The sequence below is a fragment of the Brucella pituitosa genome (assembly GCF_003049685.1).
GTDB lineage: Bacteria > Pseudomonadota > Alphaproteobacteria > Rhizobiales > Rhizobiaceae > Brucella > Brucella pituitosa.
Map to the genome: position 1 here is coordinate 115,343 of NZ_PYSY02000002.1, position 57,671 is coordinate 173,013.

Sequence of the window (57,671 nt, forward strand, 5' to 3'; positions counted from 1 at the left end):
GGCTTCACACCCGACACATAGATGTCTTCCGTAATGAATTGTGCCAGTGGTCCGGACTGCCCAACTGGTGTGATGTTTACTGTTGGAATGCGCTTGCGCGGATAGACGCCGCAACGGGCAGTACCGCCGCAATCGACAACCACGACTGCCATTTCGCTTTCAATCGGTGGTGAGCGAAAGCCATCAACGGCTTCTGCGCCAGTGAGTTCAGCGATCTGGCGCGCAAGCGGATGAATGCCGCCGCCCGTGACGGATACAACTTTGCTGCGCTGCTCAGTCGGTTGAATAACAAGCGGGCCGCCCCAGCCGTTGGAGCCGCGGGAAATCTTAACTGCCTTATAGGTCTTTACCATGTCGTCCTCCCCAATTCCCGCTTAAAGCTCAATGCCCTGACGCCGCGCCATGATGGCGGTGATGCGTTCAGTGAGCATGCCTTTAAGGAGGATCACGACGAGACCCACGATTGCGTACCAGATTGCCACGTTGATGTGATAACCCGTTGGAACTGCGCCCTTCTTTTCCAGTTCAAGAAGTGCGACGAGAATGCCACCCCAGACGAAATATTCGCCCGGATTGATGTGCGGGAAGAGACCCAGCGGCGGATGGACATAGGAAACAGCCGCGTCATAGAAAGCGGGCTTGTATTTCTCGTCGAGGAACGAACCAAATGTATAAGCCATCGGGTTGGTCAGGAAGAAGACCGCAAGAACCGGCAGAACCGTATAACGGGTGAGCGCGATACGTCCAGCGCTGCGTGCGAGGCCATGGACGCGCTTTTCGCCGACCAATTCGGTTACGGCATAGAACGCAGTCATCAGCACGACGAGTGTCGGGATAATGCCAGTTACAAACCCTGCAAAAACTTCGCCGCCCTTCTGGAAAACGCCAATGAAGTGCTTGCCGATCGAGGCAAGCCAGCCGAGCTGTTCTTCCTGCTGGACGTTTTGAAGGCGTTCCTTGAACTGATCAACGGTAATTCCGCTGCTGCCGGCATCGGCAGGCGCGGTAGTTGTTGCTTGTGCAAGCTGCAGAAGATCATTTCCCGCGTGCTCTGCGGCATGCTTGCCATGCAGGGCCGCATCGGAAATCATGCTGCCAGCCATATGTATAGATTGCATTGTTACGTCGGCATGTTGTGCCAACATCGTCACTATCGACATTACTCCTCCTCGATTGCTTGTTTCAGGCAAGCAACTCCTATGCTCCCACTGCCTTCAGACCTTCGAGTTCGAGCCCATCGGACTGATCTCTTATGCGGCCGATCTGTTCGATCGCCTGCGTGGCAGCAGCCACCACTTCAGGCGTGCCTTCTATGATCGTGGGATTGTTCTGCAATTCGCTGAGGCGCATTCCCTCGAAGCCTTCGCGGCGGCTGAATTTTGCAAAAACCGTCCGACCGCTCATTTGCAGGAAGCGGCGCACCACCAAATTGCGATCGACGACGAGCAACACAATGACGCCTCTGCCGAAGCGGCCTCGCACATGGCCCGCGCCGACAAAGCCGTCAGAATATTTCGAGGTGATACCTTTCATCACATCGGAATAGTGGCGCATCTGAAACCAAACGCCCAGAGACTGAAAGCCCCAAAGCAAGGCGAGCGCCAGCAAAGCCCATTGCCAGATAGCCATTTTGTTCTCCTCCCACGAAGGGTGAGCCGGATATTACTCAAGCTCACCTTTCGTCAATTAGAGAACATTTGTCTTCTTGAATGTCAATATGTATAATTTTTTCGATAAGTGAGAGCGAATGACACCTGACTTTTCAATCGGTTTCGCATAATGTCATTTACAAACGGGAGGCCGCTCGCAACATGGACTTGCTACTCAGAGAACAAATGGCATCGATGCCAGATTTGCGCCATCGGTTGCGCCAGCTGCGTTGGTTCAGGGCGACGTTCCGTAAACATGCGAGCTTGCTGCATGAGCTTTATGGCGTCGAATATGAGATTGACGAAAAGAAGCTCACAGAAGCCTTCTTGAACTGGGTAGAGCTCGTTGATCAGAACAAGCGTTTTGCCAAAGTGGACCGCAAAGACTTCATCACCTTTGCCGCAGGTCTTGTGTTGCGAGAGCTGATCCGTTTGTCGCCTGCGAAGGTCGTTTCACCACCAAAGCACGCGTCTGACGATGCTGCGCGTCTTTACGAAATCGTCAGCTTCTGGCCAGAAGGTTTTCTTTACACAAACTACTGTATCTGCGCGATTGCTGCTGTGCAGGAGCAGGAATTCGGCACGGTTCCAGATATCGACCAATGCGCCGATGAATTGCGAACGTGGTGGTCTTACAAGGAAAACGTCTCGGAAATGCCGGGCTATGCGATAGCATTTCTTGATAAGTTTCTTGGTAGCGAGCCAAACTGGGTCATGCCCGACCTCGCTTCGGCGCGCGCTGCCGTTAAACGTGCGCTTGGCGAAAATAATCCCGTGACGAAGATTCAAAACACGTAGCAGTCCCACCATTTCCTGCGAATTTTTCCGTCGTCCGTACTTCGCGGCTTGAATGTTGGCATTTACCTTTTTGAACCAGTCTGCCTGTTTTTAGAGCGCGTTTCGATCTGATTGGATCAGATCGGCGCTCTCAATATTTGTTTTAACGCGCATCTTTGTCCGAAAACCGTATCACACTTTTCGGGATGCGCTCTAATGCCTGTGGTGTGGTGGCCGTGCGCGTATAAATGCCTCCCAATTATTGAGTTGAAGCATCCATTGTGAGGCTTTCGACGGAGGGTTTCTCCTGAAGAATAAATGCGTCATTCAAAAATCTTACATTTTCCGATATTGGATCGACAAATGTAAGATTTTTGATTATCAATGAAATTAGGCCTTTGGGAAAGCTGTCGCCAGACCGGAATGAATGTCCAAAAAAGCCGGGAATCCTGGCTTCTGGCAGACTTCGAACAAAATGTGTTGACAAGCGACAACATAGACTGACAAATGTCAATGTGAGGTGGCATAGTTTAATTGAGCTGAATGTCTGATGGATTGCCAGTTCATTTAAGGGGTGGGAGCCCCTGATATTGGGAGAAGATGACGTGTCATCGTATGGCGTGGATAGGCAGACTCTTTTTCTGCTTTTGATCAATGGTGCAGTGCTGGCTGCTGGTGCGGCTTTCGCCGGTGCCAATTTCATGGATAGCTATAATCTGCAGTCCATGGCCGCTCAGGTGCCTGAGCTTGGTCTGCTTGCGCTTGGGGTCATGCTTGCCATGATTTCGGGAAATGGTGGCATTGATCTTTCCGGTATTGCGCTTGCCAACCTTGCAGGAATTGTTGCCTTTCTATTGACCCGCAACCTCATTCCGGTTGCTGATGCGCCGCTTCTGTTCTCATGGACATTTGCTGGATTAGCGCTCGCAGTTGGGCTGGTTGGCGGGTTGGTTAACGGGATCATGATCGCCTATGCGCGATTGACGCCGTTGATCGCAACGCTTGGCACGCAATTGGTTTTTACTGGTATTGCCGTGTTTCTGACCAATGGTTCGGCAATTAGCCTTGGTTATATCGAGCCGCTGGATAATTTCGGCAATATGCCAATTCTGAGCATTCCGATGTGTTTTGCGCTGTTTCTCGCAATTGCTGCTTTCTTGGCTTTTCTTCTGAAGTACACACCCTTCGGTGTGAAGCTAATGCTGATGGGCAGCAACTCGAAAGCCGCGCGTTACGGCGGTATCAATGAAAAGCGTATGCTGCTTATCACCTATACGATTTGCGGTGTGCTTGCATCGGTCGCAGGGATCATCATCGCGGCACGCAATTCTTCCGTGAAGTGGGATTACGGTGGCTCTTATGTGCTGATCGCCATCCTTATCGCAGTGCTTGGCGGTGTTAAGCCGGAAGGCGGATATGGCAAAGTGTTGTGCGTGCTGCTGGCAGCGACAGCGCTTCAGATTCTCTCAAGCCTGTTCAATTTCATGAATATTTCTAACTTCTTCCGCGATCTGGCCTGGGGTGTGTTGCTTCTGGTGCTGCTGGCATCAGCGCGGGTGCACATTGGCTACTGGTTACGGCTGAGGCGATGACCAATTCCCTGACGGCCCAGCGGGGAGGAAACTTGCAGGCCTTCAGGAATGAAACCCAACAATAAGCATCATTATAATTGGAGGAGAAACATGCGTATAATTTCCAAACTGGCTGCTTGCACAGTGCTCGCGGGTGTTGCGATGGGTGGCATTGCCATTGCTCAGGACAAACCAACCATCACGACGGTTGTAAAAGTTACCGGTGAAAACTGGTTCACCCGCATGAATGAAGGTGTCGATGCTTTTGGCAAAGACAATCCAGATGTCAGCGCAAGTCAGGTCGGACCAGCTAAGGCAGATGCAGCGCAGCAGGCCCGTATTCTTGAGGATCTCGTTGCAAAGAATGTGTCCGCGATTGCAGTTGTGCCGATGGACCCATCAGCGCTTGAAGGCGTTCTTCGTCGCGCGGCTCAGCGTGGTATCAAGGTCATCGCTCATGAAGGCGACAGCCTGACCAATGTCGATGTTGATATCGAAGCCTTCGACAACAAGGCTTTTGGCACCCGCATCAACGAAGCACTTGCAAACTGCATGGGCAAATCTGGCAAGTGGACGTCATTCGTTGGGTCGCTTGGCAGTCTCACGCATAACCAGTGGGTTGATGCCGGTGCAGCGAACGCAAAGCAGTATCCGGATATGGAACTGGTTGCAGAGAAGAATGAATCCTTCAACGACGCCAATAAGGCTTACGAAAAGGCTAAGGAAATCCTGCGTAAATACCCGGATATCAAGGGCTTTCAGGGCTCATCCGCTATCGACGTGATTGGTATTGGCCGTGCCGTTGAAGAAGCTGGCCTTCAGGACAAGACCTGCGTTTATGGTCTTGGTCTGCCAAAGGATACCGGTCCATATCTCGAAAGCGGCGCTGTTGATCAGATCTTCTTCTGGGATCCGAAAGACGCCGGCTATGTCATGAACAAGGTCGCAGATCTGGTTCTCAAGGGCGAGGAAATCAAGGACGGTATGGACCTTGGCGTTCCCGGCTATGAAAAGATGACCGTGATCAAGGGACCGGGCAAGGGCGTCATCATGCAGGGTCAGGCCTGGGTGGACGTAGACAAGTCCAACTACAAGAACTTCCCGTTCTAAGCGGCGCTCCGCTTGTCTGATAATATTTCGGGGCTGCTTCGCACCACAGCAGCCCCGAAACTGCGGTATCGCACCCAACCAGTTTACGCGCCTTGAACCAAAACCCGGCGCAAAAAGTGTCTGAGAGTTTCAGGAATTTTCCATGCACGCTACAGATTCAACACCTGCATCAACGCCACCCTTTCTTGAAATTCGAAACGTCAAGAAATCCTTTGGTGGTGTTAAGGCGCTTAAAGAAGTCAGCCTTGTTATCGAAGCAGGCCAAATCTATCACCTGATGGGTGAGAATGGCTGTGGCAAAAGTACATTGATCAAAATCCTTTCCGGCGCGCAGCCTGCCGATGAGGGGCAGATTTTCATTGATGGCAAACCAACAGGCACCCGTGCTGGCGACATTGGTGCTATCGGTTCCCTGCGTGCTGGTATTGAAACAGTCTATCAAGACCTGTCATTACTTCCCAACCTTTCTGTTGCCGAGAACGTCGCCTTTACCGAGCAGCTTGTTGAAGCATCAGGTAAACTGGCGCGCAAACTCGATGTAGCGGCATTGAATGAAACGGCGAGACGCGCTTTGGCGGAAGTGCATCTTCCAACAGATGCAGCCTTTCTGAAACGCAGAACGGATACCTTGCCGCTTGCCACGCGACAGCTCATTGCAATTGCTCGTGCTGTTGCTTCGGAAGCGCGTCTGGTCATCATGGATGAGCCGACGACCTCGTTGACGCGGCAGGAGGTTGTCAACCTCTTGCGGGTCGTCGAGGGACTGCTGAGCAAGGGTGTCGCTGTTCTTTTCGTGACCCACAAGCTTGATGAGTGCAAGTCGCTTGGCGGACGCGCGATCATCATGCGCGATGGTTTGAAAGTTGCAGAGCTTGATGTTGCCACGCATACCAAGGCCGAATTCAGTCATTGGATGACTGGTCGCGAGATTAGCGAAACGCGGTATCGTACTGACCCAAAACTTGGTGACGTGATGCTCGATGTTGACCGGCTGAGTGACGGTCAGAACTTTGAATCCGTTTCGCTTTCTCTGAAGAAAGGCGAAATTCTTGGCGTCACCGGTCTGCTTGACTCAGGTCGTAATGAATTGGCGCTGGCGCTTGCCGGTGTTGTGCCTGCAAAGTCTGGAAAAATCAGGCTGAACGGCAAAGAAATCGCGCCACAATCGGCAGCTGACGCAATCCGCTTTGGCATTGGTTATGTTCCGGAAGATCGTCTTACCGAAGGACTGTTTCTGGAAAAACCTATTCAGGACAATATAACGCTGCCTGTCCTTGATCGTTTGCGCAATGCGCTGGGCATGATCAGTGGTAGGCGAGCGAAGAAAATTGCAGAAGACAGCGTTGCCGATCTGCAGATTGTTGCGCCGGATGTATCGATCCCGGTTCAATCGCTATCGGGTGGAAATCAGCAGCGCGTTCTGATTGGACGCTGGCTGACGATTAATCCGCAGCTTCTAATCCTGCATGGTCCGACAGTCGGCGTCGATGTCGGCTCGAAGGATACAATCTTCCGTATTATCCAGCGTCTCGCTGACGATGGAATGGGGGTTATCATTATCAGTGACGATCTGCCGGAGCTCTTGCAGAACTGCGACCGTATCCTTGTTATGCGGCAGGGCCGTATCGTTGCTGCACACAATGCCGATGGACTGACTGAAGACGCGATCTATGCATCCATGGCCAGCACTGCAAAGGAGATCGCGCAATGACCGACATCGTATCGGTAGAAAAGACTAGTGCGAAAGAGCGCGGCATCACGCTCCGCCTTTGGGATCTGATGGGTGCAAGGCCTGAACTGTTCACGCTTCTGCTGACAGTTATTACCTGCTTTGTGGTTATCGCCGCTAATCCCGACTTCCTGCAGATGAGCAATCTGGTGGACATCCTTCGCGCATCTGTTGTGCATGGTTTGTTTGCTATGGGTGTGCTGGTCGTTCTGGCTTCAGGCGGTATCGACGTCTCGTTTACGGCTATTGCCGCTTTTGTCATGTATGCGCTGACAATGCTGGTGACAAACCTGTTCCCTGAAATGCCAATGGCACTCATTCTGGTGCTGGCCGCGCTCGGCGGAGCTTGCTTCGGTGCACTAAACGGCTTTCTCGTGCAGAAGCTGCAAGCGCCTTCACTGATCGTGACGATTGGTACGCAATATGTGATCCGAAGCTTTCTTCTCACCTTCGTTGGCACAGCGCTTTTCATGAATATTCCGGCTGCAATGGATGCATTCGGTAAGGCGTCGTTATTTACACATCGCGCATCGAACGGCGTTGTTTCGGTTCTACCTGCAACTGTGCTGGTGCTGGTCGTTGCAGCTTTTGTGACATGGTTCATCCTTGAGCGCACATTGATGGGGCGCGCGATTTTTGCGGTTGGCGGCAATCCGTCTATCGCAGAGCGTCTTGGCATCAACCTTTTCCGTGTCCGTATTTTTGTCTTTGCCTATGCAGGCTTGTTGGCTGGTATTGCGGGCGTGGTTCACGTTTCCAGTAATCGACTGGCCAATCCTTTCGACCTTGCGGGAATGGAGCTGGAAATTATTGCAGCGGTGGTGCTCGGCGGAGCACGTATCACCGGTGGTTCTGGCTCGGTTATTGGGACGCTTCTGGGGGTTCTATTGATAACACTCGTCAGTAACGTGCTGATCTTTGTGGGCATTCCAAGCACGCTGCAGCTGGCAATTGTTGGAGCGTTTATCCTTCTCGCTGGTACGATCTTCGCACTGCGCGATAGAACCTGAAGCAAGCCGACGAGCTGAACCATCAAGTATCTGATTTGAATAGCACTGGGAGGTCTGTGTTGTTTTCGCAGACTGCCCCCACTTGAAATCTGGGAGGATCTCATGTCTCACGATGTGTCCGTTATCGGGCTCTATATTCTCGATGTTCTCGGGCGCCCTGTTGATGCAATTCCGGCGGGCGGCAATGTCGAGTTTATCGATGAAATCCGGCTGACAGTGGCAGGAACTGCCGGCGGAACGGTGGTTGATCTGGCGAAACTTGGTCTCAACTGCCTTGCGGTCGGCGCTGTGGGTGACGATGAGAAAGCCGATTTTGTGCTCGCGACTTTGCAGCGCTTTGGTGTTGACGTCGCCGAGATGCAGCGGTTGAAAGGCATACCAACGTCTTCATCGATCCTCAATATTCGCCGCAACGGCGATCGCCCGGCGCTGCATGCACGTGGCGCATCAGATCATTTTGAGATTGCTGACAGCGCACTGGATGCAGTTCTGGCACCACCAATTATTCATCTTGGCGGCACAGGTCTGCTGGCAAAGCTTGACGGTGAGCCGAGCCGCAAACTGCTTGCGGAAGCAAAGGCGCGCGGACGCACGACGACATTTGATCTTTTGGGTGCAAATGATGGCACACTGGATCTCATCTCTCCGCTCTTTCCACATATCGATTATTTCATGCCATCGATTGAAGAAGCGAAGCAGATTTCCGGCGCTGATAACGTTGAAGGTGCTGGGCAGTTTTTCATTGAACGTGGCGTCAAGCACTGCGTCTTCACCCTTGGTGGCGATGGCGTATGCTTCATGGATGAGTCTGGAACGGTTCTGCGTCAGCCAGCATTCCAGATCGAAGTCGTTGACACTACTGGTTGCGGCGATGCGTTCGATGCAGGTTTTATCACAGCATTGCACCACAAAATGGATGTGAAAACAGCGCTGAATTTCGCCCAAGCCTCTGCAGCACTGGTCGCAACAGGGCTCGGCTCAGATGCTGGTATCCGTTCGTTCGAGGATACCCTTAACTTTATGAATACGGCGCCCATCAAGCAGTGATTGAAAATGCGGCGGACCGTTCAAAACGATCCGCCGCTTTTGTTCTATTGCGCGAGCAGAAGTTCTGCCGCTTCAAAATCGGTGACGAGGTGGGTGGCATAACCGCCGGTTAAAACGGCCCGGATCGCTTCCACCTTGCGCGCGCCGCCTGCAACACAGAGCCTGCGTGGAACACGGTGCAACTCATCAAGTTCGATACCGATGACGCGTTGGTCGAGCTCGCGAACGACCTGTTTTCCATCATTGTCGAGGAAACGACAGATCAGTACCGCAACGGCTCCATCTTTGGCATAGGCATCAATCTCTTCGTCACTGGTAACATCGGCGACGCGCATCGTACTTTCAGATGATAACCCGCCGACCCCGAACACGATCATGTTTGACTGGGCAATCAATTCAAATTGCCGCTTAAGTGCAGGCTCCCCCATCAAGGCATCGCGTAATCCGGCGCTGCTCAGAATGGCCGGAGCCAGCATATTCACGCTGGTTGCACCAATATTGCGGGCCATGATCGATGTGCAGAGTTCTGCCGCGAATTCACGCTTGCCCATGGATGAGCCTGTGACCTGAACAACGCTCAAACCTTCGACGGGACGAGGAAGCGAGATAGCATCCGCGATTGCAAGGACGGTTCGCCCCCAGGATACGCAGATCGTATCACCGGGCTTTACCATGCGTTCGATGAGGCGTGCGCCACCGGTCCCCAGCGCTTGTAGCCGCGCTTCTGGTGAAGCGGTTTTCTCGCTGGGGATGACGAGAACTTCATCCAGGCCGTATTTGGCGGCTAGCTTATGAGCGATCTCTGTACGCGTAAGAATTTCTGAGTTCATCAGAATCTTCACCACGCCCCGCTGTCTCGCTTCCTGCAGATAATTGACGATCGTTGCGCGAGAAACGCCCATCTTCTTTGCAATATCGTTTTGGGTTAGCTGGTCTTCATAATAAAGCCAGGCCGCCCATACGATCACGTCATCAAACTCAGCCGGGATGGCATGCGTAGACGGTGTCAGATCGTCCGATGTCATACTGATTTCCTGATGTTAGCCGTTCATCTGACTCGCACAGAAACGAGTTTTAATCAACAAGCCAATCAAGGAAGTTGACTAATGTCAGTATATAGTGTCAATTGTTTTAAGAGTGAGGAAGCATCTTCATAAAATATTGTTTTGCCATGGAAAATCATGTTTTCCGTGAGCGCTTGTCTATGTCTGTGGCCTGGAGGTTGCAGATCGCCAACTGAGGAGCAGGCAGATGAAGTCGAATTGGTCGGATGCGGATTTCAACGCAATTGTCGGAGCCTATGAGAAGGCGGGTATCAATCGCGATGTCGCTATCCGTACATACACCACTCGTTTGCTGGGATCGGAACCAAAGCTTGTTCTCCATGGCGGTGGCAATACCTCAGTCAAGACCGTGCTGAATGACCATGATGGCACGCCGGTTGAAGTCCTTTGCGTGAAGGGCAGCGGCTGGGATATGGGCAAGATCGAGCCTGCAGGCTTGCCTGCGCTTCATCTTGAGCGTCTCAAGGCAATGGTCAACTACGACACGTTGAGTGACGACGATATGGTGATGTTGCAGCGCCGCCTGCTTCTTGATCCGTCATCGCCAAACCCTTCTGTTGAAGCGATCCTTCATGCAATTCTTCCCTTCAAGCATGTCGATCACACTCATGCCAATGCGATTGTGGCGCTGACCAATCAGCCGAATGGTGAGGCAATCATTCGCGAATTGTTTCCCGAAATGATCATTGTTCCCTATGTCATGCCGGGCTTCGATCTGTCTAAAGCTTGCCTGAAAGCATTTTCCGAACGCCCGGATGCGCCGGGTATGATCCTGCTGAAACACGGCATTTTCACATGGTCTGAAGATCCGCGTGTGGCTTATGAGAATATGATTGAAGCAATTGATCGGGCCGAGAAGCGCATTGAGCAAGGCAATCCGTACCCGTTCGGTCGTGCAAGCACTAAAGAACACAAGGAAAAGCTTGCTTCAATCGCCGACATTGCTCCGATTTTGCGAGGAGCAATCGCGCTTCCCGGTAAGGAAGAAGGGCGTCCGCGCCGCTTCATCATGGAGCATCGCTCGAACGAGGATATCCTCGATTTCTGCGGCGCTCCCAATGTTGCCGATCTGGTACGTCGCGGCAATGCAACGCCTGAGCACGTCATCCATATCAAGCGTTATGGCGTATCTCTACCGGCGCCTTATGCACATGATCTTGAGAGCTGGACGCAAGTTGTCAGAGACAGCGTTGCGTCTTATGTTGCTGCTTATAAAGACTATTTCGAACGCAACAATGCGCGTGTTGGTGGTGGCAAAACTATGCTCGACCCGATGCCGCGGGTTTTCTACATCGATGGTATTGGTTTGTTTGCGGCAGGATCGACGCAAAAAGCGGCTCGCATCGGTGCAGATGTAGCTGAAGCGACCATCGAAGTGATCCGTGGCGCCGAAGGAATTGACCAGTTCGAGGCTCTTAGCGAAGAAGACCTCTTCGACATCGAATACTGGTCGCTCGAGCAGGTCAAACTCGCCAAACAGACGGAAAAGCCACTCACTCGACAGGTTGCGGTTATCACCGGCGGGGCAGGTGGTCTCGGTCTGGCTATTGCTGAACGTCTCAGAGAGCAGGGTGCTGAAATCGCTTTGATCGACATTGACGCGGAGCGTGTGAAAACGGAAGCGAGGCGTTTGGGCGGTAAAGCAGTCGCTTGTGATCTGACTGATGCTCAGTCAGCTGAGAAGGCCATTGCAGACATTATTGCAACCTACGGCGGCGTGGATATCCTTGTTTCCAATGCTGGTGCAGCTTTTCAAGGAGCACTCACATCGGTTGATGATGCTTTGTTCAGGAAGGCCTTCGATCTCAACTTCTGGAGCCATCATTACATCGCCCGCGCTGCCGTGAATGTCATGAAGCGTCAGGGAACAGGTGGTTCCATTGTGTTCAATGTGAGCAAGCAGGCGGTCAATCCGGGGCCTGATTTCGGTCCTTATGGGACTTCAAAAGCCGCGCTCATGGCTCTGATGCGTCAGTACTCTCTGGAACACGCCGCTGACGGAATTACGGTCAACGCCGTCAATCCAGATCGCATCCGCACGGGTTTGATGACCGACGAAATGGTTGAAGAGCGGGCACAGGCTCGTGGCGTGACGCCAGAAGTCTATATGCGCGGCAATCTTCTCAAGCGCGAAGTGCTGGCGGAAGACGTTGCGGAAGCATTTCTACATCTCATTTCGGCGCGCACTTCGACCGGCGCGGTTGTTACGGTCGATGGCGGCAATGTCGCCGCGATGATGCGTTAATATCTGACCATTTTTGCCTAAGGACAGTGCTTGTAAGCGCTGTCCTTAGGTCTAAATTTTCTTCTTGCTTATTCTTCGATGTCGACTTTCTCGAAACGATGCGAACCGAGCGGTTCCATCACATAATTTTTGACTTTCTTGGACATCGGCAGCACGACAGTTGAATGTGCAAGCGGAACCCAGGGTGCCTGATCGTTGATGATGGCTTGCGCTTCCTGATAAAGCTTGGTCCGCTCATCCTTGTTCGAGCTCACGCGCGCCTTCTGCAGAATGTCTTCAAGCGGCTGGTAGCACCAATTGGCATTGTTGCTTCCTCCAACGCCCGAGCAGCTGAAGAAATAGCTGAGCAGGTTGTCGGGGTCACCATTATCACTGGTTCCTCCCAGAACAATGGCGCCATCGCGCTGCTTGTCGCGCGCTTTCTTGAGATACTCGCCCCATTCATAGGATACGATCTCTACTCCGATACCGACTTTGGCGAGGTCGGCCTGCATCAACTCGGCGGCACGTCTTGCGTTTGGCATATAGGGGCGGCTGACAGGCATCGCCCAAATCTTCATTTTCAGGTCTTTGACGCCAGCTTCATCCAAAAGCTTTTTTGCAGCATCCGGATCGTAGCTATATCCCTTGATGTCGCCATTGTAGCCCCACATAGTCGATGGCAGTACGCTTTGCGCGACCTGGCCCATGCCCTGATAAACGGCATCGACAATGGCTTTGCGATCAATTGCCATGTTTAATGCACGGCGGACTTCCAGCTTGTCGAACGGTGCGTCCAGGGTGTTCATCGCCAGATAAGCGACGTTCAGTCCGGGCTGTTCCATGATGGTCAAATTCGGATCATTCTTCAATCCAGCAACGTCGGCGGGAGCGGGATAGGCCGCCACATGGCATTCACCGGCCTGCAACTTCTGCATGCGGGTGGCCGCGTCGGTGGCGATCACAAAGATCAGAGTATCTATTTTGGGTACACCATCCCAATAATTGGCATTTGCAGCAAAGCGAATTGCGGCGTTCATCTGATAGTCGACAAAGCGGAAAGGTCCTGTACCGACCGGCTTATGGTCGAGATCTTCGCGCTGACCAGCTTTCTCCAGCTGCTCGGCATATTCAGCCGACATGATCGAACCGAAATTCAGAGCGAGCTTTGCCAGCAGGGAAGCATCGGGCTGGTTGAGCACGAATTTGACCGTATGGTCGTCAACCTTGACTACTTCTTTGATGATGGTAGGCATGTCCATCGCATTGAACATTTCCCAGCCAGCACCAACGAAATAATTGTTCCACGGATGCTGCTTATCGAGCTGGCGATTATAGGTGAAAAGCACGTCGTCTGCGTTGAAATCGCGCGTTGGGGTGAAACTTTCCGTAGTGTGGAATTTCACGCCCTGACGCAGTTTCAACGTATATTCGAGATTGTCGTCGGATATGACCCAGCTCTCAGCCAGGCCTGGGACCACATTCGTTGTGCCGCTTTCGAACTCAGTCAGGCGATCATAGATGGTCTCGGCAGAGGCATCCCATGTGCTGTTGGTTGTGTAGAGTGCGGCATCAAAGCCTTCCGGGGAGCCTTCTGAACAATAGACAAGAGTCTTAGCCATTGCTGGGGCCAGCGCTATTCCCGAAAGCGCTGCGGCTGCCGCCAATGAAAGTAAAGTCTTCCGCATTTTTTTCATTTTTGTTCCCTTCAGTTATTTGGCTGTTGTCACCGATTATTCTGTTCTGCCCGCAGTCGTTCCGAGACCACGGTTTGGTGCCCAAACAGGGTCTGGCTTGCTCCAAAGAACGTCATTGTGGATCAGCTTCACGAGTTCGCGCGCATGAAGGTCGAGGAATTTTTCGCCCTTTTCGGCGGTCGCGCTGCGTGGATCGCCCCAGGTTCCGGTAACGGGTGCGCGTTCGGCAAAGGAGTAGAAGCGTGAAACATCTGAAGGTACATCAACAGGATGTTGCTGATTACCAAAAGCCTGACCGAACATCTCGGACTTTACAGCATCACCAGCAATAGCCAGCATGACAGAAGCTTCGCCTTCGCAGGCATGATGTGGACCGCTGTCAACTTCAAAGATTTTTCCGGCGTCCTCGCTTGCCAACATCCAGGGTGTGGTAACGACGATTGGCATTCCAAATTCGACTGCCAGCTCGCGGGCTGCAACCGCAAGCGGATCGATATTGCCGCCATGGCCATTGACAATGAAAAGACGCGAGAAACCGATTGCCTTCAACGACCGTACGATGCAGCGGATGACGCGGCTGAGTGTTTCATAATCAAGGGTAATCGTTCCGCCAAAAGGCAGATGGTGCTCACTCATGCCAAGCCATTGTCCGGGAAGGACGGCGATTGGAATTTCATCGGCGACGAGACGTGCAGCACGGATCGATGCAGCCGAAGCGCTGGCAGTGTCGGTAATGACTGGCAGGTGTGGCCCGTGTTGTTCCAGCGATCCGATAGGCAAAACGGCAAGCGCGCCGGGTTTGCCAGCGATCTCGCGCAGGGCAGGCGCAGTCATGCGCGCCCATTCAACTTCCTTTGTCATGTCAGTCCTCTCTTAGCTATTCCAAGTGGAGTGCGTTGGGTGTGTCATGGCTTCAGCGTCATGTTTGCCGACCTCGGGCATCGGTCGATAATGTGCGTGGTTGTCCATCGGATTGGCGCAACGTGACCCAATCGAACTGAGCGACAACTGCGCAGGAATGATTTGGGAAGATGCGAACACGACTTCCGATAGCAGGCGGCGTATCGGAACACCGAACGAAACCATGTTCTTCTGAAAGACGCTCAACTTCCCATGTTTGTGGAGCTGCGTTGTTCACATTGACGGCAATCCCGAACCCACTGCCACCGGAGCCGTGCGCACCAAGGTCGGATGAAAGAGATTTTGAGCCCGCATCGACGATGAAGTGGTGGTCGTTATGGGCAACAACGGTCGCGATTATTGAAAGTGACATATCATCCGCAGGCGCAATGCCCAGTCGAAGTGCGGTGCGGTCGAGAAACGCGTAGTTGCCGGGACGGATTTCCGTAATACCAGCGGGGATCGGCGCGCCGAGACAGGTCGGCGTTGCTCCCACAGATATTCGAGGCACTTCGATGCCCGACTTCTTCAGCCGTTCTGAAAGTTCCAGCAATGCCAGTGCTTCTGCATTGGCAATGTTGGCCAACTCCTCGGCGGACTTGCTGCCATAAGAGTGCCCAGCATGAGACAAAAGCCCTGCGAATGTGAGATGCGGGTGCTTCGCAATGCGCTGGGCTAACGGTGCCGCTGAGGGATCTTGCGGTTTAATGCCGACGCGCCCCAGTCCGACATCTACTTTCAAAAAGACACCGAGTTTGATGCCGTGCGCTTCTGCTGCAGCGCCAATTGCTTCAACGCCGGTCTCATGTGCTGCGATGAATAAAAGTTCGGTCTGGCGAGACTTCGCCGCTCGCACAAGCCGGTCAATGGATTCTGGCCTGATGATTGGATAGGCAAGTGTCACAGACTGTATGCCGTTTTCAACGAAGACCAGCGCTTCTTCCGGTTTGGAAGCTGTGATGCCGATTGCGCCGAGTTCGAGCTGCCGCTGCGCGATTGTGAGATTTTTGTGCGTCTTGATGTGGGGACGTAAAGCAACACCGGCCTGATCGGCTCGTTGCTGCATTCCCTTGAGGTTTCGCGTCAAGCGGTCTTCGTCGATCTCGACATAGGGGGTCGGAAGGTCGGCGGGAGCAGGTCGATCAAATGCGTCGATTGCCGCAAATTCAGTCAATGTTGCCTCCAACAATGGGGCTGACTGCAAACATCGCATCAGCCAGCTGGTTCAGCTGCACCCGAAGGTAGCCAATGCAGGTTTGCACAGCTCTGAAAGGCAATCAATTTATTTTCTTATACGAAACATAATTTTCGCAAAGTATTTTGTGAAATGACAGCAGGCAATGCCTACACGCTCATTCGTCCTTGAATCTGATGGTCTGCTGGTCGACGAGAGTGGAAACCAATTCGGTTTCAGGCGTGGAACAAACACACAGGATTTGTGCAGGCTCCTTACTCACGCTGAGATAAGCATGCCCGGTCATAGCGTCAAAATAAGCGGAGTCGCCTTTCCTGAGACGCAGTGGCGCATAAATCTCGGAATGAAGCTCCAGTTCTCCTTCCACAACGTAGAAAAACTCTTCACCTTTGTGACGGATAAGAGGGCCAAACTCTTCAAGAGTGCGGGCATGCGCTACCGCCAGAATAGGGACCATCGCCTTTTTATAGATTTCCGTGCAGAGATAGAGATAGTCATAATTCTGGGTAACGATCGACTTGCCTTCGCCAGATTTCGTGTATGTGCGTCGGCCCATAACACTGGACGTGGCATCAGGACTTGCGATCGTGCCGAAAAGTTCGGCTATGTCGATATTCAACCCCTGTGCAAGTTCGATAAGCCGATCATAGGTGAGCTGCATTTGATTGTTTTCGACCTTTGAGAGGGTCGAGACCGCAAGCCCGGTCATCGCACTTACCTCGGCAAGCGTCCAGTGATTGCGGTTGCGAATGTCTCGCAGAATGTCGCCGAGACTGGATTTCGCATCACTCATTATTGACGTCTCCAATTAGCCTTCGGCCAGATTGTTTGGGTGGTTTATAAGACAGAATAACCATTTCACTAGCACGTGCGCGTAATCAATGTGATGTTGAAATGCAATCTGATCCGTGAGTTTCCATCCTGCCCGTTCTGTTAATTTATTATCGGGCCAGCGGATCGGCAACTCTTGGCCAGTAAGGCTTTTTCAGTTTGGTAAATGGCAGATCTTCGAAACGAGGCTGCAATGCACCTGGCGCGCCGACATAGAGGATTTGGCTTGCGATGGGTTCAAAGCCAGCCCGGAAATGGTTGCTGGATTTGACAACGATTATCTTCTTTTGTGACGGATCGAGACCCAATGCTGTCATGCATTCTGGATGGAATGTTTGGGTACGCACAGTGTTAAGAACGATGTCGATGTTTCCTGTGCTGACCCATACAGCATCACCGATACTCAGCGGCGTTGGTCCAAAACGCTGCGTGATGTCTGACGCAATTCGCCTGATTTTCACGGTAAGATCCAGCGGATCGCCCGACACTTTTCCAATCTTGCCTCCGATCCTCAGTTCCAGCGTTGCTCCTTCGCCAGCCTCGCGGCACATACGCACGGCAATCGGATCCCAGTATAGACAGGAAGCAACATCTTCGATGCCTCGCTCAAGAATACGGCGCAGGACGAAGGTTGAATCGCCCGGCGCTCCCCCACCAGCATTGTCGGAGACATCAGCCAGCACAACAGGGCCATCTTTTACCGCGAGAGCACGATCTAGTGCATCATCAATTTTGAGATAATCGCCACGCATCTGCTCGCGTGCATCATATATCTCCGTGCCGAAGTTTTCAGCGATGCGTGCGGCTTTCAGCGGATCGTTATTGGTGACAACAAGCATCTTAGCACCAACATCTGCAACGTCGCCCCACGGAAAGCCGTGTCCGAACGAGATCGCCAGCACGCCATCTTGTCCTTCCATTTCCTTCATACGATCAACAATCCCACGCAACGGATCTTTGTGCGGATGGAAAATACTGACAAGACGGCAGTCATACGCGCCCATGGTTGGTCGGATTTCACCTGCAAGCGTGCGTTCCAGCAGCGCAAAGAGCTGTGCCGCAACCGTCTCGATATCCGTGTGCGGATATTCCTTATAGGTCATGATCATAGATGCATCAGCGATCATGCGTTCGGTGATATGACAGTGAAGATCGAGCTCGACTGCAATCGGAATTTCAGCTCCGACGCGCTTGCGTATGTGTGAGATCAGATCGCCTTCGACGTCGTCATAGCCGTCAGCAACACAGGCACCATGAAGCGCCAGCATGACGGCATCGACCGGCATGGCTGCTTCCAGATCGTCGAGAATAGTCTTGCGGAAATGTTCGTAAACCGAGCGGGTCGTTCGCCCACCCGGTTCTGCTACTGCGCAGAGGCTTTCAACGACATTCCAGCCTTTTTTTTGCGCGGCGTTGCGCCAGACGAAAAGCTGTGACGAGCAACAGTTCAGAGGTTTCCGGGTCGCGTCACCATAGGCGATGAGGTTCTCTGAGAACGCCTCAAGGCCAGTCTGCATCGGTGAAAATGTGTTGGTCTCTGTGTCCAGCCCGGCGATGAAAAGCTTCATTCTGATCTCTTGAATGGAAGAATTGTATTTTCATATAATAAAAATATGTTTATTTTCAGAAAGTCAAATTGATTGCCTTGGTTGTATAGTCGTACGCTATTCGGCGAATAGGAGTTCCCGCCTGATTTTTCCAAATCCTTATGATGGAATTGAGCCATGACTGACACAATCGTTCTTGGCGCCGGTATGGTCGGTGTTTCCACCGCTCTCGCGTTGCAGGAGAGGGGACATCATGTGGTTCTTGTGGATCGTAAGGCACCGGGACAGGAAACCAGCTATGGCAATGCTGGCATTATCCAGACTGAAGCTGTGGAGCCTTATGCTTTTCCACGTTCGCTGCGCGAAATCCTGTCTGTTGCTTTAAAACGCGGCAATGATGTCGATTGGCGAATGCGTGATATGCCATATCTGGTTGGCCCGCTGTGGCGGTATTTCGCGCATTCGGCACCGCAACCGTATGCTAAAGCGGTTGCGACTTATTCGAAACTCATAATGCGAGCGAGCGCAGATCATGCACGGTTCATAGAGCCTGCAGGCGCAGATGAACTGATTGTTCGGAAAGGTTGGCGTGCGGTTTATCGCACTGCGGAGAAGTTTGAGCTTGCGGCAGCATCCGCAGAAAGGTTGAAGCAAATATACGACGTGCCGAACACGGTGCTTGGGACGAATGAAATCGCATCGCTTGAACCAACGTTGTGCCGCCCGCTGGCTGGTGCTGTTCACTGGACGTCTCCGTGGACGTGCCGCGATCCGGGCGAGCTGGTGAAGCGATATGCTTCGCTCTTTGTCGCGCGTGGCGGAACGCTGGTAATTGGGGATGCAATGTCGTTGCAGCAGCATGGTGTGAGTTGGCGCGTAATGTTGCAGGACGGTCCGATAGTTTCTCAGAACGCAGTCGTCGCTCTGGGGCCATGGTCGCCCGCATTTCTCAAAACCCTAGGCTACCGAATACCGATGGTCTTCAAGCGTGGCTATCATCGACACTTTATATCTCCTGATGGGCCACTAATGTCGACATTGGATGTTGAAAACGCAACATTTATAGCTCCGATGAACAAGGGGCTGCGTATTCTGACTGGCGCGCATATGGCGCCACTGGGGAGTGTACCTTCGTCTCGCCAGATACTTCACGCTGAAGCGGCAGCAGGTGAGCTTTTTGCTCTACAGGAACCCGTCGAAACAACTCGGTGGTCAGGAACGCGCCCTTGTATGCCGGATATGCTGCCGGTCGTGGGACCGGGTCGGCATAAAGGTCTTTGGTTCCATTTTGGACATGGTCATCAGGGATTCACACTGGGACCGACAACGGCGTCTCTTCTGGCCGGGCAGTTTGATGATCACAATATCGAACCGCCTATGAAGGCTTTGCTGCCATCGACACGCAACTGGTACTGACTTTTGGCGGCTGGGGCGTATGTTGAAACGGGTGAAACGGTTTTCGGATACGCGTTAATGCAAATGTCAGAGTGGAAAGCTTTCATAAGAAAAAGAAACAGACCTTTTGGTCCAAATCTCAACGCACAAAATCCATAACTGGCTTATAAAGATCGCAAAGCCCTTCATTTGACTGGAGATTCTTATGATCAAGCTTATCACGCTCACTTCATTGGCTGTTACATTGCTCTCTTCGACGGTTCTGGCTTCTGGCTCTGGTTCCATAGATGCAATTACATTGTCATCGGGTGGGGTGTCGGAAATATCCAGAAAGCCCGCGATTTCCGATGATGGAATTGTTGAGATCGAAGTTCCTCTCAATCAGGTCGATGATGTACTCAAAAGTCTTGTTCTCAAGGGTGGAAAGGGTGCGATAAAAAGTATTTCTCTGGCTGGCCCAAATCCGCTTGAGGAAACTTTCCGACAGCTCCCATTTTCGTCGTCGGACCTGTCCTCAATGTCGGCTTTCCTGTCTTCGATTCCGGGAACGCCGGTAACGGTTTCGAGTGCTGGAAAAACCGTGAAGGGTAAAGTTCTGGGTGTGGAGGCTGTGGCCAAATCCGATGATGCCAAGTCTCACGTGCTGACTGTGCTTGATCAGGATGGACAGATCCAGACCATCAAACTTGGGGAAGACACATCGCTAAGTGTCGATGATGCCGGCATGAAACTAAAGCTCGCGAATGCCACAGCGGCTTTGGGGCGCGGGAGCAACGATAGCGCGCGTGTAATTCGCATAACAGTTGGTGGTCTTTCAGCGACGGATTCCCGTTTGGCTTATGTCGTTGCAGCGCCCATCTGGAAGACGGCTTACCGGATTTTAACGGAGCCAAATGGCAAAGCCCGGCTTCAGGCCTGGGCTGTTGTTGAAAACGCCAGCGGCGAAGATTGGAAAGACGTCAAGCTGACGCTTACTTCGGCTGATCCTGTTACATTGAAACAGCGTCTGCACCAGATCTATTGGAAGGATAGGGCTGAGGTCATTGTAGATACGGCGACCAATAATGTCGTCGAGGCGGATACCGGAAATCTGGCAAACAGAGCAAGAGCTCGTTCGGCCGCGAGTGAAAAGGCTGCGGTATTCGAGAGTGATGAACAAATGGCAGGGGCGATGCGTGTCCCAGCGCCCGCCATTAGTGGTTATGGAGGTAGCTCCGCAACTGAAAACACGAACAGTGCTGTTGCCGCAGCCTCTGAAAATGACACCAGTGCAAGTTTTGAGCTTCCCGGAACATTCAGTCTGACAAATGGCGATAGCTTGTCTGTTCCTATTGTCGATGCGCAGATTGAAGCGGAGATGGTTTCAATTTATCGGGGCGGTAGCAGTAATATTCATCCGGTTGCGGCGATTATGCTGAAAAACTCAACGGGCAACAGCATGCCGGGCGGTATCCTGACTGTTTACGACAGCGGTGCTGGTTACGTTGGCGATGCTCAACTATTGAGCCTCCCAAAGGATGACACGAGAATTGCTGCTTTCGCGACAGACCGGAAAGTGACGATAACGCAAGAGCAGGAACCAACGCGACAGATCACCGATATCAAAGTCGTTGATGGTGTTATTCGCATTGCGCAGAAAGTGCGTGAAACCACGACCTATCGTATATCGGGTGCACTTGATGCTGACAGGACAGTTATTATTGAACATCCTGTTCGGGGCGGTTGGTCATTTTCCTCCCAGGCTGATGATGGCAAAACAGTTTCCCACCACCGGCTGAAAGCCTTGGTTAAAGCTGGGGAAGAACAATCGATCGTCGCTGTCGATGAACAGATTCAGAGCGAAAGCTATGGACTTATCGATGTCGATCCAGCTGCGCTTTTAAGTTGGTCATCCTCCGCATCAGATAAGGGTGTTGCGGAAAAGTTCAGCCAGCTTGCGAAGGCCAGACAACAGCAGATTGACAAACAGCTCGAACTGCAAAGGTCTGAGGAGAAGCTTCAGGATCTCCAGGGTGAGCAGGAACGGATTCGTGAAAATATCGCTGCTGTGCCCGAGAACAGCGACTTGAAGGCCAAATATCTGACGATGCTTGAGGAAAGTGAGGACACTATATCGGAAGTGTCGAAAGCCCGACAAGCAAGTAAAGTAGAAATTGATCGTTTTACCAATGAAGTCCGGGAGCAGATACGGAACTTCTAAAACGCGAAGCGTGTCCCTACTACCTAAATCACCTACCGTTTCATGGACATCAGTTTACTCGGTTGTCCATGAAGGCGAGGAATGGTTCATGCCTGATTGAGATGTGGACTTAGAACAGTACCATTAATGTGGTTCCAGTTAAGGTTGAATCGTTGGAATCGCACTATCTACTTGTTTTAAGCATTGTCCAACCTGAAGCTGGGTCGCACTTTTGGCTCTAATGTATATTATGACTGTAGACTACAAAGGACACAATTGTGGTCAACGCACCAATAGCTGCGAGCAGATAAGCACGTCGCGAAAAGTGACGATTTTTGTTGGTCAAGCCGAGTGCTGTCATGGTTAGAGTCCACAAAACCAAAAATGCCAAAAGCAACAATGTGTAGACTGGTTTAGAAAGATCGTATCCGCCTCCACCGATTGAGGGAACCACCGGTGGTGTTGGATTTAACAACCAGTTGAATCCACCTGTTGCTAAAGCGAAGACAGCAACCCAAAAGAAAAATACGCGATCTCTCAACTTTGACTCCACGGATGACACATAGGTTCGTAATGATTTGCTACTGAATTCTCATCCGGCAACGATAAGGCCATGTTGGCCTTTGATATGCCAATTGATGCGCGAATAGCAATCATCGGTTAAACTGCACTGAAAGAAGCGCGCCATATCCGGACGCGGCATTGTTCTATACTAACGCATCAATCTGGGTGGAGGATTTGCCAATGTCGTCGTTAACTACCAGTTCGCGGTGCTGTTCAGATAATACGGCTCGATCGGTGGTCACACGCGCATTACAAATTCTACTACTGGCCGCCGGCATACTGGCCAGTTTTTCGCAAGTGGCTTGGTCGCAGGAGGCAGATGTTATGTCAGCTAAAGAATCCAATCCACGTGTGCTCGGGTGGATGGAGGGTTTTCCTCCCACGGAGGATAAAATTATTCGTTTTTCCGATCCTGATTACTTCAGTTTTCCGAAATTGCGCTGGACCGTCTGCCACTTTCGTCAGTTAATGCCGACAGTAAATGTGAGCCGTGGCATAGGTTCTCCTGCTCCTCTGATGCAACAAGCTGATCCGGCGATAGATGCCATCACTTTCAGCCCGTTGGGCAGTGATAAAACGATGACCTGGGCGCAGTCATTTGATGCGAACTTCACCGATGGGATCGTTGTTCTGCATAAAGGAATGGTTGTGTATGAGCGCTATTCAGGCTGTCTGGATGTTTCAGGCCAGCATGGAGCCATGTCCGTAACCAAATCGATCACCGGTTTGTTGGGTGAAATGCTGGTGGCAGATGGTACACTTAACGAAGCAGCCCAAGTCAGCAGCCTTGTGCCGGAGCTTGCAAAAAGTGCATTCGGAGATGCGACTGTCCGGCAGGTTCTGGATATGACCACGGGTCTGGATTACAGCGAGGATTACAGTGATCCAAATGCGGATGTCTGGATATATTCTGCTGCAGGCAATCCTTTGCCGAAGCCTGATAATTATACCGGACCGCGCACTTATTTTGACTATTTGAAAACAGTCCGTAGGCAGGGCGAGCACGGAGAAGCGTTTGGCTATCGGACGATTAATTCTGACGCGCTTGGCTGGATTATCGCGCGTGTCACCGGGAAATCTGTAGCAACCCTATTATCAGAACGCATCTGGAGCAAATTGGCCACTGAGCAGGACGCATATTATACGGTCGATTCTATCGGTACGCCTTTTGCGGGCGGTGGTTTCAATGCCGGACTGCGCGATATGGCGCGTCTGGGACAGCTTTTGCTCAATGATGGTGTGATCAACGGTGAGCGGCTTGTGCCTGCGACTGCAGTCGCCAGTATCAAAGGTGGAGGCGACAAGAAGGCATTTGAAAAAGCTGGATACAAGCTACTGTCGGGTTGGAGCTATCGTGGCATGTGGTGGGTTTCCCATAATGCGGATGGGGCTTTCATGGCGCGTGGGGTGCACGGACAGGCACTTTATATAGACCCCAAAGCCGAAATGGTGATTGCACGTTTTGCCTCGCACCCAAAGGCAGGCAACGCGTATAATGATCCAACATCGCTACCAGCTTATCAAGCGGTAGCAGACTATCTGATGCAAAAACCGGAGCCTTGATAGAGGCCCCGGCTGATAAACGTGACTAATAATGCCCCATGGCTTCCTGTTCGATAACTGCGCCCATTCCTTTTGAGAGAAGGGCGGTCAGCATATCGTTGAGTTCGAAGCCGAAAGCCCCATTCGTCAATGCAGCAGGAAGAATGTCAGGACAGGCGAGCGCAACTGCATGAATTATATCGCTTGGTGTGGCTGCGTCTTTTAACGCGGCCTGAAGCTCCGTTGCTTTGGGGTCATTCAGCGGCAGGGGCTGGCCGTCGGGATCCTTTCGCACGAGAAAGGCAAGCCAAGCGGCCAAAGCAAACACAAAGGGACGTATCGATCCACCAGCCGCTATCGTTTCCAATGCTGGGGCCGTTATGCGTTGGGGAAGCTTTTGGGTGCCGTCCATTGCGATCTGCGCCGTAGAGTGAGCAATCGCCGGATTGGAAAATCGCTCAGCCAAGGCCGCTGCGTAGCCGTTGAGATCAATGGTTAGTCCTTTAATCGTTGCTGCGGCCGCAGCAAGATGGCGCTGAACCAGCGCAGCGTGATCACGATTTGCCATAACATCACGTACAAATGTTTTACCTGACAACTGCCCACTATAAGCCAGCATGGAATGGGCACCGTTCAGCATCCGCAGTTTCATGCGTTCATACGGAGTAACGTCATCAACGAATAGAGCACCAGCGCATTCCCACTCTGGTCGGCCAGCGCAGAACCGGTCCTCAATTACCCATTGAGTGAATGGCTCGGTTTCGACCGCTGCCTGATCTTCCCGCCCTGTCAGTTCTGCAGCCAGTTTGGCAGTATCGTCATTTGATGCCGGAGTGATGCGATCGACCATGGACGACGGGAAACTGACATGACTTTCTATCCAGTTGGAAAGCTGCTTTCCGCGAGTTTCACGCGCGAAAGTCAGTACCGCGTTGCGCAGCTTCTGGCCATTGTGCGATAGGTTATCACAACTCAGCACTGTGAATGGCGGCAGGCTCAATTTCATTCTGCGGGCGAGCGCAGCGACAATCAAGCCGATCACCCCAGTCGGAGTTTCCGGATTTGCAAGATCGGCTGCGACTGCGGGATGACCGTGATCGAGTTGCCCGTCACTGGTGATGCCATATCCTTTTTCCGTCACGGTCAGACTGACGATGCGGCAGTCGGGTGATGCCATGGCGTTCAGTGCTTCGCTGCTGACGTCTGGTCCGGCCAATACCCGTTCAAGGGCACCGATCACGCGTGCCTCCGTGGAAGCGCCGCGCGTGATCATCGTATAATGACCATTCTGCGGATTCAGACTATCAGCAACTGCGGTTCCGCGTAGTGACACGCCGACTACCCGCCAGTCGCCACCCTTTTTTGCAAGAACAGTATCGGTATAAGCCAGCAGATGGGCGCGGGCAAAATTGCCAAGCCCTAAATGGACGATGCCAACCCCATGATTTTCAGGCTTATAGCCGGGCCAGGTGGCGGCTGTTCCATCACTCGCCATTGCTGAAAGTCTTGTCATTCAACGACCCTGACATCTGGATGCGATAGCGCAGTCATGATCCCACGCAACTCGGCCAAACCTTTCAATCGTCCAATGGACGGATAACCCGGCTGTGCTCTTCTGTTCAAATCGTCAAGAATATCCTGACCATGATCTGGCCGCATTGGAATTTGCCAGTCTGTACGGCCCGCAGCCTTGCGCCGGTTTTCTTCTGCCAGAATGGCTGCGATCATGGCGACCATATCGGTATGGCCTTCCAGGTGCGCCGCTTCATGGAACGACCCACCAAGATGTGGTTCTTCGAGTGCGACATTGCGCAGATGCAGGAAATGCACCCGTTCGCCCAGACGTTTCATCATGCCCGGTAGATCATTGTCGGCGCGTGTCCCCAGTGATCCCGTGCAAAGTGTAATGCCATTTGCCGGAATATTCACCGCGTCCATCACTGCTTTATAGTCGGCTTCGGTCGACATGATGCGTGGCAAGCCGAGTAGTGGAAACGGCGGATCGTCTGGATGGCAGCACAAACGTACACCGAGTTCTTCTGCCAGCGGGCTTACCTCTGCCAGAAAATCGATCAGGTGTCCCCGAAGACGCTCAGGTGAAATATTGTCGTAATGTGCAAGATGGAGCTTCACATCGTCCATCGACATGCGTTCGGCAGCGCCGGGCAAGCCAAAAACGACATTGCCCGAGAGTTCCAGACGCCGGGTGTCAGACATCTCCGTAAAACGCTTGCGTGCCGCTTCGAGAACGTCTGAGCTGTAATCGTCTGATGCGCCATCGCGCTGCAGAAGAAACAAATCGAAGGCTGCAAAATCGATGGCGTCGTAGCGCATACAAGTGGCACCGTTTGGCAATCGATAAGCCAGATCAGTGCGCGTCCAGTCAAGGATTGGCATGAAGTTATAGCAGATTACCTCAATACCCGCATCGCGCAGGTTTCGCATTGAGGTCTTCCAGTTCGCGATATGTGTTTTCCACTCGCCTGTCTGGCGTTTGATGTCTTCGGAAACCGGCAGGCTCTCGACGACCTCCCATCTCAGACCGGAGGCATCCCCGTTCTTCATTCGAGCGATGTCTGCTTTTCGCTTTTCGATTTCCACGGGCGACCAGACTGCGCCAGTCGCAACATGGTGCAGGGCTGTTACGACACCTTCTACTCCTGCCTGTAGCATGTCATCGATGGATACCAGGTCCTTGGGGCCGAACCAGCGCCAGGTCTGTCTCATATTGTCGTCTCTCTGTTTTCAGTGCCGTGCAGATGCATTGGCAAAAGTAATTTGAACCTTGACCGATTGCGATCGATCTGTTGCCGCGTGAAATGCGGAAAGTGCGTCAGTTACAGGCAGTGTGGCTGTGATAATCGGACGTGGGTCGATTGCGTGCGTTCCGATCAGGCGTACAGCTTCAGCGAATTCGGTGTCGAAACGCTGCGAGCCGACGAACTGGATTTCCTTACCAACCATCACATTCAACGGCATGGTGGTTGGTCCTGCTACCCCCACCTGCACCATCGTTCCGAGCGGCCGCAGACATGAAATCGCATCATTGATTGCGGGTGCCGCGGCCGAGCATTCGAAGACCAGATCAACCTTGCCTTTGCCTTCTCTCCATCGGTCGAGCCCGTTGGGATTGGCTGCAATGTTGACTGTGTGATCGGCCCCCAATTTTGCAGCAATTGCCAGTGTCGCGTCCTGAATATCCGTCACGATGATTTCAGAAGCGCCTCGCATTCGCGCAACCGCCACACAAAGCGCCCCGATAGGGCCTGCTCCGGTTACCAGAACGACTTTGCCTGAAAGGCTCCCGGCGATTGCTTCACCGCGATTGGCCGCATGCAGACAGACCGCCAACGGTTCAGAACAGGCCGTAGCACCTGGGTCAATATCATCAGGCACAGCAAAGCATTGATCCGCAGCAATCACCATTTTGTCGCGAAACATGCCTTGCTGATGCGGAAGGTACATTGCTGAACCTTTAAAACGCATCGCAATGCAGTGGCGCGGCAAGTCTTGCTGGCAAAAACTGCAAGTGCCACAAGGCTGGGACGGGTTCATGGCAACAAGCTGGCCGACAGCGAGGTTTGTTACACCCTCGCCAAGTGCTTCGATACGCCCGGATGCCTCATGTCCGAGAATGATTGGTTCACGAACACGAATTGTACCAATGCCACCTTCCAGCCAGTAATGCAGATCCGACCCGCAAATGCCGCCAGCCTGAACGGCAACCATTACTTCGCCGGGGCCGGGTGTTTCGAGAGGTTTGGTTTCTATCCTCAGGTCATCTTGCGCATGAAGACAAACGACACGTGTTTCCGACAGTTCTGTCATTGCAACCTCAAGGCATCAATGTGTTGGGCAACCACGTCGCCAAAGGCGGGAAATAGCTGACCATCAGAAGAACGATAATATTGGTGATAATGTAGGGAATGATTGCCCTGATTACCGGTGATAGAGGTAGTCGAGCTATATTTGACGCGACGAACAGGCAGACTCCGACTGGAGGCGTCGTCAGACCGATCATCAGGTTCAGAACTGCAAAACAGGCGAAGTGAATGGGGTCGATGCCGACCGCGATAGCCAGAGCCTGCAAAGGCACGAACAGAATGATCAGTGCAGCAATCGTTTCCATGAACATGCCGACAAACAGAAGCAGAATGTTGATCAGCAGGATGACAAGAAACTTGTTGTCCGTAATAGATAGAACTGCATTGGCGAGTGTCTGCGGAATGCGCTCCGCGACCAAAATCCAGCCAAAGACATTGGCAGTGCCAACCAGCACCAAGATGCCGGCCGAACTGATTGCGCTGTCGATGATGATCTTTGGAATACGGCTTACTGGCAATTCCCGATAGATGAACAGACCGACGAGGGCCGCATAAAGACACGCAACTACGGCAGTTTCTGTTGGTGTGGTGATTCCGATCAGCAGCCCACCAACGATTAGTGCAGTCATCGCAATTGCCCAGATCGCACCTGTGAACGACGTGAGCAACTCTTTGACGCCCTTCCAGTCTTCACGAGGGAAGTTCTTTTTCTTGGCGATGAAATAGGTGGTCACCATCATCGCAAAACCCATCAGTAGACCGGGCATTGCACCGGCGAGAAACAGTTTTCCCACTGAAAGCCCGGAGAGCGATCCGACAATGATCATGGGAACGCTTGGTGGGATCATTGGGCCGACAGTCGATGAAGCAGCGGTGACTGCAGCTGAGAAATCAGCGGGGTATCCGACTTTCTTCATGCCGGGGATCATCATGCCGCCAACCGACGCCACATCGGCGACCGCTGTTCCGGAAATGCCGCCGAAGAGCATTGAGGCTGCGATGTTGGCTTGTGCCAGCCCGCCGCGCATCCAGCCGACGAGAGCATTGGCAAAGCGAATGATCCGCTCGGTAATGCCACCGGAGTTCATCAGGTTTCCAGCCAGAATGAAGCCGGGAATGCAGAGCAGCACGAAACTGTCCATCCCAGCATACATTTTCTGAGGAATGACAACCAGCGGGATGTCTGCGAACAGAAGATAAGCCATTGAGGACAGGCCCAATGTCACGGCTACGGGCAAGCCGATGGCAAGGCCCAGCACAAACGTGCCAAGAAGAAGGGTCAGACCCATCAGTTTTCCTCCGAATTGGGGATGGGGCGCCCGTCATGGCGTCCTGTCAGCATCTCGACGATGCGCATCAGCGCCCAAATGGTCAGCGCAACGAAAAGAATGAGCTGCGATGCGTGAATAAAATCCATGCGCCAGCCGAGAGAAGGGGCCGTTTGACGGCTGCCGATGGTGGTATAATCCCATGCGGCGGGCAAAAGAACGATTGCGAAAACCACTGTCAGGATTGCACTGATCAGTCGCAACAGCCAAGGCATACGACCGGGTAGGCTTTCACATAAGAGATCGACATTGACCATATCGCCACTGCGCAAGGCGAGACCTGCGCCGAGTGCTCCGATGTAGAGCAGACAGAATCTGGTTAGCTCTTCTGTCCAGACCGGAGCCGTGCTTAAGAATGTGCGTGCGTAAACCTGCAACAGAACAGAGCCCATAAGCACAAGAAATGTTGCGAGTATCAGAAGGCGGCACACGCCCTCCAACCCTTTGAATGTTTTTGTCATGGTGTCCTCGACAGGCTAGCTGCCGGATTTTATCCGGCAGAGCCTTGATCTCAGTCGTTGAAAACCTGCTCAGCCAGAGGACGGATTTCCTGCGGCACCGATGCGATAACGGCGTCCTTTGCCTTGCTCGCAAATGCGGCCTGGTCAACTTCCACGAATTTCACACCACGTGCTTCCAGATCGGTGACGAGTGCTTTTTCGTCAGCCGTAAACAATTCACGCTCGTAAGCCTGCGTGGTTTTGGCGGCTTCCTTCAAAGCAGCCTGATCTGCTTCCGACAATTTGCCCCAGCTGCGCTCTGATATTGTCAGGTAGATCCATGAGCGAACGTGTTCAGTTTTGTTGACGACCTTCTGAACTTCGTAAAAGCCACCCGACTTGAAGAGGGCGAGCGGATTTTCCTGTCCTTCGATGGTGCCGTTCTGAAGCGAGGTGAACACTTCCGAGAAGGCCATAGGGGTTGGATTTGCACCAAGCGCTTGCCATGCAGCCACAAAAATCGGCACATTTGGCACGCGGACTTTGAAACCCTTCAGATCTTCCGGCTTTGTAATCTCACGATTGGCTGAGAGATTGCGCGGACCGCGTGCGAAATAAGTCAGAGGGCGAATGCCCGCCTTTTCGATGATCTCGGCTTCGATCTGCTGGCCGATATCACCCGATGCAACCTTGTCCATATGTTCAAGCGACTTGTATCCATATGGCAAAGCCAGCAAAGCCGCTTTAGGCGCCCAATTCTGCAGACTTTCGCCGGTGATGGTCATGTCGGCGGTGCCAAGCTGCATGCCGTTGATGACGTCGATTTCCTTGCCGAGCGATTCATTGGGATAGACTTCAACCGCTACGCGCCCTTCGGTGCGTGTCTTGACCTCGTCAGCGAATTTCAATGCGGCCTTGTGCCAGATGTTCTCTTCATTGGCGAGGTGGCCAAGCTTAAGAGTAACCTCCTGTGCAAGCGATGTCCCTCCCATCAATGCGAGCATCGCGCAGGTTGCCGCTATGTGTTTAAAACTCTGAAACTTCATTCTTTCCTCCTCCGGAATGATGTCGATGCCGTTTTTGTCCGGCGTTATAGAAAATATTCGGGCCTTTCCTGCTCTATGACGGGGAGATCGATCAGAATCCCCTGCAGGTGTTGCCGCATGAATTGTTCAGCCCGGGAGGCATTTCCCGACGCAATGGCGTCAACCACCTCACGGTGCTGGGCGATCAGACGGGCAACCGGAAAATGCATGCTCGACAAAAAGCGCACGCGGTCCATCTGCGCCTTCATCTCAACCACGACGCGCCAGGCTTTGCCCTTGTCAGCGCCTTCAGCCAAAGTGCGGTGGAATATTTCGTCGGCATCCATGAAATCTCTTGCCGATCCGCCAATGAGTTCTTCCTGGCGAACGAGCTGCGCCCGTAGTTCGGTCACAAGCGCATCGTCTGGTGATTGGGCCAGAAGCTTAACGATATCGGCCTCAACGGCTTCGCGCACAAAGCGTGCATCCATTACTGCCTGAAGTGAGATTTTTGCGACAAAGGTTCCTCGCTGGGGGCGAACCTCAAGTAACCCTTCATTGGCAAGCGTAATAAAGGCTTCACGGACAGGCTGGCGGCTCACGCCATACTGCTGAGCCACGTCAGCTTCAGAAATTCGCGTGCCAGGGGACAATGCATTGTCAATGATGGCAGCTCGCAACGTAGCGTAAAGCTGATCCACCACACTGATGTGCTTTGGTCGCAACAATGGACTTTGCATATTCTTCGTCTCCTCGATTTCCGATTATACCATACTACCATACCAGTCAATATGGTGACGTGTTTGCACCGCTGTGGCTCAGCTTGCTGATGTTTACTACGGCGAGTAAATAGCCGAATTATCTCGGCTTTTCGTCAATTTTTTAGGCAATGAAAAATTGGATGATGTGTCGGTCTGCAGGCCGCAAAGCAGGTTATTCCGCCGATCTGGCCGTATCAGATCGGCGCTCCAGCAACTTATTTTGAAGTGAGTCTCACCTCGAAACGCGTCCCGCCTTTTTCAGGAAGCGTTCACTGAGTGATTGCATGCACTAGAGCATTTCCTGTTTTTCTTGAATCATTGGAAATGCTCTATCTCTTTGTTTTTTCGCATTATCCGACGCAAAACCGCTTCGCACTTTTGCTGGAAATGCTCTAATCACACGGTTTGATATGAATTGGCGTCGCTTGCTCTTTGCCCAACTCAATGCATTTCTGTGCTGCGCAAAAGGTCCAGCCGCCGCCTGTTTTGCCGGATGCAGCCAGTACGATTTCCTGCCGGGGCGGTATGTGCGGGCGGTAGTGATACCAACCGTCTTCCAGGACGGCATCAGCCGGCGGATCCATACCGGCTCCAGAGCCTTTAATGCGCGCCTCTGATAGAACCAGCCCCTGAGAAGTCACTGTCCACGACTCCTCCCATGGTATTTTTTCAACACTATGCGTCCATGAGAGGAGAAAGCTTGTGGCGGCGACTTTCAAAACGCCGCCAGCTGTTGCAATGCAGATCGCCATTTAGCCGGACGACGCGACAATGGATGGCCGCGATCTCCAGAAATGCCAGATGAGGAATGCTGCACAGGCGGTGAAACCCATTTCATCGCTATAAGGATAGGTCGCTAGCATCAGAGCGATAGCGGAGAAAGCCCATATGCGTTCCCACATATTCAGCGGTGTGCGAAGGTGGCCGATCGCCGCTGCCCCCCAAAGAAGGATACTGAGCAGCGCTTTAACGAACATATAAGCGAAGGCAGGCCAGAAACCGAACTTCTCAGAAAGAGGTCCGCCTTCCTGCAGCATGATGACCGGTTCGTACACAGCCATGAAAGGTACGGCGAAGCCCGCTACTGCAATGCGGATCGCTTGCATGCCGATCTTCATCCCCGATTCCCGTGCAATTGGGGCTGCCGCGAAGGCAGCAAGAGCTACAGGTGGGGTGAGGTCTGCCATGATGCCAAAATAGAAGACAAACATGTGCGACACCAGAAGAGGTACTTCGAGGTGAAGAAGTGCGGGCCCAGCTATCGAAGAGGTGATGATGTAGTTGGGAATGGTCGGAATGCCCATGCCGAGTATGAGACAGGCAAGCATGGTCAATACCAGCGAGAAGAACAACGAGTTCTCTCCGACGCTGACAATCAAACGCGCAAAAGTCGATCCTGCCCCCGTGAGCGCCAGAACGCCGATGATGACGCCAACTAATGCGCAGGCAACACCCACTGGAAGCGCATTTTTGGCACCTTCTGCGAGGCTTTGAAGACAAAGATTGAGCGTTTCCCGACCACCACGCACTAGAAAATTGATCGCGACCAGAAGTGCTACAAGAGCAATGATCAGCGTAATACCGCGTAGGGCGTAGCCGAAAATGTTGAAAGTCGTGCCGAAGGCTGCTGCCGACATAACGCCCAGCGCGACCCAGAACAGCACACGCAACGGCATGGACATGCCGCCGGAAACGGGGACGCCGAGGATGATAAGCGCAGTGAGACTGAGGCCAACGGTGCCTGCAAAAAGTGGCGTGTAGCCCGAGAAAAGAAGCCATACCAGTGCGGCAAGTGGCAACACCAAAAACCAGCGTTTTCTGATTGCTTCCAATGCGCTTGGCATCTCGCTTTTATTGAGGCCCTTCATTTTGAGGCGACGTGCTTCAAGATCCACCATGACAAAGACGGTGATGAAGTAAAGAATTGCCGGGATGATTGCGGCTTTGACGATGTCGACGTAAGGCAGGCCGAGCGTTTCAGCCATGATAAAAGCCACGGCACCCATAACTGGGGGCATAATCTGGCCCCCCATTGATGCAACGGCCTCAACGCCACCGGCAAAGGCGGGGCGAAATCCAGACCGTTTCATCAGGGGAATGGTGAAAGCGCCTGTCGTCACGACATTGGCCACGCCGGAGCCGTTGATCGTCCCCATGAGTGCAGACGAGATCACCGATACTTTTGCCGGTCCGCCGCGCGATGCTCCGACCGTCCCCATAGCTATGTCGTTGAAAAGCTGGATCATGCCTGCGCGCTCGAGAAATGCCCCGAATAGGATAAAGAGGAAGATATAGCTCGATGAAACGTAGATTGGTGTCCCATAGATGCCTTCGGTTCCCAAAAAGAGAACCTCGATCACTTGCTCGAAATCATAACCACGGTGATTGAAAGGATGCGGCAAATATTGCCCGAACAGACCGTAGGCTAAAAAGATCGCGCAGATCAGCGGCAAGGTCCAGCCCATCATCTTTTTCCCCGCCCAGAAGACGAGAGCGACGACGAGGATGCCGATCACAATATCCAGTGTGTTGGGTTCCCCCGCGCGGATCACGAGGTCTTCATAAAAAATCCAATGATAAAGGCTGAGCACAAAAGCCACGATTGCCGCAAACCAGAAGGCTGCTCTTTGGGCGGTCACGGTGCTTGCATTCGCATAAAGACCAAACAGCAATAGGAGCAGAAAGCCGACATGGATGGACCGAACCACCTGACTGGGTAACGGTGAATAGGCGGACGTCCAAAGCTGGAAAACAGAAAAAGCCACGGCAATGGCAAACAGGAGTCTCGCACCTGTGCCCGCGCCCCAGGCTGGAATGTGCTCGGCCGATTCTACGGCGCTGTTCTCGCTCTGCGTCATGAGTAAACCTTCATCAGATTATACCAGTTAAAACAAACAGTTGCGCAATGATCTGCGTTGTTCAGATCAAATGAGCTCTGTTGGAAAAGGTGAGGCCCGGGTTATCCCACCCGGGCGTCGACTATCTGGATGCGGCAATACAAGCTTGCCACGATTACCAGCCGGTCTTACTCGATGCCTTTTTCCTTGTAATAACGCAGCGCGCCGGGGTGTATTGGAACCGGCGAGACGATGGTGCTTTTATCGAGTTTGATGGCTTTTGCCGAAGAATGAGCAGCAGCCAGCTGGTCGAGGTTCTCAAATAATCTCTTGGTCATCTGATAGACCAGTTCTTCGTCCATATCAGGACGAACGATCAGATAGTTGATCACGGAAGCCGTCACGACATCCTTGTCTTGACCGTTGTATGTATCCGCCGGGATTGTGTTGACCTGATAGGGTGCACCGATTTTCTCGATGATATCGGCTGGGACTTCCACAACGTTTATATCCACGGAATTAGCAAGATCGCGCAGCGAAGCGACACCAAGACCCGACGATTGCAATGTTGCGTCCAACTGGCGGTTTTTCATAAGCTCGACCGATTCCGCGAAGGGCAGATATTCAATCTTGCCGAGATCGTCATAGGAAAGGCCAGCGGCTTCCAGAATGGTTCGCGCGTTCAGCTCGGTTCCGGATTTCGGAGCGCCGACGGAAAGTCGTTTCCCCTTCAGGTCGGCCAATGTCTTGATGCCGGATTCCTTGGAGGCAACGATCTGAACATAATTCGGATAGATTGCAGCGAGAGTGCTGAGATTGGCGAGCTTCTTTTTAAAGCCAGCCGCTTCATTCCCCTCATAGGCATCACGCAATGAGTCTCCCAGGGTGAATGCGACTTCTCCACGACCGCTGTTGATGAGGTTGATGTTTTCAATCGATGCTTTTGTTGCCTGAACCGATGGCCGAACCTCAGGAATGCTGGAATAGATTTTTTCCATCGCGACGCCGAGTGGATAATAAACGCCACTGGTGCCGCCGGTCAGAATATTTACAAATTCCTCCGCTTTGGCGTGCGCAGCACCAAGAACAAGGCCGAGCGCTGTAGCTAGAGAAACAGTCGATTTCCGGTTGAAAATTAGCATATTTCCTCCTCCCATAAATAAATGTCGTCTTGGCTATAGAACCATGACTAAGCAGGAGATTATGTGGATCAATCCCCCGCCGCATTTGAAAATGTCCTCCCTCGGAACTTGGGAAACGCTATAGCATTATTGAAAAAAACCAAAATGTTTTTGGCTGTTATTATTCTGTTAGTATAATTTCCCGTGAGCATGGTATTTTTTGAATAAATGCATGAGAAAGAGGCTGTAACGGATAATATATAAACGGAATAAGACGGAAAATTTATAAGTATATTTTTGTTTGTAATTCTACTTTTCAGACCAGATAGAATAGTCAATCTTACCTTTGAGTTCAGGAAAATCATCTGGATCGAAACGTGGTTCGCCTGCTTGTTTCTGATTGAAATAGTCTTTGGTTATTTTGACGACTGTTCCAGACAGAAGTACGATGGCGATCAGGTTGACCGATGCCATCAAGCCCATCGCAGCGTCGGCCATATTGAATACCGTCGCTACAGTCGTATAGGCACCCCAGATTACCATGATCAGAACAGCGGCTCGTAGCGTGCCGATCGTCCCACGGTTATCGAGCTTCAGGAATACCATCGCATTTTCTGAATAAGCGTAGTTGCCAATGATTGAGGTGAACGCGAAGAAGAAAATGGCAATCGCAATGAAATAGCGACCTGCCTCACCAATGTGCACAACCATCGCTTCCTGCGTCAGTGGCGTTCCTGTCAGCTCTGAACCAGGTGTCATGACGCCCGACAACAGGATCATGATGCCCGTAGCCGTGCAAATCAGGATCGTATCAATGAACACGCCCAAAGCCTGCACAAAACCCTGGCTTGAAGGATGATGAGGTGAGGGGGTGGCGACCGCCGCTATATTGGGTGCGGACCCCATGCCCGCTTCGTTTGAGAACAGGCCACGCTTGACGCCGTTCAGCATAGCTCCCGCAATGCCACCAGCGGCCTGTTCGATGCCAAAAGCGCTCTTGACGATGAGCGCAATTACTCCGGGTACCGCAGTGATATTTGCGACGACCACGTAAAGTGCCATGCCCAGATAAGCGACGGCCATGAATGGAACGACATACTCGGCAACCTGCGCAATCTTACGAATGCCACCGAATATAACGATCCCAGTTAGCACTGCGAGAGTGATGCCAACCCAAATCTTCTCAACGCCAAAAGCTCCCTGCATGGCATCGGCGATGGAGTTTGCCTGAACGGCGTTAAAAACGAGGCCGAACGCGATAATTAGGCAAACTGAAAAGATCGCACCTGCCCACGGTGCATTTAATCCACGTGAGATATAGAAGGCAGGTCCACCGCGATACTGGCCATTGTGATCTTTGATTTTATACAGCTGCGCCAAAGCGCTCTCGGAGTAGGCGGTTGCCATGCCAACGGTCGCGACGACCCACATCCAGAATAAAGCACCCGGACCGCCCAGAAATAGGGCCACGGCGACACCAGCCAGATTTCCAGTGCCGACACGCGATGCGAGACTCGTACAAAGTGCCTGAAACGGTGTGATCCCGCTGGTGTCATTTGCTGGTGCGCGCATGACAGATCGGAAGAATTCCGGGAAATGCCTGAATTGTATGAACCCAAGGCGAAATGTAAAATATATCCCCACAGCGATCAGGCCATAAAGGAGAATATAGCTCCAGAAGATCGTGTTTAGAAAATCAATTATTGCATTCAGTATGGTCATGCTGATCTCCTAATAATTGACCTGCGGTGGACCTATCTTTAGTCACGATGACATGAATTCATGCTCGGAGTATTTCAATAATTGCAATAATATTAGCTTATTTAGCGGGCGTGAAATGAATTTCTAGCCGGTCATTAGTCAACCACCGGAATTGAACAAGATAACAGCAGAATAAAGATTATACATCTCAGTATCGAAATCGATATGCATTACCAGCGCAACCAAACGTGTCTGCCGATCATGACGAGAAGCCCGGTGATAGCAATGCCGAATGTATATCAGGTCGCGATGAACGGAATCCCCGTTTCTGGACAGTGAAGTGAACAGACAAGCACACCGCTGGCGCCCAATACGATGTCGGCTGTGAGACCCGCAAGCGCTGGGTTAACGGTAGCCAGCCTGCGCATGGCTGCAAGGAGCGATTTCAGCATTAGCAGAGTTATGAGCACTATCAGCCACGGACAAGCGAGAGCTGTGCGCCCAAAAGTAACATCCCGCCTTCATTCGGGCGAGGCACCCTCCCACTAATATAGTGCTGCCTCTATCAGACAAATGAGAAGAAGAGCCATTAGCCGCCAGTGCAGTTGGCTGCGGTTCGGTCGGGACAGGGCGGAACTGCGGGAACCAAAACCAGAAGTAGAAATAGCGCGTCGACGTTCTGGGTCAAACTATCGGCAAGACGGGCACAGTGGATGCTCCGCTCTGTCAGGCCTTTCCGCCAGCATTGACCATTCCGTCTTACTGTGTTTGCCACAGGGCGCATACCCAAAATCTGAAATAACCAGCAAATAGGTATCGTGCCGATAACCCAGCGTTGGGCACGAAGCGTTTAAGCTAAAGACCCATGATAGGTACCTCACTCCTGAGGAGTTGGATCGACTGGGAAAAGCCCTCGGTTCGGCGGAAAGGAAGGGGGTAAGCATATTTGCAGTTGCCGCGATAAGGTTTCTCTTCATGACAGGATGTAGAAGGAACGAGGCGCTGACTCTGCAATGGTCGTGGATTGATTTCGAACGCCGAATAGCGAAATTACCAGATAGCAAAACTGATCAAAAAGTTGTGCACCTAGGTGACAGTGTATTATCATTGATAAAATCACTCCAAAAGTCGCCGGCTCACCGTTGGTTTTTCCGTCATCAGTAGGAGGAGATCGACCGCTCAGTATCCAAAAGACATGGCATGATCTTCGGCATAATTTTGCAAGTATGGCCGTGTCGTCGGGACAAAGCTTATATCTGGTTGGGAAATTGTTAGGGCACAGTCAATCCCAGACAACTCAACGATATGCGCATTTGGCGCCAGATCCTATACGCGATGCGGCAGATAGTGTTTCGAATATGATTGGCTAAAACTTAAGCCGAACTTGCTCAGAAGATACTCCACAAACGAATTAGTGCGCGTTTTTGCTGATGTTGTCGGCAACAACGCTATGATAGTCGTTATAGTCTGGTATCTCTATGTGCCGAAAGCCGTTGCGCTTGATTTCGCGATAGATCATCGAGCGATGATGACACATGAGTTGCGCAATATCGCCGAGAGGGACTTTGAGCTGCTAAAGTTCGAAAAGACCACGACGTTCAGGCAAAGTGATTTGCGAATAGCAGTTCGACATCCAATTTTCTCCATGGTTAACGCCATGAATTTATTGGCATGTTGCAGTTTAGAATAGAACATATCTGACGGGGCTGACCATCGAAATGCGAACAAAGTCGCCGGAGTTTATCTGACGACTTTGAGTTTAAACCGTTTCAACACTGTTTATAAAGTCAGATACGGTCTTCATGCACAGATCGCGCTCTTCGACATGTGGCATATGGCTAGATTCCTCGAATAGTACCCACTTATTGTTCTGAACATTTTCCACATAGGGCTTCACAACCAATGGCGTTGCTTCATCATAACGGCCTGAGACGACAAGCGTTGGTGCCTGAATGCGGCTGAGGCGGTCTTCAAGTGTCCAGTCTTTCATCGTGCCGATTACATGAAATTCAGTCGGACCGTTCATGTTGCGATAGACGGTATTGTCCTCATCCATGATCGCGAATGTTCGTGCGACTTCCTTAGGCCATGGATTTACGCGGCAGACATGGCGATCATAAAATACGCGAGAGACTGCGATATATTCACGATCGGTCAGCGTGCTCGCTCTTTCATGCTGCAACAAAGTTTCCTGCACATCAGCGGGAAGTTCGCGTCGTAAACGGTTGGCTTCCGCCACCCATGTGTGCATGTTAGCGGGCGAGTTTGCGATAACGAGTGCCTTTAGGCCCGCAGGTTGTCCAACGGCGTGTTCTGCACCCAACATGCCACCCCAAGATTGGCCGAGATAAGCATATGAATTACATGACGCGCTATAATAATGAGAAGGTGAAAGACCTTGTAGCTGCTGCGCGCCTTGAACTCGATCCGAAGAAGCGCGAAGAGATGTATGTTGATTTGCGAAAAATGGCGAAAGACGACGTCAATTGGATCGACCTTTACTACAGCCCATATATCAATGTTACGGGAAAGAATATCGATGGATTTTATCAGAATCCGCTCGGCCGTTTCTTTTTAGAAGACACGGTGAAGAACTAATGTGAAAGTTTGAAACTGAAATGACGGCAGCCTTTTAGGCCGCCGTTTAAATGTGGTGTTTGAATGGATTCAACCGTTGTTGATCCATATTTCGAAAAAACGTTAGCTATCAACTTTAATTATCACGCCATCTGCTGATTGTTTTCAATCTTTAAACCAAATTTTTGATGAGTTGCGACCTTAACGTTACTAAAAAATGGGAGAGTAATCGCACTACCTCTCTCGAGATTTAAATCGTGGTGCTCTTTCGGACAATTAACGGTGATTCGATTACAGACTGCTGGTCCGAATCAAGAAGCTGTCCCATTTCACTCATCGTCAGTATCTCTATCGCTCGTTCGACCATTTTTTGGCCGTCGTGGACGAGAGTGGTAAGATTATAAGCAGCCCAACCTGCTTCCGCAATATTATCGTAACCACCAACGATGATATCATCGGGAATACGAACGCCAACTTCTTGACGTAATGCATCCATGGCGCCAAGCGCTAACAGATCGTTTGCACAATAGATTGCATCTGGCAGTTTTGTTGTTGAGCTTACCATGTCTTTCAGCTGTCTGATTGCTGCGTAACCCGCTTCATAGCGATAGTCGCCTTCCAAAATGAACGGTGACTCAAATCCTGTTTCATCGAGGCGCTGACAAAAACCAAGCTGTCGATCAATGTTAGCCTGACTGTCAATTGGGCCGGTTATATAGGCAAACTTGCGTGCGCCGCGCTCAATGAAGTGCTCTGCCATGACGCGCGATGCGCCGACGCTATCACAGCTGATTGAATAAACCCAATCACCAGAAAAGCGGGTGTTGAAAGAAATGACCGGTACACGCAATTGCGATAGCTGCTCCAGCGCCTCCGGACTCAGAACTGCGAGTGCGCTGACGATGGCGTCGACCCGGTACCCTGCAAGCATGGGTACTATGTCATCGAAGGTGTGTCCACTTTCGACATGTACCAGCAAGATGCGCCAGCCTTCTGCCTGGAGCATCTTGGAGAAGGTTTCAAGAACGGATGTATAGAAGGGGTTGTATAGGCCGCCTATTACCACCGCTACTAGTCGAGAGCGATGGCTTAGCATGATGCTTGGGATGAAGCTTGGGCGATACCCCAGTTCTTCCGCTGCAGCCAAGACTTTTTTGCGTGTTTCGGGTGAAACGCTAGCGCCCGGCTTAAAGGTTCGTGAAACAGCGGATTGAGAAACGCCTGCCAGTCTCGCCACATCAGTGGATGATGCGTAGGGCTTATCACGTTTCATTCCATATCCTTTGCGGCTTCATGTCCTGTTTTTGAACAATCATCAGGTTTCGTTTTGCCATTATGTTCAAATGCTTTCAAGGATTTGAACTGACTTTCGCGTTGTCAGATAGCAATCACCAAAAATTTTCTATTGACGACACGCAATCTCTTTGCATAGCTATGCACTACTAGTGACTAGCTAGTCAATGCGGGTTTTGGGAGGAAAAACGCATGAGCCTAATTCGTACGACGCCATTCAGCAGGCGCGCCTTCATGAAGGGTGCTGGAGGACTTGGTGTTCTCTCAGCTTTTGGTGGATTATCTTCACTGCGCGCGCTCGCCGAGCAGAAGCCGACGCTGGTCAATGCTATTCGTTCGCTGTCAAATCCCTATCATGCAGCATGGAACAAAGGCGGCGAAGCCTTCGCAAAATCGCTTGGTATCGAATATGTGACGCTTGTTACTGAAGGCGATAGCGAGAAGGGCATTGCTGATATTCGCGCAATCTTGGCACGCACCGGCGGCAATGCGGTTATCAATATCGATCCAAACGATGCAGCCGATGCGCGTCCTATCGTGGAAGCATGCGCCGCAGCCAAGGCACATGTGCTGACGCAATGGAACAAGCCTGCCGATCTGCATCCTTGGGACCATGATCCATATTACGTTGCGCATGTGAGCTTCGATGGTCAGCGCTATGGCGCCGAGACTGCCGAAATCCTCATTAAGTCCATTGGTGGCAAGGGCGGAATTCTGGGCCTCGGCGGCACACTGTCGAACACGGTTGCTATTGATCGTCGTCAGGGCCTTGAGAAAGCACTTGCAGCGCATCCTGATGTGCAGCTTCTGGATTTTCAGGTTGCTGATTGGCAGTCAAGCAAAGCGTTCGACGTTGTCAGTGCATGGCTGACCCGTTTTGGCGATGACATCAAAGGCATCTGGTGCGCGAATGATGATATGGGTATCGGCGCGCTGGAAGCATTGCGTGCGGAAGGTCTCGCCGGGCAGATTCCAATCACCGGCGTTGATGGCATCGGAACAGCTGTTGAAGCTGTGAAGAATGGCGAGTTTGCCGCAACCGTTTCGTCTGATCCGTTCTGGCAGGGCGCTATGGGGCTTGCAATTCCTTACAGCGCGCGCGCTGGTGTCTTCGATCCTTCGAAAGAACCGAAAGATCATCGCGAGTTCTACGGTACGGCCTTGGTCGTGACCAAAGACAATGTTGATGATTTTTACGAAAACAACATCAAGAACACACCGAACCTTGATTTCAAGGACCTTTGGGGGCGTACAAGCGGACAGATCCGCGAGAGCTAAGCCCCTCGCAGTCTGATGCGACACGCCGTGCTCGGCGGAACATTGCCTGACAGGAAAAGCATATGAGAGTTGCGAGCCAGGATTTCAGTCCGGCGGACGCTAAAGGCGTAGCCATATCTAAAAACGGCCCTCAAAGCCGATTGCCGGAGTTGATGCGCCGGCTCGCACCGCTTATCGTGTTGGTCGTTCTATGCATTGGGTTGGGGCTGATCAGCCCGAACTTCTTCTCGGTCAATAACTTTGTGCGTATTGCATCCGCCTCGTCCATTCCGGTGGTGCTGACGCTCGGCGCAACGTTTGTGATCCTGCTTGGCAGTATTGACCTTTCCGTTGAAGGCGTCATGGCGATTGCGGGTGTGGTGCTGGCGTCCTTGGTCGCGGCTGACAGCTCATGGTTTGGCAGCGTTGTGGGAGTTATCGCGGCAATTATTGTGGGTGCTGCAATGGGGGCCTTTTCCGGCCTGTTGCATGTCGTCCTGCGCATACCGTCTTTCATGGTGACGCTTGGCATGTGGTTTATCGGGCTTGGCATTGCCACTTTGATGGTTGGCGGCGGGACGATTGCTATTCGTGAAGCCGCTCTGCGTAGCTTTGCGCTGGAGCGTTTTGTGGGGTTTCCCTTTACCGTCTGGATTGCGCTGGCGGCCTTGTTTGTAGCTTGGGTGGTACAAAACCATACGCGCCTTGGTCGCCACATCTATGCCCTTGGTGGCGGCGAGGACATTGCGGTTCTTTCCGGTGTATCGGTCTTGCGCACCAAGTTGTTTGTCTTCGCGATGGCTGGTGCGTTTTATGGCCTCGGTGCTGTGCTTGCCGCCGCGCAGCTCGGTCAGGGCAATGCGGATATTGGTACCGGTCGCCTCTTCACCACGATTACTGCGGTTGTTGTCGGCGGAACCTCACTTCTGGGCGGGCAAGGCGGTGTGCTGCAATCGCTTATCGGTGTTCTCATAGTTTCCGTTCTGGCCAATGGCATGGTTTTGCTCGGCATCCCGCCTTATCTGCAACAGGCATTTCTTGGTCTGATGATCATCGGAGCCGTTGCTTATGCCACGCGCCGCACCCGCTTCAAGATTGTGAAATAAGCCATGTTGACGATCAGTGGACTGACAAAATCATTTGGCAGTGTTCATGCTCTCAAGGGAGTGGATCTGGAAATTCGACCCGGCGAAGTGGTTGGACTTGTGGGCGAAAACGGCGCGGGTAAATCGACCCTCATGCGTATTCTCGCTGGCACCCAGCGCCCAAGTACTGGCACAATCACGCGCAACGGAAAGCCTTTTGCCGTCAACTCGCCACAACAGGCGAACGACCAAGGCGTCGCCATGGTGTTTCAGGAGCAGTCGCTGCTACTAAACCTCTCCATCGCGCAGAATATATTTCTTAATCAGGAACAGCGTTTCATCCGCTTTGGTCTGGTGAACTGGCGCAAGATGAATGAGGCGGCGGCCAAGCATTTAAAGCAGGTCGGTATTCATGCCGATCCGTCGAAGCTTGCGGGTGATCTCTCATTTGCCGAACGGCAAATGGTGGAGCTTGCCAAGGCGTTGTCACTGGCCGATCGTGTCGAACGTGATCTGATTATTCTGCTTGATGAGCCGACATCGGTTCTGGAGCAGTCTGAAATCGACATTCTTTTTGAGCGTGTTCGTGCACTCAAGTCACGTGCAAGCTTTGTGTTCGTCTCGCACCGCCTCGATGAAGTGCTGGAAATCAGTGACCGCATCTATGTGATGAAAGACGGGCAGGGCGTTGCCACTATGGATGCGACGGGTGTCGATGGTGCTGACCTTCACCGCATCATGGTGGGTCGTGAGATGCACACCGAATATTATCTGGAGTCAGAACAGGCTGAACCGAGTGAAAAGATTGCTCTGGAAGCGCGCAACCTGTCCTGCACGGGCAAATACCACAATATTGATCTGACGCTTCGCGAAGGTGAAATACTTGGCATTGCCGGTGTCATTGGCTCTGGGCGCGAAGAACTTATCCGTAGTTTCTTTGGCTTTGAGACACCAACGTCGGGTGAAATGTTGCTTAGTGGCACGGCAGTTAAACTCGCCAATCCGACTGAGGCTGTGGCGCGCGGCATAGGCTATATTCCTAGCGAACGCAGGCTTGAAGGCCTCGTGATGATGATGCCGATTGCTTCCAACATCACGTTATCACGTCTTGATTCTGTGGAAGGTCCTATCGGTATTCAGCATAGCCGCGAGACAGTTTTGGCTGAAGATTGGATCAAAAAACTCTCCATCCGTGCGCCGGGGCCTCATGCTCTGTGTCAGGCATTGAGCGGCGGTAATCAGCAGAAGGTCGTTTTGGCCAAGTGGCTGACGGCAGGCTCACGCATTCTTATCCTCGATCACCCGACACGCGGCGTGGATGTGGGTGCAAAGGAAGAAATCTTCCGCCTGATGCGTCAGCTAAGCCGCGAGGGTTATGCGATCATTCTTATTGCCGACACGCTCGAAGAGACCATCGGTTTGTCGCACAACATTCTTGTCATGCGCGATGGAGAAGTCACCGCGCGTATTCCTGCTCCGACAGGCGCAAAGCCGTCGCAGGTGCAACTGGTCGAGCACATGGTGTGATTATGAACGAGAAAACTGCTCTCCCCAACGGTTCAGGTGCATCTACTTTGTTTAGCACAGCACAGCTACGCCCATATGCACCGCTTGCCTTTCTGGTCGTTATGGTGGTGCTTATCTCGGCCTATTCGCCGGGCTTTGCCAGCGTCAATACCGGGCTGGTTCTGCTTGCCGATACCATGGCGCTGTTCATGCTTGCTGCTGGTCTGTCTTTTGTCATTGTGATTGGTGGTATTGATCTGAGTTTGCCTGCGGTCGCATCGCTTGCAAGCGTGGTGACGGCGATGCTTTTGCCAGAACTTGGGTTGCTGGCCTTTCCAACTGCGCTTCTCTGCGGCGTTGCCGCCGGTCTTTTCAGCGGCCTTGTCCATGTGCGCTTAAAAATTCCGTCCTTTATTGCAACACTTGCAACTGGCGGCGTGGTCTCCGGTATCGCGCTTTATATCTCCAAAGCACGTAGCATCGGCATCAGCGCGGCCGACCGTCCAATGCTTAATTGGATTGCCGGTACGACGTTTGGAATTCCAAACATCATTCTTGCCGGGCTACTGATGTGCCTTATTGGCATATATATCCAGCGCTATACGCGCTTTGGTCGCTATTGCTATGCCATTGGTGCCGGTGAACCCGCCGCAATTGCCGCCGGTATCCATGTGGATCGCCAGAAGGTTGTAGCCTTCGTATTGTCGGCGCTTTTTGCGGCTGTCGCGGGCATCATGCTTGCAGCGCGCATGACAAGCGGTTCGCCAACGGGCGCTAGCCAGCTGCTTCTTCCAGCTATCGCCGCTGTTCTCGTTGGTGGCACACCGATCACCGGCGGGCTTGGCGGCGTCGGACGCACGCTGGTCGGAGCGCTCATCGTGTCGGTCGTGCGTATAGGCATGACATTTGTCGGCATCGACATCTTTGCACAGCAGATCGTCTTCGGCGCTGTTCTCATTCTCACCGTCGCCGTCACCATGGATCGCGACAATATCCTCATCGCAAAATAGGCAGCCGCACGGCTGTATGTATCGCAGGAGTTATTATGGATCTGCAATTGAAGGGAAAGACCGCCGTAATCACTGGCGCGTCGGTCGGGATTGGTTTGGCCATTGCCGAAGGATTGGCCGCAGAAGGTACGAACCTTGTGCTGGTAGCGCGTGGCAAAGAACGTGTAGAAGCTGAAGCGCAGCGCATTGCTGAAAAGTCCGGTGTCAATGCTATCGGTGTGGCGGCAGATGTGTCCACCGTGGAAGGCACTGACGCTGTTATCGCCGCCGCAGCTTCCGCAGGCGGTGCCGATATTCTCATCAACAATGCGGGTACCGGCTCCAATGAGACGATCATGGATGCGCCGGACGATAAGTGGCAGTTCTATTGGGATCTGCATGTGATGGCGGCAGTGCGCCTTGCGCGTGGACTGGTGCCACAGATGAAGGCCAAAGGCGGCGGTGTAGTGCTGCATAACGCTTCTATCTGTGCTGTACAGCCACTTTGGTATGAGCCGATTTACAATGTCACCAAATCAGCCTTGATGATGTTCTCCAAAACACTCTCGACCGAGGTGATTGGGGACAATATCCGCGTCAATTGCGTTAACCCGGGTCTGATTCTCACGCCTGATTGGGTGAAGACTGCCAAGCAGCTCACAGCCGATAAGGGCGGCAACTGGGAAGGCTATCTTCAGGACGTTGCCAACGAACATGCAGCCGCCAAGCGCTTTGGTACGCCGGAAGAGCTCGCGCATTTCTTCGTGTTCCTGTGCTCATCCCGTGCAAGCTATAGCGTTGGTTCAACCTATTTCGTCGATGGGGGTATGCTCAAGTCACTTTGAGGACGTCGCTTGATAATTCTCTTCCTGGAGAAATGCTGGCCGGAATTGCTCCTACAATTCCGGCATTTTTTCATCCCTTAGATCGGCTGCATCTTGCGCATATCACTGAGCAAACGCTTCATGCGATGAATGCGGTCATGCTGGTCCGTAGGACGACGCATAGCGACGCTGGTGGAGAGAATATCGATGACAACCAAAGCGGCGATACGCGAAATCGTCGGAGTGTACATATTGGTGTTTTCAAGTGTCTCAACGATAAGCGAAACATCGCAATAATTGGTCAACGGCGAGTCTGAACCTGTCATCCCAATGACAGACGCACCGTTTTCCCGGGCGATGCGGGCGATTTCGATGATTGAACGTGTGGTGCCAGTATTGGAGATGACGAACGCGACTGCGCCCGGCTTCATCATCGATGCCACCATCAATTGTTGATGCGAATCCAGCTCGGCACCGCATGGCACGCCGAATAGTGGAAATTTCTGCTGTGCATCGCGTGCTACAATACCGGAGGCGCCGAAACCGAAAAACACAATTGAATTGCACTTTGTCAGGATATCGATTGCTTTGTGAAGAGCTTCCTTGTCCAATCGCGACCGCGCCCAGTCGAGGCTGGTCATCGTATAATCGAAGATCTTTTCTGCAACGACTTCGGGCTCATCCGTCTCAACCAACACTGAATGCGTAGCGGGCGTCCCGAGCGCCAGACTTTGAGCGAGCCTGATCTTCAGATCCTGGAAGCCAGAACAACCGATAGCCGTCGCGAAACGCAATACTGTTGGTTGGCTGACGTCGGCAAGCGTTGCAGTTTCGCTGACGGTTGCATTCATGATGCGGTGAGGGTCGTCGAGGACAACGTCAGCGACTTTACGATCCGACTTCCGCAGCTCCGGTCGCATTGTGCGAATAACTTCAATAATATTGCGACCATTCAGGCCACGCGTGTCACTACGCGCATCAGTATCCATTCAAGAAAATCCCTTTCGCGGCACAGAAGCCGGATCGCCTTTTCAATATGTTAGCGCATCGGCTCCAAAACCGGAATCGATTTTTGGCAAGCACCACGCATGGTTTCAATAGGTTAGAGCACTGTTTACAAGAGCGACCTTATTGCGTGCACGGTGTATATGAAGATCACCAGCAGATCGAGCCGCAGCGTCGATGTTTTCCGGCGCTTCGGTGTTGAAATCGAACAAGCCGTAGTGATGAGCGACCAGATCAGTAGCGCCTATATGCTGGGCGAGCGTGATCGCTTCCGCGAGTGTAAAATTGCCGGGAACACCGTTGTTCGAGAGTTCGGGTCTGCGACCGTTTACCGGTAATAACGCCACGTGGGGATTATAAGCGGCAACTTCGGCTTCCAACCCCTCAAAAGGTACGCAGTCACCAGAATGCCAGATACGGAGTGCCCCGCAATCAAACACATAACCGAGGAACTTGTGATCGCCATTCTGGTCTGTTTCCAGCGCTTCATGGGCAGCGCGGGTTGCTGCGATCTTGATTGGCTCCAGCGAATATCTCTCTTGAGCGTCGATCAATGCAAGGCGCTTTTCATCCACACTCGAGCGGATCAGAGCCTGTTTTTTCGTCGCCCGGGGAACAAGCAAGGTTGCGTTGGGATTCTGCGTCAGAAGCGCTGGTAGAGTGCCGGGATCCATATGGTCGGTATGAGCGTGTGTGCATGCGACGAGATCGACAAAGTGAATGCCGTCCGGCGCAACCGGAGGGGGCATCATGCGCATATGCGGTCTGCTTGTGTCTCTATATTTCTCGGCCAGGCTATCGGAAAGATAGGGGTCGATGACAATGCGTTTCTCGAAAGCCTCAAGCACAAAGCCTGCCTGGCCGAGCCAAAAAATACGAATGCCGGGTGTGGCTGGTCTGCGCAGATAATCCTCCAATGGAAGCGTTTCGGCAATTTCCTGCAAACATCCCGGCATTTCTAAGTCCTTTTAGTTTTTTAGTGCGGCGACCAGATTATCCGCTGCAATCTTGGTAGCCCTGTCTACGCTTTCCGCGGTGAAGCCACCGATGTGGCTGGTTGCAATGACTGCTGGATGCGCAGCAAGCTCCAGGGAGATCGGCGGTTCCTGTTCGAACACATCGGTTGCATAGTTTGACAACTGGCCACAGTTCAAGGCGTCGATAATGGCGCGGTCGTCGACCAATTTCGCGCGCGCCGTATTCACGAGAATGAGGCCGGGCTTTGCATTGGCCAATCGCTCGCGCGAGATTAAGGTCGAGCCATCACGAGGTGCAGGGCAATGTAGTGTGATGATATCGGTTTGAGCGATGATATCATCCACTTCGGCAAAGCTGAAAGCGTCTGCGGGAAGCCCAAGATCGGGCTTGAGCGGATCATAGCCCATGACTCTTGCCCCGACTGCTACCAGCATGCGTGCCACCTCGCGGCCAATCGCTCCACAGCCGATCACGCCAACGGTACGTCCGCGAATTTCGATGCCACGCTGACGTGGCCATCCACCCGCTTTGATACCGGTATCGGCCTGGGGGATAGAGCGCAGCGCGCTGAAGATCAGGCCAACCGCCAACTCGGCAACGCCCAACGAGTTTGCACCTTCTGCAATCAGCACTTTGATGCCGCGCTCGGTGAGCAACTCAACTGGAAGATTATCGGTGCCAACGCCGTTTCGGCTGATGGCTTTGAGCGATCGTGCTGCTTCGATGACACGAGGCGAGACCGGTTCAACACCAGCGAGCCAGCCCGAAACATCGCTCACGAGACGCACAAGCTCTTCCTCGTCAGGTGTTTTGCCGGGGGTGGAGTAGACGATTTCGAAGCCTGAATTGCGCAGGCTTTCGATATGCGGATGCGGCTCGGCGGTTAGCGAGCGTGGCGTAACGAGAATACGCTGTACCATCTCTACCGTCCTGCCGCTTCGATGGCGATTTCCGAAATCCGATCGAAAGCAGGCCCGCTTGTTGGAATGTCGATATGGAAGACTTCCGCGATTACCTGTGTCCAGCCATGTATGAAATAAGTCCAGCCGTCGACTACATTGAGTGATTTGGCCTGTTCCTGCGCGCGCGCTTGATCAAGGAAAACAAGATTGCCGCGATAGTTGAGGTCCCAAACCACCGACTTCTCAGGGAAGACCGCCGCGTTGGATAAAGGCGAGCCGGGAGCGTCTTTGCCGAGGCCGGTCGCATTGATGATGAACGAACCAGGCTTGAGGCTGTTGAGCACAGCGTCGTTGTCTTCGGGGCGTGGAGCGAGAATATACTCAACTGCAACGTCGCTCGCCACTTCGGCGTGAATGCGCTTGATTTCATCAAGACGATGCTGGCTGCGATTGGAAACAATAATACGTGCCGGCACATTCTCGCCGCGCGACTTACGCATCAGATGCCATGTGATAGCGATGGTGGAGCCACCCGCGCCCATTGAGAAAAGATCAGAGCTGGTGCGCTCGAAATAGTCGGCACCCAGAAAGCCATCTATGGCGAGGCCCGAGGAAATCGGATCTTTCGCATGGCAGATGAGTTTGCCATCTTTTTTAGAAATGCAACTCGTCTCATCCATCAACAGAGCATGGGGGTCGATCACGTCGAACATATCGCGGCAGGCGTGGAAGAGGTCGATCTTGTGTGTGGTAACAAGCGCCCCCATCGAAAGTGGATCGTTGCGGATAAACTCAACCGCTTCGCGGTAAGCCTCCGGATCGTCGTGTAGTTTAAAGTCGATACCCTTAATGACGGCATCTTTGAGGCCGAGATACTCGGCCCAGGCAGGGAACACCTTCATGATCGAGCTTTTGCCGGTGGTTACGCCGATAAAGTACAGCGTCGGCTGTGTAGCTGGCTGATACTTGCTCATGCTCGCTTCTCCAGGGCTTGGCGCGCCACGTTCACAGCGCTGGCGGCATTTTTCCTGATTGCGTCAAAGCGACCATCGCGGATGTCTTCGGTCTTGGCGATCCAAGTACCTCCCACGGCCACAACTTGCTTGATTGCGAGCCAGTCGCCGATAGTGTCTTCGGTGACGCCGCCGGTCGGAATGAATCGCACGCCGAGATGTGCGAATGGTGCGGCTATACCGGACAGCGCCTTCGGGCCGCCTGCAACGCCTGCCGGGAAGAATTTTGCCAGACGGACGCCCTGTGCTGTGGCAAGCGTCAGATCCGTCGGCGTCATGATGCCGGGGCAGAATGGCAGATTAGTTTTGGATGCTGCGTCAACAATGCGCGGATCATAGCCGGGCGCCAGACCAAAGCGTGCACCGCTTTCGATAGCTTTGTCGAGATTGGTAGTGTCAAGAATTGTGCCAGCACCAATGCAAAGTTCTGGTCGCGCATCACGGATTGCTGCCAGCACGTCCGCGGCAGCTTCGGTGCGGAATGTGATTTCTGCAACTGGTAAGCCGCCTTCAAGCAGTGCGTCGGCCAGAGGAACGGCATCTTCCGCGCGCTCGATCGCGATAACAGGAACGACACCAAGGCTGGCGATAAGGTCTATAGGATTGCTCATGGCAACACCCTTCAAATTGAATTTTCGACTGATGGTTCTTCGCGAACTCAGGCGTACTCACGCATCACGGCGTTGACGGTCGCTGGATCACGCGGTTTGTAGTTCGGATTTTCGATGAGCTCCCAGCCGCCGCCGGGCTTTGCGATCACTCGATGTCGCATTCCATTCGACTTCTCAATGATTCCGTAGTCTTGGCCGCTGTCGGATGGATAGGCGAAGACCATCACGAGATCGGTGTCACCGACATTGATCGAACGATGGATCCAGAACGGCGGAACATAACAAATGGTCTGCGCGGTGATTTCGATGATTCGGGTTTCGCCGGCTGGTGATTCGAGCTGCATCAAACCTTGGCCACTCTGGCCGTAGTAAATTTCCGGGCGGTCCGCCTTGGCATGAATGTGACCTCGGGTGAGGAAGAATTCATTCCCGACACGTCCCGGATTCATGCGGGTGATACCATAGATCAGATCGCCGCTATGAGCGCCCGGTTTAAAGTCTTCGACGTCATAGACAACCGTGTTTCCGTGCGTTTCGCGCAAGGCTTCGAAAGCCTTTTCGTCGCCGTAAAGTCCCACGAGATCGTTCAGGCGCTTTTCGTAGCGGCCAGTATTGCCGCTCATGCCGCCAGAATTTGGATTGACGACGCTCACTACAGGTTCGCGTAACATGTATTCCTCCATTTCGTAGTGAAATTACATAAAATAGGATATCAGCACAATCAAGTGGGTCATATGAGATAAATTTTTGGTATAATCGTTACAAATTTGTCGTTTAAATTATTGACGCTGCAAATTTGTGTAATTATGCTACCCAAATCTAATAAGATCGGTAGGAGCCGATCGTTCCAGGAGGAGATTTCCAAATGCAGGGCTTGAAATCTGTAATGTTGAAAATGTCGCTTGCTACGGCGTCGTCACTGATGGCGCTCGCGGTTGCGCATGCGGCCGATTGCAAGATTGGCATTTCGATGAAGACGCTCGATGCGCCTTACTTTGCAGCGCAGGAAGTTTCGGCGAAGAAGCGGGCGGAAGAGCTGGGTTGCGAAGTCTTGACTGCCGATGGGCAGAACGACCTCAACAAACAGGTTTCGGATGTTGAGGATATGGTTGCGCAGGGTATTAACGCGCTCATTATCAATCCGCGCGACAGCAAGGGGCTTGTTCCGGCTGTGAACGCTGCGACTGCAGCTGGCGTAAAAGTTTTCGTGGTTGATTCCACGCTTGATCCCTCGGCAAATTTCGTCACGCTGGTTCAGTCATCCAATGCAAACAATGGTCAGCTCGTCGGGCAGTGGCTCGCTAATCAGACCAAGGGAAAAGACCTCAAGATCGCTCTGATCTCGGGCGATAAGGGCAATGAAGTTGGTCAGGAACGTCGGCTTGGCGTGTTGGCCGGGCTCGTTGAAGGCCAGTTACGCAATGAAGGCCGTGTCCGTTTTGAAGTTGTCGGCCAGGGTTGGGGCATGTGGAACAATGAAGGCGGTCTGAAGGCCATGGAAGATCTCCTGACAGCCAATCCCGATATCAATGTCGTTCTCGGTGAAAATGACTCGATGGTTCTCGGTGCTCGTAAGGCGTTGGAACAGTCCAATCAACTCGATGGTGTACTTCTTCTCGCAGCAGCTGATGGCCAGAAAGAAGCTATGGCGATGATCAAGGAGGGCAAATACGGTGCCACCGGTCTGAATGATCCGGCACTCGTAGCGGCGACCGCTGTTGACCTTGCGAAGAAGGCAGTTGACGGCACCTTGCCGGCTGATACGTCGAAGGTCACCTACACGACGCCTGTCGCTATCACCAAAGACAATGTGGACAAATATTACAAGCCGGACGCGGTGTTCTAAGATTATCTGCCTTCATAGTGCAGCCAGTCTGGTAGTGAAAGACTGGCTGCACTATGGGATTGTCCGAGGAGGCGATTCAGTCAGATGCATGGCGTCTGGGGAGTTTCGCAAGCGGTCGCGAGGTGACCATTTCTTACGGGCTGAACTGAAATTCGGGTGGAGCGTCCTGGGTCTTGAAGATCTGGAATGATTGAAATGGAAAATCTTGTAGAGCTGTCCGGCATAGCGAAGTCATTTGGCGGAGTTCATGCGCTTCGTGGTGTCGATTTCGCGCTTCGTGCAGGCGAAGTTCATGCTTTGCTTGGTGAGAATGGGGCCGGCAAATCGACGTTGATGCGCGTTCTCGGCGGGGAGTTTTCGCCCACTCGTGGCGAAGTTAAAGTCGCGGGCGAAGTGCAGCATTTTCGCGGCCCTATGGATGCGATGTCCAAAGGTATCGCCGTCATTCATCAGGAAATGGCGCTGGCAACTGATCTGACCGTTGCCGAAAACATCTTTATGTGGATGCTGCCATCGGTCATTTCATGGCCAGAGCTCAACAGCCGCGCCAAAGAACTTATTACGAGCCTTGGATTTTCCATTTCTCCCAGTGCTCTTGTCGGCGATCTTCCCATCGCGCATCAGCAGGTTGTTGAGATCGCGAAAGCCTTGTCACGCAATGCGCGCGTGATGGTGTTTGATGAGCCTACCGCCGTGCTGTCCGCACGTGATGCAAACCGTCTCCTCGACATCATCCGTACACTGCGCGAGCGCGGCGTTGGTATCATTTACATCTCGCATCGCCTGGATGAAGTTTTCAGCATCGCCGATCGTATTACGATCATGAAGGATGGCACCTCCATCACCACGACTGAATGTGCGTCTGTAACGGTTGATGATGTCATTCGTCTCATGGTCGGCCGCCCGCTGAAGGCGCTTTTCGGTGAGGATGTTGAGCGGAAAGTTGGCAATGAGGTTCTGCGTATCGAAGAACTCTCGGACGGCTCCCGTATCAAGGGCGTGTCACTGACAGTCAAGGCTGGTGAGATTATCGGCCTCGGTGGCCTTGTCGGGGCGGGGCGTACAGAACTTATGCGACTGGTTTTCGGTGCGGAGCGCGCGAAATCAGGACGGATTTTCGTCCACGGCAAAGAAATAACCATTCGTAACCCGCGTGACGGTGTGAAGGCTGGCATCGGTCTTGTACCCGAAAGTCGCAAGGATCAGGGTTTGATCCTCGACTTCCCGATCCGCGTTAATTCTACCATGGCGAAACTCGCCCCTTTGGTGAACTTCTTTGGTTTCGTCAAAGGCGGCGCGGAGCGTTCTACTGTTGAGACGCTGTCAAAACGTTTGCGTCTAAAGGCGGGCAGTATCGAAGATCCGGCATCAAGCTTGTCGGGCGGCAATCAACAGAAGGTAGTTCTGGCCAAGTGGTTTCATGCCGATGGCGACGTACTGATTTTCGATGAGCCCACCCGTGGCGTCGATGTTGGCGCCAAGACGGAAATCTATTCGCTCATCAAATCGCTTGCGGCTGAGGGCCGGGCGGTCGTGGTGATTTCCTCCGAGCATCTTGAGCTTTTTGGTCTGTGCGACCGGATTTTGGTCATGCGCGAAGGCGCGGTGACGGGTTCGTTGCAGCCAGAGGAATACTCTGAAGAAAATTTGTTGAAGCTTGCCATGGTCAACACGGCCAGCGCAGAGCTTTCTACAGCAGTTAATTGATTGGATGAAACTGTGACCGAAGTTGTTGAAACGCCGAAGAAAAACTTCAATGCCGGAGCTCTTCTCAACCGGTATGGCACCGTTGCCATTCTGATTGCAGTTCTGATCGTAGCTGCCTCCTTGTCGAATGTGTTTCTGACTGAACGTAACATCATGAATGTGCTGCGTCAGGTGGCTGGCCCAAGTCTGATGGCGGTTGGCATGCTGTTCGTCATTCTGACACGCGGGATCGATTTGTCGGTCGGTTCTGTGGCTGCACTGGGAAGTGTGTTGTCTGCGATACTTATCCAGCAATATGGGACGGGAATGGCTATCGGCGGTGTACTGCTTGCTGGTGCTGCCTGTGGGCTCGTATCCGGTATTCTGGTGGCGTATCTCAAGCTGCCACCTTTTGTGACGACCCTTGCAGTCATGACCATCGCGCGGGGGCTCGCTTTCATCTTGTCGTCCGGCCAGCCGATCATGATGGGTGAGGCTGGTTCCGCGGTAACAGCCTTTGGTTCCGGTACGCTTGGTAGTATTCCATATCCTGTCATTCTCATGATCGTTGTATTCGTGATTGCCGGTGCGGTTCTCACCTTCACACGCTTCGGTCGCTTGGTTAAGGCCATAGGCTCCAATTCTGAAGCTGTTCGCCTGTCGGGTATCTCGGTCTCTTATTATACGCTGTCGGTTTATGTAATTTCCGGTGTTTTGGCTGCTGCTGCCGGTATCATCTCCACAAGTCGTACCGGTATCGGGTCGGCCAATATCAGCGTCGGTGCCGAACTTGATGCAATCGCGGCGGTTGTTATCGGTGGCGCGAGCCTGATGGGCGGTCGCGGCGGTGCGTTTAACACCTTCATTGGGGTCATCACTCTTGGGATTATCGCAAATATGATGAACCTTGCGCGTGTTCCGGGCTATCATCAGCAGGTCTTCATGGGCTGCATCATCATCGGCGCGATGCTTCTTCAGTATGCGTCGAGCTGGCTGCGCAAGTCGTAAGACAACCATCCGTCCTCCCAAAAATCAATGACGTGTTCCATGCCAAATGAACTCTCACTTGCAATAGACGTCGGAACGGGCAGCGTGCGCGCTGCCCTTATGGATGGCCGTGGCAATATAGTCGCGATTGCCGCCCGTGAACACGAACAGATTGTGCCGCAATTTGGCTGGTCGGAGCAACGTCCTGCAGACTGGTGGCAGGGTGTGATCGCGTCGATCCGTGAGGTACTGGATAGGGTGCCGGATGCGAGAGATAGGATTGTAGCCGTCGCTGCCTGTGGGCAGATGCACGGCACGGTACTTGTTGGGGATAAGGGTGAACTGGTGCGCGAGACCGCCCCATTGTGGAACGACAAGCGCACTGTCGATTATGTAACTGCCTTTGAAACAAAACACCGCCCCGCAGATTATCTGGCGCACAGCGCTAATCCAGCAGCACCCTCGTGGCCGGGCTTCAAATTGCAATGGCTGCGCGATCACGATGCGCGGGCTTTTGCGCGCGCTGCCGCCATTCTGATGCCGAAGGATTACATTAATCTGAAGCTTACTGGCGAAATCGCGATGGATCGCAATGACGGCGGCGCGAGCTTCCTAATGGACCCGCGCACGGGTGACTGGTCGCAACATATGGTTGAGTTGCTTGGTCTAAATCGCCAGCAGCTTGCACCATTACGAAACCCCACTGAGATTCTCGGCAGTGTCACGGCAGAAGCCGCGCGGGATACAGGTCTTCTTGAGGGGACGCCGGTTCTGGTTGGGGGTGCGGATTATCCGGTCGCATTGCTTGGTTCTGGTGTTTGCCGTCCGGGTGTTGGCTCGGAAGTGATGGGTACCTCTGCCATTATCACGGCGATAGCAGACAAGCCCTTGCTCGACCCATCCGTCTGCAATGTCGGTACGGTAGAAGGAAACTGGGGCGCATTCATGTTGCTGGAATCCGGCGGCGATGCCATGCGCTGGGCTCGTCGTGCGTTCCACGACAAACAGGTTTCTTATGAAGAAATCGTGGCAAAGGCGGCAGACGCGCCTGCTGGCTCCGAACGTCTTTTCTTCATGCCTTATCTTACGGGCGAGCGCCTCGGCGAACATCGCAACGCTCGCGCGCAGTATTTTGGTATCGGTGCAGCACATGGCATTGAACATCTTCATCGTTCAGTGCTGGAAGGTGTGGCCTTTGCCGTGAAACGTCACATCAATATTCTAGATAGTATTTCCGGCTCCAAGCTTGAACGCGTGATCGCGTCTGGCGGTGGTGCGAAGACGGAGTTGTGGCTGAAAATCAAGGCAAGTGTCTATGATATCCCAATTCTCGTCCCGAAGGAGGCCGAGTGCGGTCTGGTCGGTTGTGCGATCATGACAGCGGCTGCAACGGGGCGCTACTCAAGCGTAGAAGATGCCGCCGACGCGCTTGTGCAATATTCGACAGAGATCAAGCCGGACTCGAGATGGTCAGAAATTTATGCGCCGATGCAGGCTTTCTTTGAGAAGCTCTATACGCACAGCCAGTCGCTTTATGACGATCTCGATGGGTTGCCGCAATGAGTACATGTGCAGTTCTTTTTGATATGGATGGCACGCTCGTTGATAGCGAGCCATTGCATTATGAGACACTTCTGGAAGCTATCGCGACCTTTTCGGGCACAGTGCCGGATGATTTCGAAAACCGCGTAACTGGCACGACGATAGTAGATTGCCACACCATGCTCCGAAACGAGACTGGCTTTACAGCCGATCTCGATGCATTCATCAAAGCGAAATATGCAGCTTATGTCAGTGGGGCAATCCGGTTGAAATTACGCCCTGGTGCGGCGGAAATTCTAGCCTATCTTGATGAGGCTGGCATTCCTTACGCGATTGTTTCCAATTCGGACCGTATGCTCATGGATGCAAATCTGCGTGCTGTCGGGTTGCAGCGCCCTAATTTCATTAGTGTATCCCGAAATGATGTGCGTGAAGGCAAGCCTGCTGCGGAACCCTATTTGCGCGGTGCCTATCTGCTTGGGATCGAGCCGTCGCAATGCAT

49 protein-coding genes and 5 pseudogenes (2 of these 54 running past the window's edge) are annotated in these 57,671 nt (G+C 52.6%); 24 read left to right on the forward strand and 30 right to left on the reverse strand.

Going from position 1 to position 57,671, the window contains the following annotated elements; translation table 11 throughout:
* The 3 genes in view from srlE to C9380_RS12830 are tightly spaced (at most 37 nt apart) and all read right to left on the reverse strand, a layout consistent with a single transcriptional unit that may run on beyond the window.
* Nucleotides 1-353, reverse strand: partial view of a PTS glucitol/sorbitol transporter subunit IIB gene (srlE, locus tag C9380_RS12820; protein ID WP_105706129.1) — the beginning only. 634 nt of this gene lie to the left of the window's left edge; the window shows 353 of its 987 coding nt (coding positions 1-353); its start codon is at nt 351-353; the stop codon falls past the left edge of the window.
* 21 nt (nt 354-374) lie between these two features.
* Nucleotides 375-1,160, reverse strand: a complete 786-nt coding sequence (srlA, locus tag C9380_RS12825) for a PTS glucitol/sorbitol transporter subunit IIC (protein ID WP_111786763.1) — start codon at nt 1,158-1,160, stop codon at nt 375-377.
* Nucleotides 1,161-1,197: 37 nt separating this feature from the next.
* Entirely contained in the window at nt 1,198-1,629 is a 432-nt protein-coding gene (locus tag C9380_RS12830; RefSeq protein ID WP_111786762.1) for a transcriptional regulator GutM, read from the reverse strand.
* A gap of 182 nt (nt 1,630-1,811) precedes the next feature.
* On the opposite strand from C9380_RS12830, the gene C9380_RS12835 reads away from it, so the two are divergent.
* From C9380_RS12835 to C9380_RS12860, 6 genes are all read left to right on the forward strand, one after another.
* Nucleotides 1,812-2,447: a hypothetical protein gene (locus C9380_RS12835; RefSeq protein ID WP_100556791.1), complete on the forward strand. Its 636-nt coding sequence runs from the start codon at nt 1,812-1,814 to the stop codon at nt 2,445-2,447.
* A 584-nt stretch (nt 2,448-3,031) separates the two neighbouring features.
* Nucleotides 3,032-4,018, forward strand: coding sequence for an ABC transporter permease (locus C9380_RS12840; protein ID WP_128093701.1), 987 nt, complete (start codon nt 3,032-3,034; stop codon nt 4,016-4,018).
* Nucleotides 4,019-4,108: 90 nt separating this feature from the next.
* Entirely contained in the window at nt 4,109-5,107 is a 999-nt protein-coding gene (locus C9380_RS12845) for an autoinducer 2 ABC transporter substrate-binding protein (protein ID WP_100556793.1), read from the forward strand.
* 142 nt (nt 5,108-5,249) lie between these two features.
* Nucleotides 5,250-6,818, forward strand: a complete 1,569-nt coding sequence (locus tag C9380_RS12850) for a sugar ABC transporter ATP-binding protein (RefSeq protein WP_128093702.1) — start codon at nt 5,250-5,252, stop codon at nt 6,816-6,818.
* Nucleotides 6,815-7,846, forward strand: coding sequence for an ABC transporter permease (locus C9380_RS12855; RefSeq protein ID WP_128093703.1), 1,032 nt, complete (start codon nt 6,815-6,817; stop codon nt 7,844-7,846). The genes C9380_RS12850 and C9380_RS12855 overlap by 4 nt, the downstream gene beginning before the upstream one ends.
* 102 nt (nt 7,847-7,948) lie before the next feature.
* Complete coding sequence (locus tag C9380_RS12860; RefSeq protein ID WP_100556795.1) at nt 7,949-8,893, forward strand: carbohydrate kinase family protein; 945 nt, start codon at nt 7,949-7,951, stop codon at nt 8,891-8,893.
* A gap of 44 nt (nt 8,894-8,937) precedes the next feature.
* Here C9380_RS12860 and C9380_RS12865 read toward each other — a convergent pair whose 3' ends face one another.
* Nucleotides 8,938-9,918, reverse strand: a complete 981-nt coding sequence (locus tag C9380_RS12865) for a sugar-binding transcriptional regulator (RefSeq protein ID WP_105706139.1) — start codon at nt 9,916-9,918, stop codon at nt 8,938-8,940.
* Between the two features lie 226 nt (nt 9,919-10,144).
* Between C9380_RS12865 and C9380_RS12870 the strand changes: the two genes are divergently transcribed.
* Complete coding sequence (locus tag C9380_RS12870; protein WP_128093704.1) at nt 10,145-12,202, forward strand: bifunctional aldolase/short-chain dehydrogenase; 2,058 nt, start codon at nt 10,145-10,147, stop codon at nt 12,200-12,202.
* 68 nt (nt 12,203-12,270) lie between these two features.
* On the opposite strand, the gene C9380_RS12875 is transcribed toward C9380_RS12870, so the two are convergent.
* The 5 genes from C9380_RS12875 to C9380_RS12895 form a co-directional block, all read right to left on the reverse strand.
* A complete protein-coding gene (locus C9380_RS12875; protein ID WP_374844469.1) occupies nt 12,271-13,869 on the reverse strand; it encodes an ABC transporter substrate-binding protein in 1,599 nt (532 codons plus the stop codon).
* A gap of 45 nt (nt 13,870-13,914) precedes the next feature.
* Nucleotides 13,915-14,739: a creatininase family protein gene (locus tag C9380_RS12880; protein WP_128093706.1), complete on the reverse strand. Its 825-nt coding sequence runs from the start codon at nt 14,737-14,739 to the stop codon at nt 13,915-13,917.
* A gap of 58 nt (nt 14,740-14,797) precedes the next feature.
* Nucleotides 14,798-15,952 (reverse strand): alanine racemase, encoded by a 1,155-nt coding sequence (locus tag C9380_RS12885; RefSeq protein ID WP_247877651.1) that lies wholly within the window; start codon nt 15,950-15,952, stop codon nt 14,798-14,800.
* A 178-nt stretch (nt 15,953-16,130) separates the two neighbouring features.
* The gene (locus C9380_RS12890) at nt 16,131-16,766 is read right to left on the reverse strand and encodes a helix-turn-helix domain-containing protein (protein WP_024896463.1); all 636 of its coding nucleotides are present in this window, start codon (nt 16,764-16,766) and stop codon (nt 16,131-16,133) included.
* A 148-nt stretch (nt 16,767-16,914) separates the two neighbouring features.
* The gene (locus C9380_RS12895; protein ID WP_128093707.1) at nt 16,915-18,372 is read right to left on the reverse strand and encodes a M81 family metallopeptidase; all 1,458 of its coding nucleotides are present in this window, start codon (nt 18,370-18,372) and stop codon (nt 16,915-16,917) included.
* A 156-nt stretch (nt 18,373-18,528) separates the two neighbouring features.
* Between C9380_RS12895 and C9380_RS12900 the strand changes: the two genes are divergently transcribed.
* Nucleotides 18,529-19,767 carry an NAD(P)/FAD-dependent oxidoreductase gene (locus C9380_RS12900; RefSeq protein ID WP_128093708.1) on the forward strand — a complete coding sequence of 413 codons (1,239 nt, stop codon included), beginning with the start codon at nt 18,529-18,531 and terminating at the stop codon, nt 19,765-19,767.
* Nucleotides 19,768-19,951: 184 nt separating this feature from the next.
* Nucleotides 19,952-21,946, forward strand: coding sequence for a DUF4139 domain-containing protein (locus C9380_RS12905; protein WP_128093709.1), 1,995 nt, complete (start codon nt 19,952-19,954; stop codon nt 21,944-21,946).
* A 217-nt stretch (nt 21,947-22,163) separates the two neighbouring features.
* Here the strand turns inward: C9380_RS12905 and C9380_RS12910 are convergent, their stop codons facing one another.
* Nucleotides 22,164-22,466, reverse strand: coding sequence for a hypothetical protein (locus C9380_RS12910; protein ID WP_084486685.1), 303 nt, complete (start codon nt 22,464-22,466; stop codon nt 22,164-22,166).
* A 347-nt stretch (nt 22,467-22,813) separates the two neighbouring features.
* Between C9380_RS12910 and C9380_RS12915 the strand changes: the two genes are divergently transcribed.
* Nucleotides 22,814-24,052, forward strand: coding sequence for a serine hydrolase domain-containing protein (locus C9380_RS12915; RefSeq protein ID WP_128094426.1), 1,239 nt, complete (start codon nt 22,814-22,816; stop codon nt 24,050-24,052).
* Nucleotides 24,053-24,077: 25 nt separating this feature from the next.
* Here C9380_RS12915 and C9380_RS12920 read toward each other — a convergent pair whose 3' ends face one another.
* The 12 genes and pseudogenes from C9380_RS12920 to C9380_RS28515 form a co-directional block, all read right to left on the reverse strand.
* Nucleotides 24,078-25,544 (reverse strand): mannitol dehydrogenase family protein, encoded by a 1,467-nt coding sequence (locus C9380_RS12920; RefSeq protein ID WP_128093710.1) that lies wholly within the window; start codon nt 25,542-25,544, stop codon nt 24,078-24,080.
* On the reverse strand, nt 25,541-26,758 hold the full coding sequence (gene uxuA / locus C9380_RS12925; RefSeq protein WP_100556805.1) for a mannonate dehydratase: 1,218 nt from the start codon (nt 26,756-26,758) through the stop codon (nt 25,541-25,543). The genes C9380_RS12920 and uxuA overlap by 4 nt, the downstream gene beginning before the upstream one ends.
* An 18-nt stretch (nt 26,759-26,776) precedes the next feature.
* Nucleotides 26,777-27,859 carry an L-idonate 5-dehydrogenase gene (locus C9380_RS12930; protein ID WP_128093711.1) on the reverse strand — a complete coding sequence of 361 codons (1,083 nt, stop codon included), beginning with the start codon at nt 27,857-27,859 and terminating at the stop codon, nt 26,777-26,779.
* Between the two features lie 7 nt (nt 27,860-27,866).
* Nucleotides 27,867-29,144 (reverse strand): TRAP transporter large permease, encoded by a 1,278-nt coding sequence (locus tag C9380_RS12935; RefSeq protein ID WP_100556807.1) that lies wholly within the window; start codon nt 29,142-29,144, stop codon nt 27,867-27,869.
* Entirely contained in the window at nt 29,144-29,644 is a 501-nt protein-coding gene (locus C9380_RS12940; RefSeq protein ID WP_105534586.1) for a TRAP transporter small permease, read from the reverse strand. The genes C9380_RS12935 and C9380_RS12940 overlap by 1 nt, the downstream gene beginning before the upstream one ends.
* A 50-nt stretch (nt 29,645-29,694) precedes the next feature.
* On the reverse strand, nt 29,695-30,669 hold the full coding sequence (locus C9380_RS12945) for a TRAP transporter substrate-binding protein (protein ID WP_105534587.1): 975 nt from the start codon (nt 30,667-30,669) through the stop codon (nt 29,695-29,697).
* A gap of 44 nt (nt 30,670-30,713) precedes the next feature.
* Complete coding sequence (locus C9380_RS12950; RefSeq protein ID WP_105534588.1) at nt 30,714-31,388, reverse strand: GntR family transcriptional regulator; 675 nt, start codon at nt 31,386-31,388, stop codon at nt 30,714-30,716.
* Between the two features lie 413 nt (nt 31,389-31,801).
* Nucleotides 31,802-32,050 carry a DUF1850 domain-containing protein gene (locus C9380_RS12955; RefSeq protein WP_321191679.1) on the reverse strand — a complete coding sequence of 83 codons (249 nt, stop codon included), beginning with the start codon at nt 32,048-32,050 and terminating at the stop codon, nt 31,802-31,804.
* A gap of 111 nt (nt 32,051-32,161) precedes the next feature.
* Complete coding sequence (locus C9380_RS12960) at nt 32,162-34,267, reverse strand: TRAP transporter permease (protein WP_105534589.1); 2,106 nt, start codon at nt 34,265-34,267, stop codon at nt 32,162-32,164.
* A gap of 167 nt (nt 34,268-34,434) precedes the next feature.
* Entirely contained in the window at nt 34,435-35,388 is a 954-nt protein-coding gene (locus tag C9380_RS12965) for a TAXI family TRAP transporter solute-binding subunit (protein WP_105534590.1), read from the reverse strand.
* A 288-nt stretch (nt 35,389-35,676) separates the two neighbouring features.
* The gene (locus tag C9380_RS12970; RefSeq protein WP_100557984.1) at nt 35,677-37,080 is read right to left on the reverse strand and encodes an alanine/glycine:cation symporter family protein; all 1,404 of its coding nucleotides are present in this window, start codon (nt 37,078-37,080) and stop codon (nt 35,677-35,679) included.
* Nucleotides 37,081-37,367: 287 nt separating this feature from the next.
* Nucleotides 37,368-37,571: pseudogene (locus C9380_RS28515) on the reverse strand (NrsF family protein); the annotation flags it as partial.
* 164 nt (nt 37,572-37,735) lie between these two features.
* Between C9380_RS28515 and C9380_RS28860 the strand changes: the two are divergent.
* The 3 genes and pseudogenes from C9380_RS28860 to C9380_RS28525 all read left to right on the forward strand — a co-directional run.
* Nucleotides 37,736-37,831 (forward strand): annotated as a pseudogene (locus C9380_RS28860) (cytochrome b/b6 domain-containing protein); the annotation flags it as partial.
* A gap of 122 nt (nt 37,832-37,953) precedes the next feature.
* Nucleotides 37,954-38,232: pseudogene (locus C9380_RS28520) on the forward strand (tyrosine-type recombinase/integrase); the annotation flags it as partial.
* Nucleotides 38,211-38,438 (forward strand): tyrosine-type recombinase/integrase, encoded by a 228-nt coding sequence (locus C9380_RS28525; RefSeq protein ID WP_353954642.1) that lies wholly within the window; start codon nt 38,211-38,213, stop codon nt 38,436-38,438. The pseudogene C9380_RS28520 and the gene C9380_RS28525, both read left to right, overlap by 22 nt.
* Nucleotides 38,439-38,827: 389 nt before the next feature.
* Here the strand turns inward: C9380_RS28525 and C9380_RS12990 are convergent.
* Nucleotides 38,828-39,424: pseudogene (locus tag C9380_RS12990) on the reverse strand (proline iminopeptidase-family hydrolase); the annotation flags it as partial.
* Between C9380_RS12990 and C9380_RS12995 the strand changes: the two are divergent.
* Nucleotides 39,415-39,666: pseudogene (locus C9380_RS12995) on the forward strand (ABC transporter substrate-binding protein); the annotation flags it as partial. The pseudogenes C9380_RS12990 and C9380_RS12995 sit on opposite strands and share 10 nt — an antisense overlap.
* Before the next feature lie 229 nt (nt 39,667-39,895).
* Here C9380_RS12995 and C9380_RS13000 read toward each other — a convergent pair.
* Nucleotides 39,896-40,918, reverse strand: coding sequence for a LacI family DNA-binding transcriptional regulator (locus C9380_RS13000; protein ID WP_128093713.1), 1,023 nt, complete (start codon nt 40,916-40,918; stop codon nt 39,896-39,898).
* Between the two features lie 212 nt (nt 40,919-41,130).
* On the opposite strand from C9380_RS13000, the gene C9380_RS13005 reads away from it, so the two are divergent.
* The 5 genes from C9380_RS13005 to C9380_RS13025 all read left to right on the forward strand — a co-directional run bounded on the left by C9380_RS13005 (nt 41,131) and on the right by C9380_RS13025 (nt 46,620).
* Entirely contained in the window at nt 41,131-42,216 is a 1,086-nt protein-coding gene (locus tag C9380_RS13005) for a sugar ABC transporter substrate-binding protein (RefSeq protein WP_128093714.1), read from the forward strand.
* A gap of 62 nt (nt 42,217-42,278) precedes the next feature.
* Nucleotides 42,279-43,301, forward strand: coding sequence for an ABC transporter permease (locus C9380_RS13010; RefSeq protein ID WP_247877652.1), 1,023 nt, complete (start codon nt 42,279-42,281; stop codon nt 43,299-43,301).
* Between the two features lie 3 nt (nt 43,302-43,304).
* On the forward strand, nt 43,305-44,807 hold the full coding sequence (locus tag C9380_RS13015; protein ID WP_128093715.1) for a sugar ABC transporter ATP-binding protein: 1,503 nt from the start codon (nt 43,305-43,307) through the stop codon (nt 44,805-44,807).
* Between the two features lie 2 nt (nt 44,808-44,809).
* Complete coding sequence (locus C9380_RS13020) at nt 44,810-45,796, forward strand: ABC transporter permease (RefSeq protein WP_345772263.1); 987 nt, start codon at nt 44,810-44,812, stop codon at nt 45,794-45,796.
* A 35-nt stretch (nt 45,797-45,831) separates the two neighbouring features.
* Entirely contained in the window at nt 45,832-46,620 is a 789-nt protein-coding gene (locus C9380_RS13025) for an SDR family NAD(P)-dependent oxidoreductase (protein ID WP_024896757.1), read from the forward strand.
* A gap of 77 nt (nt 46,621-46,697) precedes the next feature.
* Here C9380_RS13025 and C9380_RS13030 read toward each other — a convergent pair whose 3' ends face one another.
* The 6 genes from C9380_RS13030 to C9380_RS13055 all read right to left on the reverse strand — a co-directional run bounded on the left by C9380_RS13030 (nt 46,698) and on the right by C9380_RS13055 (nt 51,779).
* The gene (locus C9380_RS13030) at nt 46,698-47,588 is read right to left on the reverse strand and encodes an SIS domain-containing protein (protein ID WP_024896758.1); all 891 of its coding nucleotides are present in this window, start codon (nt 47,586-47,588) and stop codon (nt 46,698-46,700) included.
* A gap of 105 nt (nt 47,589-47,693) precedes the next feature.
* Nucleotides 47,694-48,560: an MBL fold metallo-hydrolase gene (locus C9380_RS13035; RefSeq protein WP_100556821.1), complete on the reverse strand. Its 867-nt coding sequence runs from the start codon at nt 48,558-48,560 to the stop codon at nt 47,694-47,696.
* A gap of 12 nt (nt 48,561-48,572) precedes the next feature.
* On the reverse strand, nt 48,573-49,502 hold the full coding sequence (locus C9380_RS13040; RefSeq protein WP_128093717.1) for a phosphoglycerate dehydrogenase: 930 nt from the start codon (nt 49,500-49,502) through the stop codon (nt 48,573-48,575).
* Nucleotides 49,503-49,504: 2 nt separating this feature from the next.
* Entirely contained in the window at nt 49,505-50,458 is a 954-nt protein-coding gene (locus C9380_RS13045; RefSeq protein WP_128093718.1) for a shikimate dehydrogenase family protein, read from the reverse strand.
* Nucleotides 50,455-51,108: a bifunctional 4-hydroxy-2-oxoglutarate aldolase/2-dehydro-3-deoxy-phosphogluconate aldolase gene (gene eda / locus C9380_RS13050; RefSeq protein WP_024896762.1), complete on the reverse strand. Its 654-nt coding sequence runs from the start codon at nt 51,106-51,108 to the stop codon at nt 50,455-50,457. The genes C9380_RS13045 and eda overlap by 4 nt, the downstream gene beginning before the upstream one ends.
* Before the next feature lie 47 nt (nt 51,109-51,155).
* Nucleotides 51,156-51,779, reverse strand: a complete 624-nt coding sequence (locus C9380_RS13055) for a glucose-6-phosphate isomerase (protein ID WP_128093719.1) — start codon at nt 51,777-51,779, stop codon at nt 51,156-51,158.
* Between the two features lie 215 nt (nt 51,780-51,994).
* On the opposite strand from C9380_RS13055, the gene C9380_RS13060 reads away from it, so the two are divergent.
* The 5 genes from C9380_RS13060 to C9380_RS13080 form a co-directional block, all read left to right on the forward strand.
* Complete coding sequence (locus tag C9380_RS13060) at nt 51,995-52,954, forward strand: sugar ABC transporter substrate-binding protein (protein WP_374844470.1); 960 nt, start codon at nt 51,995-51,997, stop codon at nt 52,952-52,954.
* Nucleotides 52,955-53,149: 195 nt separating this feature from the next.
* A complete protein-coding gene (locus C9380_RS13065; RefSeq protein ID WP_164844656.1) occupies nt 53,150-54,661 on the forward strand; it encodes a sugar ABC transporter ATP-binding protein in 1,512 nt (503 codons plus the stop codon).
* Between the two features lie 12 nt (nt 54,662-54,673).
* Nucleotides 54,674-55,648: an ABC transporter permease gene (locus C9380_RS13070; protein ID WP_247877653.1), complete on the forward strand. Its 975-nt coding sequence runs from the start codon at nt 54,674-54,676 to the stop codon at nt 55,646-55,648.
* 39 nt (nt 55,649-55,687) lie between these two features.
* On the forward strand, nt 55,688-57,190 hold the full coding sequence (locus tag C9380_RS13075) for a xylulokinase (protein ID WP_100556826.1): 1,503 nt from the start codon (nt 55,688-55,690) through the stop codon (nt 57,188-57,190).
* Nucleotides 57,187-57,671, forward strand: partial view of an HAD family hydrolase gene (locus tag C9380_RS13080; protein ID WP_128093723.1) — the 5' portion only. Its footprint extends 175 nt past the window's final position; 485 of the gene's 660 nt are visible here — the first part of the coding sequence; it begins with the start codon at nt 57,187-57,189; its stop codon lies beyond the right edge, outside the window. The genes C9380_RS13075 and C9380_RS13080 overlap by 4 nt, the downstream gene beginning before the upstream one ends.

Bases quoted from the DNA above. Each gene is read 5' to 3' on its own strand.
- C9380_RS12860 (WP_100556795.1), top strand. From the start codon at position 7,949: ATGTCTCACGATGTGTCCGTTATCGGGCTCTATATTCTCGATGTTCTC.
- C9380_RS12905 (WP_128093709.1), top strand. From the start codon at position 19,952: ATGATCAAGCTTATCACGCTCACTTCATTGGCTGTTACATTGCTCTCT.
- C9380_RS12880 (WP_128093706.1), bottom strand. From the start codon at position 14,739: ATGACAAAGGAAGTTGAATGGGCGCGCATGACTGCGCCTGCCCTGCGC.
- uxuA (WP_100556805.1), bottom strand. From the start codon at position 26,758: ATGAGACAGACCTGGCGCTGGTTCGGCCCCAAGGACCTGGTATCCATC.
- C9380_RS12855 (WP_128093703.1), top strand. From the start codon at position 6,815: ATGACCGACATCGTATCGGTAGAAAAGACTAGTGCGAAAGAGCGCGGC.
- C9380_RS13025 (WP_024896757.1), top strand. From the start codon at position 45,832: ATGGATCTGCAATTGAAGGGAAAGACCGCCGTAATCACTGGCGCGTCG.
- C9380_RS12935 (WP_100556807.1), bottom strand. From the start codon at position 29,144: ATGGGTCTGACCCTTCTTCTTGGCACGTTTGTGCTGGGCCTTGCCATC.
- C9380_RS13020 (WP_345772263.1), top strand. From the start codon at position 44,810: ATGAACGAGAAAACTGCTCTCCCCAACGGTTCAGGTGCATCTACTTTG.
- C9380_RS13045 (WP_128093718.1), bottom strand. From the start codon at position 50,458: ATGAGCAAGTATCAGCCAGCTACACAGCCGACGCTGTACTTTATCGGC.
- C9380_RS12865 (WP_105706139.1), bottom strand. From the start codon at position 9,918: ATGACATCGGACGATCTGACACCGTCTACGCATGCCATCCCGGCTGAG.
- C9380_RS13075 (WP_100556826.1), top strand. From the start codon at position 55,688: ATGCCAAATGAACTCTCACTTGCAATAGACGTCGGAACGGGCAGCGTG.
- C9380_RS13065 (WP_164844656.1), top strand. From the start codon at position 53,150: ATGGAAAATCTTGTAGAGCTGTCCGGCATAGCGAAGTCATTTGGCGGA.
- C9380_RS13005 (WP_128093714.1), top strand. From the start codon at position 41,131: ATGAGCCTAATTCGTACGACGCCATTCAGCAGGCGCGCCTTCATGAAG.
- C9380_RS13000 (WP_128093713.1), bottom strand. From the start codon at position 40,918: ATGAAACGTGATAAGCCCTACGCATCATCCACTGATGTGGCGAGACTG.
- C9380_RS12830 (WP_111786762.1), bottom strand. From the start codon at position 1,629: ATGGCTATCTGGCAATGGGCTTTGCTGGCGCTCGCCTTGCTTTGGGGC.
- C9380_RS13035 (WP_100556821.1), bottom strand. From the start codon at position 48,560: ATGCCGGGATGTTTGCAGGAAATTGCCGAAACGCTTCCATTGGAGGAT.
- C9380_RS12835 (WP_100556791.1), top strand. From the start codon at position 1,812: ATGGACTTGCTACTCAGAGAACAAATGGCATCGATGCCAGATTTGCGC.
- C9380_RS12875 (WP_374844469.1), bottom strand. From the start codon at position 13,869: ATGCGGAAGACTTTACTTTCATTGGCGGCAGCCGCAGCGCTTTCGGGA.
- C9380_RS12895 (WP_128093707.1), bottom strand. From the start codon at position 18,372: ATGAAGCTTTTCATCGCCGGGCTGGACACAGAGACCAACACATTTTCA.
- C9380_RS12850 (WP_128093702.1), top strand. From the start codon at position 5,250: ATGCACGCTACAGATTCAACACCTGCATCAACGCCACCCTTTCTTGAA.
- C9380_RS13015 (WP_128093715.1), top strand. From the start codon at position 43,305: ATGTTGACGATCAGTGGACTGACAAAATCATTTGGCAGTGTTCATGCT.
- C9380_RS12900 (WP_128093708.1), top strand. From the start codon at position 18,529: ATGACTGACACAATCGTTCTTGGCGCCGGTATGGTCGGTGTTTCCACC.
- C9380_RS12930 (WP_128093711.1), bottom strand. From the start codon at position 27,859: ATGACAGAACTGTCGGAAACACGTGTCGTTTGTCTTCATGCGCAAGAT.
- C9380_RS12960 (WP_105534589.1), bottom strand. From the start codon at position 34,267: ATGACGCAGAGCGAGAACAGCGCCGTAGAATCGGCCGAGCACATTCCA.
- C9380_RS12950 (WP_105534588.1), bottom strand. From the start codon at position 31,388: ATGCAAAGTCCATTGTTGCGACCAAAGCACATCAGTGTGGTGGATCAG.
- C9380_RS12870 (WP_128093704.1), top strand. From the start codon at position 10,145: ATGAAGTCGAATTGGTCGGATGCGGATTTCAACGCAATTGTCGGAGCC.
- C9380_RS13040 (WP_128093717.1), bottom strand. From the start codon at position 49,502: ATGGTACAGCGTATTCTCGTTACGCCACGCTCGCTAACCGCCGAGCCG.
- C9380_RS12920 (WP_128093710.1), bottom strand. From the start codon at position 25,544: ATGACAAGACTTTCAGCAATGGCGAGTGATGGAACAGCCGCCACCTGG.
- C9380_RS12940 (WP_105534586.1), bottom strand. From the start codon at position 29,644: ATGACAAAAACATTCAAAGGGTTGGAGGGCGTGTGCCGCCTTCTGATA.
- C9380_RS13060 (WP_374844470.1), top strand. From the start codon at position 51,995: ATGTTGAAAATGTCGCTTGCTACGGCGTCGTCACTGATGGCGCTCGCG.
- eda (WP_024896762.1), bottom strand. From the start codon at position 51,108: ATGAGCAATCCTATAGACCTTATCGCCAGCCTTGGTGTCGTTCCTGTT.
- C9380_RS12890 (WP_024896463.1), bottom strand. From the start codon at position 16,766: ATGAGTGATGCGAAATCCAGTCTCGGCGACATTCTGCGAGACATTCGC.
- srlA (WP_111786763.1), bottom strand. From the start codon at position 1,160: ATGTCGATAGTGACGATGTTGGCACAACATGCCGACGTAACAATGCAA.
- C9380_RS12945 (WP_105534587.1), bottom strand. From the start codon at position 30,669: ATGAAGTTTCAGAGTTTTAAACACATAGCGGCAACCTGCGCGATGCTC.
- C9380_RS12915 (WP_128094426.1), top strand. From the start codon at position 22,814: ATGTCAGCTAAAGAATCCAATCCACGTGTGCTCGGGTGGATGGAGGGT.
- C9380_RS12965 (WP_105534590.1), bottom strand. From the start codon at position 35,388: ATGCTAATTTTCAACCGGAAATCGACTGTTTCTCTAGCTACAGCGCTC.
- C9380_RS13055 (WP_128093719.1), bottom strand. From the start codon at position 51,779: ATGTTACGCGAACCTGTAGTGAGCGTCGTCAATCCAAATTCTGGCGGC.
- C9380_RS12845 (WP_100556793.1), top strand. From the start codon at position 4,109: ATGCGTATAATTTCCAAACTGGCTGCTTGCACAGTGCTCGCGGGTGTT.
- C9380_RS13030 (WP_024896758.1), bottom strand. From the start codon at position 47,588: ATGGATACTGATGCGCGTAGTGACACGCGTGGCCTGAATGGTCGCAAT.
- C9380_RS13010 (WP_247877652.1), top strand. From the start codon at position 42,279: ATGAGAGTTGCGAGCCAGGATTTCAGTCCGGCGGACGCTAAAGGCGTA.